The sequence below is a fragment of the Streptomyces sp. AC558_RSS880 genome (assembly GCF_019049255.1).
GTDB lineage: Bacteria > Actinomycetota > Actinomycetes > Streptomycetales > Streptomycetaceae > Streptomyces.
The window spans coordinates 113,681-170,560 of record NZ_JAGMUJ010000003.1; the positions used below are offsets into that span (position 1 = coordinate 113,681).

General features: G+C 72.6%; 48 protein-coding genes and 2 pseudogenes (1 of these 50 running past the window's edge). 24 read left to right on the top strand and 26 right to left on the bottom strand.

Annotation, left to right across the window (positions count from 1 at the left end):
• Both KUM38_RS00730 and KUM38_RS00735 read right to left on the bottom strand, forming a co-directional pair.
• Positions 1 to 1,547, bottom strand: the 5' portion of a protein-coding gene (locus KUM38_RS00730; RefSeq protein WP_217127267.1) for a right-handed parallel beta-helix repeat-containing protein. Its footprint begins 391 nt before the window's first position; the window shows 1,547 of its 1,938 coding nt (coding positions 1-1,547); its start codon is at positions 1,545 to 1,547; its stop codon lies off the left edge, out of view.
• Positions 1,544 to 2,836 (bottom strand): glycosyltransferase, encoded by a 1,293-nt coding sequence (locus KUM38_RS00735; RefSeq protein ID WP_217127268.1) that lies wholly within the window; start codon positions 2,834 to 2,836, stop codon positions 1,544 to 1,546. The genes KUM38_RS00730 and KUM38_RS00735 overlap by 4 nt, the downstream gene beginning before the upstream one ends.
• An 840-nt stretch (positions 2,837 to 3,676) precedes the next feature.
• Between KUM38_RS00735 and KUM38_RS00740 the strand changes: the two genes are divergently transcribed.
• The 4 genes from KUM38_RS00740 (at position 3,677) to KUM38_RS00755 (ending at position 7,953) form a co-directional block, all read left to right on the top strand.
• Entirely contained in the window at positions 3,677 to 3,880 is a 204-nt protein-coding gene (locus KUM38_RS00740) for a cold-shock protein (protein WP_123453305.1), read from the top strand.
• A gap of 232 nt (positions 3,881 to 4,112) precedes the next feature.
• Positions 4,113 to 5,663 (top strand): DEAD/DEAH box helicase, encoded by a 1,551-nt coding sequence (locus KUM38_RS00745; protein WP_217127269.1) that lies wholly within the window; start codon positions 4,113 to 4,115, stop codon positions 5,661 to 5,663.
• A 547-nt stretch (positions 5,664 to 6,210) separates the two neighbouring features.
• A complete protein-coding gene (locus KUM38_RS00750) occupies positions 6,211 to 6,561 on the top strand; it encodes a MerR family transcriptional regulator (RefSeq protein ID WP_217127270.1) in 351 nt (116 codons plus the stop codon).
• Between the two features lie 498 nt (positions 6,562 to 7,059).
• On the top strand, positions 7,060 to 7,953 hold the full coding sequence (locus KUM38_RS00755; RefSeq protein WP_217127271.1) for a hypothetical protein: 894 nt from the start codon (positions 7,060 to 7,062) through the stop codon (positions 7,951 to 7,953).
• A gap of 112 nt (positions 7,954 to 8,065) precedes the next feature.
• Here the strand turns inward: KUM38_RS00755 and KUM38_RS00760 are convergent, their stop codons facing one another.
• Together KUM38_RS00760 and sigJ are read right to left on the bottom strand one after the other, a co-directional pair.
• Entirely contained in the window at positions 8,066 to 9,265 is a 1,200-nt protein-coding gene (locus KUM38_RS00760; RefSeq protein ID WP_217127272.1) for an NAD(P)/FAD-dependent oxidoreductase, read from the bottom strand.
• A gap of 100 nt (positions 9,266 to 9,365) precedes the next feature.
• A complete protein-coding gene (gene sigJ / locus KUM38_RS00765) occupies positions 9,366 to 10,310 on the bottom strand; it encodes an RNA polymerase sigma factor SigJ (RefSeq protein ID WP_217127273.1) in 945 nt (314 codons plus the stop codon).
• A 150-nt stretch (positions 10,311 to 10,460) separates the two neighbouring features.
• Between sigJ and KUM38_RS00770 the strand changes: the two genes are divergently transcribed.
• Both KUM38_RS00770 and KUM38_RS00775 read left to right on the top strand, forming a co-directional pair.
• Positions 10,461 to 11,657 (top strand): acyltransferase, encoded by a 1,197-nt coding sequence (locus tag KUM38_RS00770; RefSeq protein WP_217127274.1) that lies wholly within the window; start codon positions 10,461 to 10,463, stop codon positions 11,655 to 11,657.
• A gap of 80 nt (positions 11,658 to 11,737) precedes the next feature.
• On the top strand, positions 11,738 to 12,700 hold the full coding sequence (locus KUM38_RS00775) for a sigma-70 family RNA polymerase sigma factor (protein ID WP_217127275.1): 963 nt from the start codon (positions 11,738 to 11,740) through the stop codon (positions 12,698 to 12,700).
• An 18-nt stretch (positions 12,701 to 12,718) separates the two neighbouring features.
• Here KUM38_RS00775 and KUM38_RS41495 read toward each other — a convergent pair whose 3' ends face one another.
• The 3 genes and pseudogenes from KUM38_RS41495 to KUM38_RS00785 form a co-directional block, all read right to left on the bottom strand.
• Positions 12,719 to 12,889, bottom strand: a complete 171-nt coding sequence (locus KUM38_RS41495) for a DUF4287 domain-containing protein (RefSeq protein WP_374227024.1) — start codon at positions 12,887 to 12,889, stop codon at positions 12,719 to 12,721.
• Between the two features lie 72 nt (positions 12,890 to 12,961).
• Positions 12,962 to 14,182, bottom strand: a pseudogene (locus KUM38_RS00780) (RNA-guided endonuclease InsQ/TnpB family protein); the annotation flags it as partial.
• A 278-nt stretch (positions 14,183 to 14,460) separates the two neighbouring features.
• On the bottom strand, positions 14,461 to 15,129 hold the full coding sequence (locus KUM38_RS00785; RefSeq protein WP_217127277.1) for a DUF998 domain-containing protein: 669 nt from the start codon (positions 15,127 to 15,129) through the stop codon (positions 14,461 to 14,463).
• A 239-nt stretch (positions 15,130 to 15,368) separates the two neighbouring features.
• Between KUM38_RS00785 and KUM38_RS00790 the strand changes: the two genes are divergently transcribed.
• Together KUM38_RS00790 and KUM38_RS00795 are read left to right on the top strand one after the other, a co-directional pair.
• Positions 15,369 to 17,690, top strand: coding sequence for an esterase-like activity of phytase family protein (locus KUM38_RS00790; protein WP_217127278.1), 2,322 nt, complete (start codon positions 15,369 to 15,371; stop codon positions 17,688 to 17,690).
• A 316-nt stretch (positions 17,691 to 18,006) separates the two neighbouring features.
• The gene (locus tag KUM38_RS00795; protein ID WP_217127279.1) at positions 18,007 to 19,584 is read left to right on the top strand and encodes a carbohydrate-binding protein; all 1,578 of its coding nucleotides are present in this window, start codon (positions 18,007 to 18,009) and stop codon (positions 19,582 to 19,584) included.
• A 57-nt stretch (positions 19,585 to 19,641) separates the two neighbouring features.
• On the opposite strand, the gene KUM38_RS00800 is transcribed toward KUM38_RS00795, so the two are convergent.
• Positions 19,642 to 20,802 (bottom strand): sugar ABC transporter substrate-binding protein, encoded by a 1,161-nt coding sequence (locus KUM38_RS00800; RefSeq protein ID WP_217127280.1) that lies wholly within the window; start codon positions 20,800 to 20,802, stop codon positions 19,642 to 19,644.
• A gap of 234 nt (positions 20,803 to 21,036) precedes the next feature.
• Here KUM38_RS00800 and KUM38_RS00805 point away from each other — a divergent pair, with 234 nt between their 5' ends.
• Both KUM38_RS00805 and KUM38_RS00810 read left to right on the top strand, forming a co-directional pair.
• The gene (locus tag KUM38_RS00805) at positions 21,037 to 21,912 is read left to right on the top strand and encodes a hypothetical protein (RefSeq protein WP_217127281.1); all 876 of its coding nucleotides are present in this window, start codon (positions 21,037 to 21,039) and stop codon (positions 21,910 to 21,912) included.
• Positions 21,913 to 21,990: 78 nt separating this feature from the next.
• Complete coding sequence (locus tag KUM38_RS00810; protein WP_217127282.1) at positions 21,991 to 22,311, top strand: antibiotic biosynthesis monooxygenase; 321 nt, start codon at positions 21,991 to 21,993, stop codon at positions 22,309 to 22,311.
• Positions 22,312 to 22,353: 42 nt separating this feature from the next.
• Here the strand turns inward: KUM38_RS00810 and bla are convergent, their stop codons facing one another.
• Together bla and KUM38_RS00820 are read right to left on the bottom strand one after the other, a co-directional pair.
• On the bottom strand, positions 22,354 to 23,274 hold the full coding sequence (gene bla / locus KUM38_RS00815) for a class A beta-lactamase (protein ID WP_217127283.1): 921 nt from the start codon (positions 23,272 to 23,274) through the stop codon (positions 22,354 to 22,356).
• A gap of 75 nt (positions 23,275 to 23,349) precedes the next feature.
• Positions 23,350 to 24,978 (bottom strand): penicillin-binding transpeptidase domain-containing protein, encoded by a 1,629-nt coding sequence (locus KUM38_RS00820; RefSeq protein ID WP_217127284.1) that lies wholly within the window; start codon positions 24,976 to 24,978, stop codon positions 23,350 to 23,352.
• Positions 24,979 to 25,063: 85 nt separating this feature from the next.
• Here KUM38_RS00820 and KUM38_RS00825 point away from each other — a divergent pair, with 85 nt between their 5' ends.
• Positions 25,064 to 26,032 (top strand): LysR substrate-binding domain-containing protein, encoded by a 969-nt coding sequence (locus tag KUM38_RS00825; RefSeq protein ID WP_308408877.1) that lies wholly within the window; start codon positions 25,064 to 25,066, stop codon positions 26,030 to 26,032.
• Positions 26,029 to 26,916: a serine hydrolase gene (locus KUM38_RS00830; protein ID WP_217127371.1), complete on the top strand. Its 888-nt coding sequence runs from the start codon at positions 26,029 to 26,031 to the stop codon at positions 26,914 to 26,916. Before KUM38_RS00825 ends, KUM38_RS00830 begins: the two co-directional genes overlap by 4 nt.
• 119 nt (positions 26,917 to 27,035) lie before the next feature.
• Here the strand turns inward: KUM38_RS00830 and KUM38_RS00835 are convergent, their stop codons facing one another.
• Both KUM38_RS00835 and KUM38_RS00840 read right to left on the bottom strand, forming a co-directional pair.
• On the bottom strand, positions 27,036 to 27,239 hold the full coding sequence (locus tag KUM38_RS00835) for a cold-shock protein (RefSeq protein WP_003969786.1): 204 nt from the start codon (positions 27,237 to 27,239) through the stop codon (positions 27,036 to 27,038).
• Between the two features lie 239 nt (positions 27,240 to 27,478).
• Complete coding sequence (locus KUM38_RS00840; protein WP_217127286.1) at positions 27,479 to 27,859, bottom strand: MerR family transcriptional regulator; 381 nt, start codon at positions 27,857 to 27,859, stop codon at positions 27,479 to 27,481.
• Between the two features lie 613 nt (positions 27,860 to 28,472).
• On the opposite strand from KUM38_RS00840, the gene KUM38_RS00845 reads away from it, so the two are divergent.
• Positions 28,473 to 28,844, top strand: coding sequence for a DUF6479 family protein (locus tag KUM38_RS00845; protein WP_217127287.1), 372 nt, complete (start codon positions 28,473 to 28,475; stop codon positions 28,842 to 28,844).
• 13 nt (positions 28,845 to 28,857) lie between these two features.
• Here the strand turns inward: KUM38_RS00845 and KUM38_RS00850 are convergent, their stop codons facing one another.
• The 4 genes and pseudogenes from KUM38_RS00850 to thrS form a co-directional block, all read right to left on the bottom strand.
• Positions 28,858 to 29,619: a carboxypeptidase regulatory-like domain-containing protein gene (locus KUM38_RS00850; RefSeq protein WP_217127288.1), complete on the bottom strand. Its 762-nt coding sequence runs from the start codon at positions 29,617 to 29,619 to the stop codon at positions 28,858 to 28,860.
• 331 nt (positions 29,620 to 29,950) lie between these two features.
• Entirely contained in the window at positions 29,951 to 31,654 is a 1,704-nt protein-coding gene (locus KUM38_RS00855; RefSeq protein WP_217127289.1) for a glycoside hydrolase family 13 protein, read from the bottom strand.
• Positions 31,655 to 31,811: 157 nt separating this feature from the next.
• Positions 31,812 to 32,795, bottom strand: coding sequence for a nucleoside hydrolase (locus KUM38_RS00860; RefSeq protein ID WP_217127290.1), 984 nt, complete (start codon positions 32,793 to 32,795; stop codon positions 31,812 to 31,814).
• A gap of 38 nt (positions 32,796 to 32,833) precedes the next feature.
• Positions 32,834 to 34,057, bottom strand: a pseudogene (thrS, locus tag KUM38_RS00865) (threonine--tRNA ligase); the annotation flags it as partial.
• 297 nt (positions 34,058 to 34,354) lie between these two features.
• Between thrS and KUM38_RS00870 the strand changes: the two are divergent.
• Positions 34,355 to 35,155: a hypothetical protein gene (locus tag KUM38_RS00870; RefSeq protein ID WP_217127292.1), complete on the top strand. Its 801-nt coding sequence runs from the start codon at positions 34,355 to 34,357 to the stop codon at positions 35,153 to 35,155.
• A gap of 53 nt (positions 35,156 to 35,208) precedes the next feature.
• Here the strand turns inward: KUM38_RS00870 and KUM38_RS00875 are convergent, their stop codons facing one another.
• The 3 genes from KUM38_RS00875 to KUM38_RS00885 all read right to left on the bottom strand — a co-directional run bounded on the left by KUM38_RS00875 (position 35,209) and on the right by KUM38_RS00885 (position 37,687).
• Positions 35,209 to 35,484 (bottom strand): hypothetical protein, encoded by a 276-nt coding sequence (locus tag KUM38_RS00875; RefSeq protein WP_217127293.1) that lies wholly within the window; start codon positions 35,482 to 35,484, stop codon positions 35,209 to 35,211.
• Between the two features lie 52 nt (positions 35,485 to 35,536).
• Positions 35,537 to 36,277: a GAF and ANTAR domain-containing protein gene (locus tag KUM38_RS00880; protein WP_217127294.1), complete on the bottom strand. Its 741-nt coding sequence runs from the start codon at positions 36,275 to 36,277 to the stop codon at positions 35,537 to 35,539.
• Positions 36,278 to 36,343: 66 nt separating this feature from the next.
• Complete coding sequence (locus KUM38_RS00885; RefSeq protein ID WP_217127295.1) at positions 36,344 to 37,687, bottom strand: helix-turn-helix transcriptional regulator; 1,344 nt, start codon at positions 37,685 to 37,687, stop codon at positions 36,344 to 36,346.
• Positions 37,688 to 37,784: 97 nt separating this feature from the next.
• On the opposite strand from KUM38_RS00885, the gene KUM38_RS00890 reads away from it, so the two are divergent.
• Positions 37,785 to 37,949 (top strand): hypothetical protein, encoded by a 165-nt coding sequence (locus KUM38_RS00890; protein ID WP_217127296.1) that lies wholly within the window; start codon positions 37,785 to 37,787, stop codon positions 37,947 to 37,949.
• Between the two features lie 307 nt (positions 37,950 to 38,256).
• Here the strand turns inward: KUM38_RS00890 and KUM38_RS00895 are convergent, their stop codons facing one another.
• Entirely contained in the window at positions 38,257 to 39,339 is a 1,083-nt protein-coding gene (locus KUM38_RS00895; RefSeq protein ID WP_217127297.1) for a hypothetical protein, read from the bottom strand.
• A 63-nt stretch (positions 39,340 to 39,402) separates the two neighbouring features.
• Positions 39,403 to 40,659, bottom strand: coding sequence for a PP2C family protein-serine/threonine phosphatase (locus KUM38_RS00900; RefSeq protein ID WP_308408872.1), 1,257 nt, complete (start codon positions 40,657 to 40,659; stop codon positions 39,403 to 39,405).
• A gap of 109 nt (positions 40,660 to 40,768) precedes the next feature.
• Here KUM38_RS00900 and KUM38_RS00905 point away from each other — a divergent pair, with 109 nt between their 5' ends.
• From KUM38_RS00905 to KUM38_RS00915, 3 genes are all read left to right on the top strand, one after another.
• Positions 40,769 to 41,212: a hypothetical protein gene (locus KUM38_RS00905; RefSeq protein ID WP_217127299.1), complete on the top strand. Its 444-nt coding sequence runs from the start codon at positions 40,769 to 40,771 to the stop codon at positions 41,210 to 41,212.
• 283 nt (positions 41,213 to 41,495) lie between these two features.
• Positions 41,496 to 42,434 (top strand): hypothetical protein, encoded by a 939-nt coding sequence (locus KUM38_RS00910; protein WP_308408873.1) that lies wholly within the window; start codon positions 41,496 to 41,498, stop codon positions 42,432 to 42,434.
• Between the two features lie 55 nt (positions 42,435 to 42,489).
• Positions 42,490 to 43,491, top strand: coding sequence for an endonuclease/exonuclease/phosphatase family protein (locus KUM38_RS00915; RefSeq protein WP_217127300.1), 1,002 nt, complete (start codon positions 42,490 to 42,492; stop codon positions 43,489 to 43,491).
• A gap of 111 nt (positions 43,492 to 43,602) precedes the next feature.
• On the opposite strand, the gene KUM38_RS00920 is transcribed toward KUM38_RS00915, so the two are convergent.
• Entirely contained in the window at positions 43,603 to 45,684 is a 2,082-nt protein-coding gene (locus KUM38_RS00920; protein WP_217127301.1) for a PhoX family phosphatase, read from the bottom strand.
• A gap of 252 nt (positions 45,685 to 45,936) precedes the next feature.
• Between KUM38_RS00920 and KUM38_RS00925 the strand changes: the two genes are divergently transcribed.
• Both KUM38_RS00925 and metG read left to right on the top strand, forming a co-directional pair.
• Positions 45,937 to 47,694, top strand: a complete 1,758-nt coding sequence (locus KUM38_RS00925; RefSeq protein WP_217127302.1) for a VWA domain-containing protein — start codon at positions 45,937 to 45,939, stop codon at positions 47,692 to 47,694.
• A gap of 101 nt (positions 47,695 to 47,795) precedes the next feature.
• Positions 47,796 to 49,412, top strand: coding sequence for a methionine--tRNA ligase (metG, locus tag KUM38_RS00930; RefSeq protein ID WP_217127303.1), 1,617 nt, complete (start codon positions 47,796 to 47,798; stop codon positions 49,410 to 49,412).
• Positions 49,413 to 49,480: 68 nt separating this feature from the next.
• On the opposite strand, the gene KUM38_RS00935 is transcribed toward metG, so the two are convergent.
• Together KUM38_RS00935 and KUM38_RS00940 are read right to left on the bottom strand one after the other, a co-directional pair.
• A complete protein-coding gene (locus KUM38_RS00935; protein WP_217127304.1) occupies positions 49,481 to 49,690 on the bottom strand; it encodes a DUF397 domain-containing protein in 210 nt (69 codons plus the stop codon).
• Positions 49,687 to 50,568: a helix-turn-helix transcriptional regulator gene (locus KUM38_RS00940; RefSeq protein ID WP_217127305.1), complete on the bottom strand. Its 882-nt coding sequence runs from the start codon at positions 50,566 to 50,568 to the stop codon at positions 49,687 to 49,689. The genes KUM38_RS00935 and KUM38_RS00940 overlap by 4 nt, the downstream gene beginning before the upstream one ends.
• A 153-nt stretch (positions 50,569 to 50,721) precedes the next feature.
• Between KUM38_RS00940 and KUM38_RS00945 the strand changes: the two genes are divergently transcribed.
• Positions 50,722 to 51,153, top strand: a complete 432-nt coding sequence (locus KUM38_RS00945) for an ATP-binding protein (RefSeq protein WP_217127306.1) — start codon at positions 50,722 to 50,724, stop codon at positions 51,151 to 51,153.
• Positions 51,154 to 51,444: 291 nt separating this feature from the next.
• Positions 51,445 to 52,395: a helix-turn-helix domain-containing protein gene (locus tag KUM38_RS00950; protein ID WP_254396479.1), complete on the top strand. Its 951-nt coding sequence runs from the start codon at positions 51,445 to 51,447 to the stop codon at positions 52,393 to 52,395.
• A gap of 178 nt (positions 52,396 to 52,573) precedes the next feature.
• On the opposite strand, the gene KUM38_RS00955 is transcribed toward KUM38_RS00950, so the two are convergent.
• Positions 52,574 to 53,917, bottom strand: coding sequence for a polysaccharide lyase family 1 protein (locus KUM38_RS00955; protein ID WP_217127307.1), 1,344 nt, complete (start codon positions 53,915 to 53,917; stop codon positions 52,574 to 52,576).
• A gap of 337 nt (positions 53,918 to 54,254) precedes the next feature.
• On the opposite strand from KUM38_RS00955, the gene KUM38_RS00960 reads away from it, so the two are divergent.
• Together KUM38_RS00960 and KUM38_RS00965 are read left to right on the top strand one after the other, a co-directional pair.
• Positions 54,255 to 54,620, top strand: coding sequence for a PH domain-containing protein (locus KUM38_RS00960; RefSeq protein WP_217127308.1), 366 nt, complete (start codon positions 54,255 to 54,257; stop codon positions 54,618 to 54,620).
• A gap of 56 nt (positions 54,621 to 54,676) precedes the next feature.
• A complete protein-coding gene (locus KUM38_RS00965; RefSeq protein WP_254396480.1) occupies positions 54,677 to 54,997 on the top strand; it encodes a hypothetical protein in 321 nt (106 codons plus the stop codon).
• Positions 54,998 to 55,063: 66 nt separating this feature from the next.
• Here KUM38_RS00965 and aspS read toward each other — a convergent pair whose 3' ends face one another.
• Entirely contained in the window at positions 55,064 to 56,827 is a 1,764-nt protein-coding gene (gene aspS / locus KUM38_RS00970) for an aspartate--tRNA ligase (RefSeq protein WP_217127309.1), read from the bottom strand.
• Between the last annotated feature and the right edge of the window lie 53 nt (positions 56,828 to 56,880).

Sequence of the window (56,880 nt, forward strand, 5' to 3'; positions counted from 1 at the left end):
TCGACGGTGTTGCCCCGCACCTCGGCGACCGAGTCGCGGACGTAGACGGCGGTGTCGGCCTTCTCGACGATGTTGCCGGTGACCTTGGCGCCCGTCACGCCGTCGCGCACCGAGATGCCCTGCCGGGACTGGCCGATCAGGCGGTTGCCGGTGACGGCGACCCGGTCGGCGTCCTTGCGGACCACGATGCCCATGTCGCCGCCGTCCACGGTGTTGTCCTGCACGCCGACGTCCGTGCCGCCGACGACCTCGATGCCGTAGTGGCCGTTGTCCTCGGCGGTGCTGCTGGAGACGGAGTTGGAGCCGTAGCTGCTGACGGACTGGCCGGAGGCGGAGGGGCCGTGGGCCAGCGGCTGGCCGCTGATGGTGAAGCCGTTGCCGCCGTTGCCCAGCGACGTGGAACCGGTCACCCGGACCTGCTGGGTGGCACGCGCCATCACGAAGCCGTCGCCGCCGTTCTCCCGCGACGTGGTCTTCTCCACGATCGCGTTGACCACGAAGCGGTGCAGTACGAGGCCGTCCTGCCGGCTCTTCTCGATGGTGGTGGACTCGACGGTGACCCCGGTGGCTCCGGAGGCGAACAGCCCGTACACGTTGCCGGAGACGGTGGAGTGGCTGATGTCCGCCGACACGTACGACAGTTGCGGGGTGGAGAAGCGGCTGTCCGGGGTGGTCAGTTCGCCCGACGGGCCGGTCAGCACGCCGCTGCTGCTGAGCCGGCCGTCGTCCTCGTCGGTGACGGCGTCCGGGCCGCTGAGGCTGCCGGTGTTGGGCCGGTCGGTCCCGGTGAGGCTGAGCCCTCCGGTGCGTCCGCTCCAGAAGCCCAGGTCGGAGACGTCGGCGTAACCCATGGAGAACTGGCCGCCGATGGCGCGGATGTAGGCGCGCCCGTCCCGGACGTCGGTGTCCGGCTCGTCCTTCTGGGGGTCCCAGCTGCTGATCCTGACGTGCGCCTGCGCGGCGCCGTCGATCGTGATCCGGCCGCCGAAGGAGACGATGGAGACGAAGCCCTGGCGGTTGCTGGCCAGGCGCAGGTCCAGTCCGCCGGGGTTGGCCAGCCGCAGCTTGGCCCCGGAGTTCAGGTAGATGTTCTCCGTCAGCAGGTACGACCCGTCCGACTTCCGCACGAAGGTCTGCGGCGCGAGCTCCAGGAGGTCGGCGACGGTGTACGGCTTGCTGCGCCGGGTCAGTACGAGGGTGTAGCCGCCGGCGGTCTCGGTCCGGTACGGCTTCGTGTACCGCGGGTCCTTCAGCGGGGCGACCGCGGCCACCGCGCGGACCTGGTCGAGCCGGTGGTCCTCGGCGGTGACCAGTGCCGCCTGGGTCTCGGCCTCCTCGGCGGTGAACTGCTGTCCGGCCGGATCGTCCTCGCCGGCGGCCGAGGCGGGGGCGGCCGGGGTGAGCAGGAGCGCGGCCGCCACGGGCAGGGCGGCGGCGGCACGCAGGACCGGGCCGAGGTACCGGGCGCGCACCGGACCGTTCGGCCGGTTCAGCCGGTTCAGCCGGTTCGGGTGGTTCGGACGGTTCAGGTGGTTCAAGCGGTTCATGAAGAGACGGCCCCCAGACCGGACGTGGCCGCAGCCGGCGTGGTGCCGGCGAGCGACGCGGAGTCCTGGCCCTCGCCGCCGATGGTGCTGCTGCTGCGGGTGAGCCAGCCCTGCTTGTTCATGGTGACGAAGGCGTACAGCTTGATCGGAAGCGAGATCATGACGACCACGACCGCGAGCAGCGGCAGCAGGAGCACCTCCTGCGGGTGCCTGCGCAGGTGCGAGTAACCGCGGATGCCGCGTCCGGCGAGCAGCCAGATCAGCACCAGCGCGACCCCCCGTCCCGTCAGTTCCAGGCGGCTGAGCAGGAGGTAGCCGAGGGCCATGCCCATCGTGACGGGGGTGAGCAGGATCTGCAGCACGGTGATCTTGGTGACCAGCGGCACGCGCCACAGCCAGCCCTTGTACAGGGCGGTCAGGTAGCAGCGGTAGGAGTTGCGGCTCCAGCGCACGCGCTGCTTGACGAAGGCCCGGAAGGAGGAGGGGAACATCGACACCGCGCGGGCGGAGGACTGGTGGACCGTCTTGTAGCCGGAGGCCAGCACCAGCCAGGTCAGCCGGCCGTCGTCGCCCGCGACGCACCGGCGGCCGAGGAAGAACTCGTCCTCGAGGTTGGTCAGCACGGGGGTGATCGCCGCTCGCCGGTAGGCCGCCGTGCGGCCGGAGAGGCAGGCGACGGCGCCGGCACGGCCCATGGCCGGGACGTAGTCGTAGTAGCGGAGGTTGACCAGCCAGTCGGCGATGCGCCGCCAGACGCTGGAGCGGCGCTGGTAGACGTTCTGCTGGGTGCCGACGCCGCCGACCTCGGGGTCGGCGAAGGGCATCTGCACCGCGTCGAGCAGCCCCGCCTCCCAGCGGGTGTCGGAGTCGACCAGGACGACCACTTCACCGGTCGCCGCCCGGATGCCCACGCCCAGCGCCGAGCGCTTGCCGCGGTGCTCGAAGGCCAGCACCCGGACCCGCGGGTCGGTCACCAGCGAGAGCCGGCGGATGACCTCGTGGTCCTCCACGTCCGGGACGATGATCACCTCCGTGGGATCCTGCGCCAGCCAGGTGTCCAGACAGTCCAGGAGGATGTCCGGGTCCTCCCGGTAGGCGGGCACCACGACCGAGGTGGTGGTGCGGTAGTCGTTCACCACGGGCCTGGCGAACCGGGACAGCACCGCCCGGTACAGCCACAGTCCCCACACGAAGAGGCCGGCGATGCCCAGTGGCATGACGTCCCGCCAGGACGACTCACCGACGGCTTGCACCAGCCATGACCAGACAGCGTCGAAGAAGCTCGACATCAGGAGGCCCCCCACCCGATAAGCAACCGGAACCAGCCGACGCGCGTCGTAAGCGGCGTCAGGCTGGAAGGAATCTAAGGCATCGAACACGATTCCTTCACATTCGATGCAGAAACTTCACCTGATGTGCTACGCCCCTCCAGACACAAGAGGCTCCCCAGGGCCGGAACCGCGGGTGCGGCGGCCGGACGCCACGGTCATGCACGGCGGATGCCACACCGCCACACCACCCCTGTGCAGCGTGAGCCGCACGCAGATCTTCACGATCTCTCCTCACCTGAGGAGCTTTAGGATTCAACAAGACTCGGCCGCCGCGCGGAACCCCTCGTTGCCCTTTCGAGACCTGTGCGCCGTCCACGCCGGCTCGCGCCCGGCCGGTGGGGAGTGAGCATGCGCCTCGCGCCGCCCGACTCCGCGGTGTCGTCGCGGCGCCCGCGATCCCGGCCGTCGTGCCGACGCGGCGGATGTGACCTTCATCGCGGCAGTGGGGGTTCGGCGCGTTCACCGTGGGGCGGTCCGCCGACGCCGGTGGCGGCGGCACATCCGCCGTCGCCGGAGGTCACAGCGGTGCGGACGGAAGCGCGCGACAGGAAGCCGCGCTCCACGGAGAGCAATATCTGTGTCCGTGACATGAGAAATAGGTGCGGGGTGCGGCACGTATTCCCCGACCGTCGACCGGAGCGAAATTACCGACCCCGCAGGGCTGATCCCACCGTGCTACTGTCGCTACCAGTTGCAGGTGTGGTTGCCAGAAGGTTCATTTCCGACGGGTTAATCATCACGGCGACACGGAATTCACACAAAGTGAATTCTCGATACCGCCTCCGAAGGAGAAATGACATGGCTACTGGCACCGTGAAGTGGTTCAACGCGGAAAAGGGCTTCGGCTTCATCGAGCAGGACGGCGGCGGCCCCGACGTCTTCGCCCACTACTCGAACATCGCCGCCCAGGGCTTCCGTGAGCTGCAGGAAGGCCAGAAGGTGTCGTTCGACATCGCGCAGGGCCAGAAGGGCCCGACGGCCGAGAACATCGTTTCCGCCTGACACCGGCGGCGACACATACTTCGCAGCTGGGGCCCGCACCTCTGGGGTGCGGGCCCCGGCTCGCTGTATTTCAGGGCGCGCGACGGAAAGGCTCCACCACTTCACCGACCGGTGACGCTTTCCCCGCCGGTCCGACGCCGCCCCCATCGAATCCGGCTCGTCTCGAGATTCTCTGCGCCGCTCATGTGCTGCGGGAATTCCTTGGTACGCGCCCCATCAAGGAAGGTTCCGCATGAAGCGTGCCCGCACGTCCCGCCCCCATGACCGTTCCGGAGGAGACTCCGGCACGCCTCGCTCCGGCGCCACTCGCGCCGGCGCCCCGCGCTCCGGTGGCCCGCGCTCCGGTGGCCCGCGCCGTTCCAAGGGCCAGGGAAACCGACAGGCCGGACGGCCCGTACAGGGCGAGTTCACGCCGCCGAAGACGATCACGCCCGCGCTGCCCGCCGTCGAGTCGTTCGCCGAGCTCGACCTGCCCGCCCGGTTGTCGGACACGCTCGGCCGCGAAGGCGTGACCGTGCCGTTCCCGATCCAGGCGGCGACGCTGCCGAACTCCCTGGCCGGTCGTGACGTACTCGGCCGTGGCCGCACGGGCTCGGGCAAGACCCTCGCCTTCGGTCTCGCGGTACTGGCCCGTACGGCGGGGCAGCGGGCCGAGCCGCGGCGGCCGCTCGCCCTCGTCCTCGTCCCCACCCGCGAGCTCGCCCAGCAGGTCACCGACGCGCTCACCCCGTACGCCCGCTCCGTGGGCCTGCGGCCGGTCACCGTCGTCGGCGGGATGTCCATCGGCAGGCAGGCCGGTGCGCTGCGCGCCGGGGCCGAGGTGGTCGTCGCGACGCCCGGACGGCTCAAGGACCTGATCGACCGGGGCGACTGCCTGCTGGACGACGTCGGCATCACGGTCCTCGACGAGGCCGACCAGATGACCGACATGGGCTTCATGCCCCAGGTCACCGCCCTGCTCGACCAGGTGCGCCCCGACGGGCAGCGGATGCTCTTCTCGGCCACCCTGGACCGCAACGTCGACCGGCTGGTGCGGAACTACCTGCACGACCCCGTCGTCCACTCGGTCGATCCCTCCGCCGGCGCGGTCACCACGATGGAGCACCACATACTCCACGTGCACGACACCGACAAACACCGGACGACCACCGAGATCGCGGCCCGGGACGGCCGGGTGATCATGTTCCTCGACACCAAGCACGCGGTGAACCGGCTGACCAAGCACCTCCTGAGCAGCGGTGTCCGCGCCGCCGCCCTGCACGGCGGCAAGACCCAGCCGCAGCGCACGCGGACCCTGGCCCAGTTCAAGAGCGGGGACGTGACGGTGCTGGTGGCGACCAACGTCGCGGCGCGCGGCATCCACGTCGACAACCTCGACCTGGTCGTCAACGTGGATCCGCCCACCGACCACAAGGACTACCTGCACCGCGGCGGCCGTACGGCCCGCGCCGGGGAGTCCGGCAGCGTCGTCACCCTGGTGACCCCCGACCAGCGCCGCGACGTGAGCCGGCTGATGGCTTCGGCGGGCATCACCCCCCGGGTCACCCAGGTCCGGTCGGGCGAGGCGGAGCTGAGCCGCATCACGGGCGCCCAGGCCCCCTCCGGCATCCCGGTCGTCATCGCCGTGCCGGCGGTGGAGCGTCCCGGTGGCGCGTCCTCCCCCTCCCGCAGCCGTCGGGGCCGCCGGGGCCGCGCCGGCCAGGGCCGGCCCGCCGGTGAAGGGGGCCGCAGGACACAGCAGCGGTCCGGTACCGCCGGGAACACCGCCTCCCGGAAGGTGTGAGGACAGGCGGAAGACCGCCGCCGAGAGACACGAGGGCCCTGCCGACGCGCGTCGGCAGGGCCCTCGTCGTCGTGCCGCCGTCTCACCGTCCGCGACGACGCGCTCCCCCGCTGTCACGGACCGCAGGGTATCTACGGCACCCGCGCGCCGAAATCTACTTTTGCCAGAGTAGACATTGCGGCGCAGTGCGGTTAGTCTTCTTCTTGTTGACAAGGTCGAGCAAGACCCGGCAGACACGAACTGGCGGGTGGCAGTACCGCAGTACCTCTTCACCCAGTGGTTGGTTCAAAGGAAAGGACGGAGGAGCAGACGCCATCAGGATCGCCCGGCACCGAGAGATTTTCGGTTCGGGTACCGCAGGACCCCGGAACGGATGGTGGTCTTTGGTCACGCAACCGCGATCCCCGCACCCCCGCCCCCACCGGGCCGGGTAGCGAAAACAGAAGGTCGGCACAGCATGAGGGCCGACCGATGGTGTTGAATTTCCTTCGGGGCCCTGGTGCCGTACGGCACCAGGGCCCCTCGACGCGTTGTACAACGAGGTGACATGCCAGCAGACACTCCACTCAGCGATCGTCTGGACGACGACGACTACCCCGCGTACACCATGGGCCGGGCCGCCGAAATGCTCGGCACCACCCCCGGCTTCCTCCGAGCCATCGGTGAGGCCCGTCTGATCACTCCGCTGCGCTCGGAGGGTGGACACCGCCGGTACTCCCGCTACCAGTTGCGGATCGCCGCCCGCGCCCGCGAGCTCGTCGACAGGGGAACCCCGATCGAGGCGGCTTGCCGCATCGTCATCCTCGAGGACCAGCTCGAGGAGGCCCAGCGCATCAACGCCGAGTACCGCCGTGCCGCGGGCGAGGCGTCCCACGGCACCGATGCCGGTTCGAGCTGATCACGTGGGCGCGGACGGCCGGCCCGAGCACGGTGCTCCGCCACGAGCGGGCATCCGGGCGGGCGGCGTCCGGGCGGACCTCGTGGGTGAGCGCCGCCATGCCCGGGGGTCCCCTGCCCGGACGTGAGGCGCAAGCCGGAGGGGAGGCCGCCTCGTCGTCCCGGGTGCGGGCTCGGGACACGCGGTCCCGCCACTCCGAGTGGGCCCCTCGGGCCCGGCAGCGGTCCCCCGCCCGTTCCGGTGGGCACGGGCGACCGGGCGGACACGAAGGCGGAAGTCGGGCCGTGACGCATCGGCGCGTACTCCCGTGGCTGATTCGCATCCCTCAGCGGCGCGACCCCACTCCGCGAGCTGGGACGGGGTACTCACTGGTCAGGGCGATTCCCTCGGTGACAGTTCTGGTCCGGGGCCCGGCCCCCGAACCCGGTCCGGATCGGCGCGTGGCCGGTATGTGGCAGACTCGCGAGCCCACAGCAAGCCGTTTCGGGGGAGACACGCATGTATCCAGGGCAGCAGCCGGGGCAGTACCAGCCGCAGGCGCCGTATCCGCCGCAGAGCCCGCATCAGCCGCAGGCGCCGTACCCGCCGCAGGGCCCCTACCCTCAGCAGCCGTACCAGCCCTACCCGCCCCAGCAGGGCAACTGGCCCCCGCAGGGCAACCAGCCCCCGCAGCCGATGCCGCACCAGCAGGTCGGGGACGCCCACATGGTGATCGATCCCGGTCTCACCATGAACCAGCGTGAGTTGGTCATCAAGATCCAGGCGAGCAGCAAGATGCTCGCCGTCGGCTATGTGCTGGGCATCCCGCTCACCTTCGGCGGACTGCATTACGGCATCACCGAGCAGCCCTCCGGATTCATCGCCGCGCTCGTGGGCCTCGCCCTGCTGGCCGTCGGCGTCGCGGGGCTCCTGAAGTCGGCGGCCCTGCGCCGCCAGTTGCGGCAGATCACGCCGGACGCCTGGCGCTCCCCGGCTGCGCATCTGCCGGGTGCGCGCAAGGCCGCCACGCTGGCCGCCTACCTCAACGGCCTGCTCGTCGTGCTGTCCCTGGGTGCCGCCGGCTGGCTGCTCGTCATGGGTGCCGGGTGGGGCGCCTACGGCAACTCGTTCGGCTTCGGCGCCCTGCTCCTCGGCGTCTCCATCCCGGCCGCGCTCGGTCTGGCGGCGGCGAGCACCGTCCCGCAGCTGCTCCGGGTGATCCCGGCCGGTGCCAAGGTGGGCCGCTCCCTGTACTCCGTGATCATGGCGGTGGGCGCGCTGATGCTGGTCAACGGCGTCAAGAACGGCGAGCCCATGGGCCTCGCCGTCGGTGGCACCGTCACGGTGATCTGCCTGGGGGCCATGACCCTGCTGGGCCGGGCCGCCAAGCGGATGCGCGGCGAGATGCCCTGACCTCCGGAGCGACGCTCCGCAACGCCCGGCCCCTCTGTCACAGGGGGGCCGGGCGTTGCGGGTTCTGCCCGCGGCGTTCGCGCCGTCCGGGCGCCCGTCCGGTGGGTGGAAGTCAGGCCGCGTTGCTGAGCGGGGCGGCCGGGGCGGCCGGCTCGTGGACCAGGGCGCGGCGGCGGACCGGGATGCCGAGGGTCGGATTGGCCACGCCCCAGGCCGCGCCCTTGCAGACCAGTTCCTTGTAGAGGGCGGCGAGGCGTCCGGTCAGCGCCACGTCGACGGAGCGGTCGTCGGCGGTGACGTACTGGATCAGGCCCTCCTTGCGGCCCAGCGAGATGCACTGGTTGAAGTAGCGCATCGGCGTGTTGGGGAGCTTGCCGCCGGTCAGGCGGGCCGCGATGGAGTCGGCGGCCTGCCAGGCGGTGGGGACGCCCGAGGCGCACGACATCCGCAGCGGCTTGTCGCCGGGGCCCGCCACCATGGCCGCGTCACCGACGGCGTACACGTCCGGGTGCGAGACCGAGCGCATGGTGCCGTCGACCACGATCTGGCCGGTATCGGAGGTCTTCAGGGTGGTGGCCTCGGCGATCGGGTGGACGGCGAAGCCGGTGGTCCACAGGGTGACCGCGGCCGGGAGGGAGCGGCCGTCGGCGGTGGTGACGTGGTCGGCCCCGACGGCGGTGACGGACGTCTGTTCGTGCACCGTGATGCCGAGCCTGTCGACGACCTTGCGCAGGTGCCGGCGGCCCTTGGCGGAGAGCCAGTCGCCGAGTTCGCCGCGGGCGGCGAGGGAGACGTCGAGGTCCGGGCGGGACTCGGCGATCTCGGTCGCGGCCTCCAGACCGGTGAGTCCGCCGCCGACCACGACCACGGACTCCCCCGCGTCCAGGCCGGCCAGGCGCTCGCGCAGCCGGAGAGCGCCGGGGCGGCTGGCGATCTCGTGGGCGTGTTCGGCGGCGCCGGGGACGCCGTGGGTGTCCCAGCCGCTGCCGAGGGCGTACACGAGGGTGTCGTACGTCAGTCGCTCGCTCCCCCCGGTGCCGTCGGTGACGGTGACCGTCCTGCGGTCGGCGTCCACTCCCGTCACCTTCGCCTGCACCGGTTCCACGCCGGTGCCCGCGAACATCTCGCTGAACGGGCGGGGCCTGAGCTCCTGGCCCACCGCGAGCTGGTGCATGCGGACGCGTTCGACGAAGTCGGGCTCGGCGTTGACGAGGGTGATCGCGACGTCTTCCCGGCGCAGCCGCTTGGCCAGGCGCCCGGCGGCGACGGCCCCGGCGTATCCGGCTCCGAGGACGATGATGCGGTGCTGCATTTCCCTGCTCCTGTCGTCGGCTCTTCGGCGGGTCGCCCCTTGAACCGGGCGGCCCGCCGTTTCCTGACAGGAGCAGGGAGTGACGTGCGTCACGTGATGTTCAGAAGGCGATGAGCAGGGGTTCTCCGTGGTCGGTGCTCGCCCAGAGCCGGGTCGCGCGCTCCAGCTTGTCGGGGTTCACCTGGTTGCGGATCGCGGTGATGCCCTCGGGGGTGACCGCGAAGCACATGATGCCGACGATCCGGCCGTCGAGGACCGCCACCAGGGCGGGGTCGCCGTTGGCGGTCGTGGCGTAGACGCCGGGCGAACCGCCCACGATGTCGCGCTTGGCCTTGCCCGGCTTGAACAGGCCCCGCATGAACGTCGCGACCGCGAGCGCGCCCTCGAACGCCTTGGCGCGGGCCGGGACCTTCCCGCCGCCGTCGCCGATCGCGACGGCGTCCTGGGTGAGCAGCCGGACGAGCGGCTCGGTCCGGCCGCTGGTGGCGGCCGCGAGGAACTCGTCGACGACCCGCCGGGCGGCGGCCTCGTCGATCTCGGTGCGCGCCTTGCCCTCGGCGACGTGCTTCTTGGCCCGGTGGAGGATCTGCTGGCTGGCGGCCTCGGTGAGGTCGAGGATCGCGGCGATCTCCCGGTGCGGGTAGTCGAAGGCCTCCCGCAGCACGTACACCGCCCGCTCGTTGGGGCTGAGGCGTTCCAGCAGGGTGAGGACAGCGTACGAGACCGACTCGCGCTGTTCGGCGGTGTCGGCGGGGCCGAGCATCCGGTCGCCGGCCAGCAGCGGCTCGGGGAGCCACTCGCCCACGTAGGTCTCGCGCCGGGCGCGGGCCGAGGTGAGCTGGTTGAGGCACAGGTTGGTGAGCACCTTCGTCAGCCAGGCCTCGGGGACCTCGATGCGGCCGGTGTCGGCGGCCTGCCAGCGCAGGAACGTCTCCTGCACGGCGTCCTCGGCCTCGCTCGCGGAGCCGAGGAGGCGGTAACCGATGGCCTCCAGCCGCGGCCGGAAGGCCTCGAACCGATCCACGTCCCGAACGCTCAGCGCCATGCCCGGATCGTAGCCCCCGCCGGGGTGACCGGCCGTCCGGGCGGGCGCGCGGAGGCATGCGTCCGTGGTCGCGGAGGCATGCGTCCGTGGTTTCGGGACAGGCGCACCGGGTTACCCCATGCAGTCGGCAGACGGGAAGCGATCTCGTTCATGGCTCAGGAAGCGGGCTCGGCGACAGCGGAGGACTCCGGACTCGGCACGGGAAAGGCGGAGCCCCGCGGCTCCGGCAGACCCGCCCCGCCGCGAGGGCGGGGCTTCCCGTCCGCGGCGGCGCGCGGCGGACGGGTGAGCGGCCTGGACGGGCTGCGGACGGTGGCGGTCGCCCTGGTGCTCGCCTACCACGTGGCGCCGGACGTGCTGCCGGGCGGCTCGGTCGCCGTGGACGTCTTCTTCACCCTCAGCGGCTTCGTCATCACCCGGCTGCTGCTCGCCGAACACGCCCGCACCGGCGGTATCGCCCTGCTCCCCTTCTACCGGCGGCGCTGGCTGCGGCTCGTCCCCGCGCTGCTGGCCCTGTGCGCGGTCTGCGCGGCCCTGTCGGTGACCACCTCGCTGTGGGGCTTCGACGGCTCCCTGCGGGCGGCGGGCCTGTCGGCGCTGTTCCTGGTCAACGTCGTACGGGCCGCGGATCCCGGGCCGTACGACGACCTGACGGGGCCGCTCGCGCACACCTGGTCGCTGGGTGTGGAGGAGCAGTTCTACCTGCTCTGGCCGCCCGTGCTGCTGGTGCTGCTGCGGTACGTCCGGGCGCGCACGGTGCTGCTCTGCACGGCGGCCCTGTGCGCGTTGCCCGTGCTGTGGCGCTGCGCCCTGTGGCACCCGGACGCGGCCCACCGCATCTACAACGGCACCGACACCCGCGCCGACCAGCTGCTGGCCGGCGCCCTCCTCGCCGTGGTCCTGGCGCGGCTGCGCGCCGACGACCCCCGGCTGGCCGTGCTGCGCACCTGGGCGGGCCGGCTGGCCTGGCCGGCCCTGGGCCTGCTGGCGCTGGTGGCCTGGCGGATGCCGGTGACCGCCGACGCCGGCCCCTGGACGGTCGGCTGGTACACCGTCGGCTTCCTGCTGGTGGCCGCCCTGTCCGCCACCTTGGTCGCGGCGCTCGCACTGCGCCCCGGCGAAGGACTCTCCCGGCTGCTCTCGCTCACGCCGCTGACCTGGGTGGGCCGCAACCTGAGCTACGGCGTCTACCTGTGGCACTACCCGGTCGTACGGCTGCTGGCCTCCCTCGGCATGCGGGACGGACTCCTGCCGGCCACGGCCGTGCTGACCGTCCTGCTGGCCCTGCTGTCGTACTACGTCATCGAGGCACCGTTCCTGCGCCGGGCCCGACGGCCCGCGGCTTAAGGTGGCCGGGGCCGGGGGCCGGGGGCCGGGGCGTGCGGTGTCGAGCCGCACCGAGGGCTTTTCAGGGGGAGGGGCATCGCATGGGAGTCGTCGGGCCGGAGACGGCGGCGGAGAAGCTCGAGGAGTTCCGGGGCGAGCTGACCGGCTACTGCTACCGGATGCTGGGCTCGTTCACCGAGGCCGAGGACGCCGCGCAGGAGACGCTGGTCCGGGCCTGGCGGGGCTTCGAGCGCTTCGAGGGGCGGTCGGCCCTGCGGTCGTGGGTGTACCGCATCGCCACCAACGTGTGCCTGAACGCCCTCGCCTCGGGCAGGCGCCGGGCGCTGCCGATGGACCTCTCCGGTCCGGCCGACGGTGCCGTGCCGCCCGGCGCCCCGGCGGACTCCGTCCTCTGGATCGAGCCCTGCCCGGGCGGTGACCCCGGCGTGGAGGTGGCGGTCGGCGAGTCGGTGCGGCTGGCGTTCGTCGCCTCGCTCCAGCACCTGCCGCCCAAACAGCGGGCCACGCTCATCCTGCGGGACGTGCTGGGTTTCTCCGCCCGCGAGGTCGCCGAGCTGCACGGCTCCACCGTCACCTCGGTCAACAGCGCGCTGCAGCGGGCCCGCGCCACGCTGGCCGCCCGCCGCGAGGGCGCCGGCGGGCCGCTCCCCCAGCCGTCCGATGCCGTGCGCCTGCTGGCCGAGCGGTACGCCACGGCCTTCTCCCGCTACGACATGGAGGAGCTGAACATGCTCCTCCATGTCGACGCCACCCTGTGCCTGCCGCCGTACACCCACTGGATGCGCGGGGTTCCCGACATCCGGGCCTGGCTGACCGGGCCGGCGGTCGGATGCCGCGGGTCCCGTCTGATCCCGGTGGTGGCCAACGGCTCCCCCGCGTTCGGCCAGTACCGTCCCCGTGCGGACCGGACCGGTTACGAGCCCTGGGCCCTGCAGGTCGTCGAGTTCTCCGGCGACCGCGTCACGGGCATCACGGCCTTCCGTGACACCGGGCGGCTCTTCCCGCTCTTCGGCCTGCCGGACCGTCTGGACGCCGGCGCCTGACCCGCCGCCCGCGTCCGGTCACCTGCCGCTGTCCTCGGCCAGCGTGTGGGCGACCAGGGCGTTGGCGTGGCCGTGGCCCAGTCCGTGCTCGGTCTTGAGCCAGGTGACGAGCTCCATGTGCTTGGTGAGCGGGGAGGAGCGGATGAGCTCCTTCCACTCGGCGACGGGCCGGCCGTACTTCTTCTCGATGGAGGGGAATTGACTTGCTCTCCCTCCTGAAGGAGGGAGATTCTGGCCTGCTCGCTCGGTGCTGTGCCGCTCCGCGGCACGGGTATCGGGCGGGCTTCCATGGCTTCCTGTTTCTTCGCGCTGTGCCGGGATCGCTCCTGGTCTTACCGGCGCTCCGCAGGCCGATACCGCCAGTCCGGCGGCCGTCTTGACGTTGATCGCGGCGTTGTGGTCCCGGTCGTGGACGGTGCCGCAGGCGCTGCAGGTCCATTCCCGTACGTGGAGGGGTTTGGGGCCGTCGCGGTGCCCGCAGGTGGAGCACACCTGGCTGGTGGGCTCGAACCGTCCCACCTTCACGAAGGTGCGGCCGTACCGTTGCGCTTTGTATTCCAGCATGCTGGTGAACGATGCCCACCCGGCGTCGTGCACGGACTTGGCCAGCCTGGTGCGGGCCAGTCCCGCCACCGACAGGTCCTCCACGGCGATCCCTTGGTTCTCGGAGATCAGCCTGGTGGAGAGCTGGTGGTGGAACTCGCGGCGTGCGTCGGTGACCTTCGCGTGTGCGCGGGCGACCTTCAGGCGGGCCTTGGCCCGGTTCTTCGATCCCTTCTGTTTGCGGGACAGCTCCCGCTGGGTCTTCTTCAGCTTCTTCTCCGCGCGCCGCAAGAAGCGCGGGGAGTCGATCTTCGTGCCGTCGGACAGGACGGCGAAGTGTGTCAGTCCGAGGTCGATGCCGAGGGTGCGGTCGGTCTCCGGCATCCGGGGGGCGTCGGTGGTGGGGTCGGTGTCGATGACGAAGGAGGCGAAGTACCGCCCGGCCGCGTCCTTGACGACGGTGACGGAGGAGGGGGTGGCGGGCAGGGTGCGGGACCACTTCACCTTCACCGTGCCGATCTTCGGCAGGCTCAGCCGGCCGCTGCCGGTGATGCTCCAGCGGGCGTTGGCGGTGAACCTGATCGACTGCCGCGTGTCCTTGCGGGACTTGAAACGTGGTGCTCCCACCTTCGGTCCCTTGCGGGTGCCGTCGAGGGAGGCGAAGAAGTTGCGGTACGCGGTCTCGGCGTCCCGCAGGGACTGCTGGAGCACCACCACGGAAACCTCACCCAGCCAGGACCGCCCGGTTGTCCGCTTCGCCTCGGTGATCAGCTTCCGGGACAGCTCGGCGGCCTTCGGGAACGGCTCCCCGGCCCCACGGGCGTCCTCGCGAGCGCGCACCGCGTCGTTGAACACGACACGGGCGCACCCGAACGCCCTCGCCAACGCGGCGCGCTGACCGGGCTGCGGGTACAGCCTGAAGGCGTATCGAAGCTGCATGCGGAGATCGTACGAACGAGCCACACCAGATGTCGTCGGGAACGTCCGTTCCCCACCTCACCCTCGGCGGCCGCACTGTCCGGCTCCGCCGGAACGCCACCGCGACGCAGTCACACGATTCGCTTCACCACCGGGCTGAAGCCCGACGCACTGCGAATGAATCCCGGTAACTGACAGGGCCCTTCACCGCGTCGGTCATGGGGTGCTCCCTTTCTCGTATCGGAAAATCCTGATGAGGTCGGTCGACTGTGTGGCGGCCGGCTGGATGCGGCAACCGGTTAGCGGTTCGCCGGGGTGGTGGCCAGCCGGACCGTCAGCGCCGCCAGCCAGAGCAGACCGAGGCCCGCGCCCGCGGTGAACGCCAGGACGGAGGCGGCGGAGCCGGCGAATCCGGCGAGGACGGCGACGGGCGCGATGCGGGAGGCGACGGCCCAGCCGCGGTGGCCGCGGCCGGCGAGCGGGCGGGCCAGGACGACGAACGCGGCGCACAGGGCGAGGTAGCCGGCCATCCCGGCGGCCATGTGGGCGGCTCCGTGTCCGCTCAGCGTGGCCGCGTCGGGGGAACCGGCGGGGAAGCCCGCGCCGGCGTCGGCGGGGAAGGCCGCGGCGGCCCAGAACGAGGCACCGCACACCCCGACCAGCACGGGACCCCAGGTCGCGCCCGCGCCGCCGTCCAGCAGCCGGCGCAGACCGGCCGCCCCGGCGAGGAGTAAGGCACCGGCGAGCAGGAAGTTCACGGTCTGGATCCAGCCCGCCCCGCCGAGGGCGAGCTGGCTGATCGCGTGACGGGTGAAGTCGAAGCCCTCCCGCGCGAAGCCCTGGGCGAGACCGGCCGTGAGGAACAGCGGGCCCGCCAGCACCCCACCGGCCACGGCCCACCGTGCCGCCGGACGCGACGTGGGCGAGGCGGGGACGACGGGGTGGGGTGCGCGGAGCGTGTGGGTCATGGCCGGGCCTTCCTCGCGTCGGTGTTGTCGTGTGTATGACCAACGGAGGAGGGCGGAGTCACCGCTCCGGATAATGTGTGCTGCGTCACAAGGCTCGGGCGATGCCGAGGCCGTACCAGCAGGCCCGCCGGATCGCCGACGGAGTACGCGATCTTCGTCCGCTGTTCACCGGCACGTCCGCCGGCACTGGCCCGTGGGTGCGACGATCCGGCTCCGCAGTGGATCACACCGGAGGAACGATGCTCCCGAAGAGAACCCACGCCGCGCTCGCGGCCCTGGCCGTGACCGCGGGCGCCCTGGCGGGCGCGGGCGTGGCGCACGCGGGTCACGGGAAGGACGCGGACCACGGCCGGCACCGGCCGGTGGCGTTCGAGCGCACCGCGACCTACCCGGTCTTCCAGAACCGTCCGGCCGGTGCGGACGCCGCCGCCGAGACCGTCGCCGAGATCTCCGCGACCAGCGAGGACGGCCGCACGCTCGTGTACACGGACGCCGCCGCCAAGCGGATCGGCTTCCTCGACATCAGCGACCCCGGCCGGCCCGAGGGCCTGGGCACGCTGTCCCTGGCCTCGCTGGGCAACGCCGAGGACGAGCCGACCTCCGTGACGGTCGTCGGGGAGTACGTGCTGGTCGTGGTGAACACCAGCGCCTCCTACACCGAGCCCTCCGGCCGCCTCGACGTCATCTCACTGCGCACCCGCACCCGGGTGGCCGGCCACGACCTCGGCGGGCAGCCCGACTCGATCACGCTGAGCAAGGACAAGCGGTACGCCGCCGTCGCCATCGAGAACGAGCGCGACGAGGAGGCCGTCCCGGAGGGCGGCGAGGAGGGCGACCTGCCGCAGGCGCCCGCCGGGTTCCTGCAGATCGTCGACCTGTCGGGGTCCTCGCCCGCGAAGTGGAACCTCCGCGAGGTCGCGCTGACGCGGGCCGACGGGTCCGCGCTGCCCGCGTTGACCGCCGCCGGGATCGCCGCGCCCACCGACCCGGAGCCGGAGTACGTCTCCGTCAACGGCCGCGGACAGCTCGCCGTGACCCTCCAGGAGAACAACGGCGTCGTCCTCGTCGACCTGCCCACCGGGCGGATCACCAAGGCGTTCGGCGCCGGGACCGCCTCCGTCGACGGGATCGACACCGTCGAGGACGGCGTGATCGACCAGACCGGCTCGATCACCGACGTGCCCCGCGAGCCGGACGCGGTCGGCTGGATCGACGACCGCTACCTGGCCACCGCCAACGAGGGCGACTGGAAGGGCGGCACGCGCGGCTGGAGCGTCTTCGACAGCCGCACCGGGAAGGCCGTCTGGGACGCGGGCAACACCTTCGAGCACCTCGCCGCCCGCCACGGGCTGCTCGACGAGGGCCGCTCCGAGAACAAGGGCACCGAGCCGGAGGGCCTGGCGATCGCCACCTACGACGGCGTGCGGTACGCCTTCGTCGGCTCCGAGCGCGGCAACTTCGTCGCCGTCTACGACATCAGCGAGGCCACCCGGCCGGTGTTCAGGCAGCTGCTGCCGACCACCAACGGCCCCGAGGGGCTGCTGCCGATCCCGTCGCGCGGCCTGCTCGCGGTCTCCAGCGAGGTGGACGACGCCGACGCGGGCGTGCGGGCCACGGTGAGCCTGTTCCGCCTGGGCAAGGGCACGCCCGACCAGCCGTCGATCGTCTCGGCCGCGGACCGGGCGGGCACGCCGATCGGCTGGGGCGCGCTCGGCGCCCTGTCGGCGGTGCCGGGCCGCTCCGACGAGCTGTACACGGTCACCGACGCCGCCTACGACACCACCCGCATCCTCACCGTCGACGCGGGCCACGAGCCGGCCGTCATCGAGCGGGAGCTGACCGTCAAGGGCGCCGACGGCAAGCCGGCCGGCTACGACGCCGAGGGGATCTTCGCCCGTCCGCAGGGCGGCTTCTGGCTGGCCGTCGAGGGCAGGACGGGTGCCGGGAACCAGCTGGTGCGCCTGGACCGCTCCGGTGTCACCCGGCAGGTCGTCCCGCTGCCGTCGGACGTCGCCGCGAACCTCGGTTCGCAGGGCTTCGAGGGCGTCACCGCCACCACCGACGCCCGCGGCCACGAGATCGTCTGGGCCGCGCTCCAGCGCGAGGCGAAGACGGACCCGGCGGGTGTCGTCCGGCTCGGCCGTTACGACGTCCGGGCCGGCACCTGGAGCTGGTACGGCTACCGGCTCGGCACCACCACCACGGCCGGTGACTGGATCGGCCTGTCCGAGATCACGGTGGTCGGCGGCAGGCTCGCCGTCATCGAGCGCGACAAGCTGAACGGCCCGGCCGCGGCGGTCAAGCGCATCTACACGGTCGACCTGCCGAAGGCCGCCGCCCCGGCGGGCACGCTGCCCGTCCTGGAGAAGCGGCTCGCCCACGACGTGCTGCCCGACCTGCGGGCCACGAAGGGCTGGACCCAGGAGAAGCTCGAAGGGCTCACCGTGGCCGGCAACGGCCGGGTCTACGCCGTCACCGACAACGACGGCCTGAGCGACTCCAGCGGCGAGACGGTCTTCCTGGACCTCGGCAGCAGCCGCCGGGTGTTCGGCCGCGGCTGACCGCCCCCGTCCTCCGCACAGCGCACCGCCCGAGCGGCCGCCGGCTTCCCCGCCGGCGGCCGTTCGGCGTGTGGGGGCCGCCGCGCCGCCCGCTCCGTCGGCGGAAGCCGCCTGCGGTGCGGGCGGGCGATCCCACCGGTCCGCGCGGGCGTGACGCCACGACCCGGGCGTTCATGGACGTGAATCTGATTCAGCGTCAAGGCTCTTGACGTGCCCACGGCAGCCCCCTACGGTCCCGGAAAGCGCTTTCTCCGTTCACAGACTCGAACGCACCGGTGAACTCGTCCCACCCGCCGACCGAACCTGGAGACGAACGATGCACTTGAGACCCGCCCTCGCCTGCGCCGGCCTGCTCGCCGGCACGCTCGTCGCGTTGTCCGGCAACCCCGCGCAGGCCGCGTCCGTACGGTACGAGGCCGAGGGGTCCTCGGCGGTCTGCACCGGCGCCGTCGAGACCGAGTGGTCCGGATACTCCGGCAGCGGCTTCTGCAACGGCACCAACGGCACCGGTGGCTACGTCCAGTTCACCGTGAGCGCCTCCGCCGCCGAGACGGCGACGGTCCGGGTGCGCTTCGCCAACGGCAGCGGCAGCGCACGGGCCGCGAACATCGTGGTGAACGGCAGCACGGTCGCCTCCGCCTCCTTCGAGGCCACCGGCGACTGGACGGGCTGGACCACGAAGACGCTCACCGTGCCGGTGCGCTCGGGCGGCAACACCGTGCGGCTCAGCCCGACCTCGTCCGCCGGACTGCCCAACATCGACTACATCGAGGTGGAGACGAGCGGCGACACAACCACCCCGCCGCCCGCCTCCGCGCTCTACGTGGCGCCGGGCGGCAGCGCCGGCGCGTCCGGCACCCAGTCCGACCCGACGACGCTCACCTCCGCGATCGACCGCATCACCCCCGGCGGCACGATCTACCTGCGCGGCGGCACGTACCAGCACTCCCAGACGGTCACCATCCCCGCGGGCAACAACGGCACCTCGGGCGACCGCACGGAGCTCGCCGCCTACCCGGGTGAGACGCCCGTCCTGAACTTCTCCGCGCAGACCGAGAGTTCGTCGAACCGCGGACTCGCCGTGAACGGGTCGTACTGGCACGTCAAGGGAATCGTCGTCGAACGCGCCGGGGACAACGGCATCTTCGTCGGCGGCAGCAACAACGTCTTCGAGCGCACCGTGACCCGCCACAACCGCGACACCGGGCTGCAGCTCTCGCGGATGACCTCCGACACGCCCCGCGACCAGTGGCCGTCGAACAACCTGATCCTGAGCGCGGAGTCGCACGACAACGCCGACTCCGACGGCGAGGACGCCGACGGCTTCGCCGCCAAGCTCACCTCAGGACCCGGCAACGTCTTCCGCTACGCCGTCGCCCACAACAACATCGACGACGGCTGGGACCTCTACACCAAGTCGGACACCGGCGCGATCGGCGCGGTGACCATAGAGGACTCCCTAGCCTACGAGAACGGCACCCTCAGCAACGGCGGCCAGGCCGGCAACGGCGACCGCAACGGCTACAAGCTCGGCGGCGAGGACATCGAGGTCGACCACGTCGTCCGGCGCAGCATCGCCTACGACAACGGCAAGCACGGGTTCACGTACAACAGCAACCCGGGCTCGATGACCGTCTCCGACAACGTCAGCATCGACAACGCCGAGCGCAACTTCAACTTCGACGCGGGTACGTCGGTGTTCCGCAACAACACCTCGTGCCGCGGCGACGACGGGTCGAACGACAGGATCGTGGGCAACGCCGACAGCTCGAACCAGTTCTGGTCCGGCTCCAACGGCTCCCGGTGCGCCGGCTACTCCGGCGCGCTGGACTGGTCCTTCGCCTCGGACGGCCGCCTGGTCGTCGGCTTCGGCGGCAACACGGTGACTCCGTAGGGGAGTCGAGTGGCGGCCGGCCCCCGGTTCTCCGGGGGACCGGCCGCTTCCTGCTTCCTACGACGTCAGGCCGATCTCCGCGCAGTCCGCCGCGTACGCCTTCGTGCAGATGTCCTCGACGGTGTAGACACCGTCCTGGACCACCGTGGCCTCGATGTTCTCCCGCGTGAGGGCGACCACCGGGACCAGCATCGCCGGGATGTCCTTGTGCGTCGGGCTGTCGACCACGTCGCGCGCCAGGGCGTCGAACTGGATCGACCTCTCCTGCACCTTGGCCACCGCCATGTCCGCGGCCCCCGTCGCCTCCAGCAGGAACGACTTGTACACCGTCATGTACTGCGTGCCCGACACGATCCGCCGCACCGCCGCCAGGTCGGCGTCCTGCCCGGTCACCGGCGGAAGATCGGTGACGCCCGCGTCCTGAAGCACCTCGATGACGGCGCCGGCCATGCCGTCGTTCGCCGAGTAGACGGCGGCGATGTTCCCGGCACCGACCTCCTTCAGTGCCTCGCGCATGTGCTCCGCGGCGACCTCGGGCAGCCACTTCCTGGTGTCGTACGACTTGGCGATGTCCACCTTGCCGTCCAGTTCGTCGAGCGCGCCCTCCCGGAAGAGCGCCGTGTTCGGGTCGGTGGGCGCGCCGTTCATCATGACGACCTTGCTGTTCTCGGCGTTCTCGCCGAGCGCGTTCACGAGGGCGCGGCCCTGCACCTGGCCGACGAGCTCGTTGTCGTGGGAGACGTACGCGTCGACCGGGCCCTCGGCGAGACGGTCGTAGGCGATGACGGGTATGTCCGCCGCCTTCGCCTTCTCCACGTCCGGTGCGACGGCCTTGGAGTCCACCGCGTCCACCACGATCACATCGACCTCGTCGGCGATCATCCTCCGGAACTGCTCGCTCTGCTTGTCCTTGCTGCCCTCGGCGTTGGCGTAGACGACCCTGCCCTGCTTGTTGGTCAGGGACGAGACGCGGCTCTCGATGAGGGGGCGGTCGAACTTCTCGAAGCGCGCCGTGTCCTTGTCGGGCAGCAGCAGGCCCACGGTGATGTCGTAGTTCCTGTCCGGCGACGCGGACCCGCCGTCGCCGCCCGCCGCGCCGACGACACCGCACGCGGTGAGCGACAGGGCCGACAGGCCGGCGGTCAGGAGCAGGGCGGGGCGACGTACGGAGGCGGCGCGGGTGCGGAGGGCGGTGCGGGGGGTGGTACGGGGGTTCACGTGGGGGGCCTTCCGGGCGGGTGCAGCGTGGCGACCCAGTGACTGTGTCCGTTGTGCGGTGGTGCGGCATGCGTGCTCACGGCACCCTCGCGGGCCGTGCGGGAAATGTGCGCAGGAGCGGCACACAGGCTGCACACAGTGGGCCGGGGGCGTCGTTAGCGTGGCTGTCCCCTGCTCCGGACCGGTCGCCCCGGCGGGCGTCGGAGTCGGTACGTCAACTCAGGAAGACAGCGGATGGACTACTGCTCCACGTGTCGCCGGCATCTGAACGGTGCCCTGGTCTGCCCGGGCTGCGGTGCCTACGCCCCCGACATCGCGCCCGCCGTCATCGGCGGCCGCACCGTCCCCGGTCCGGCGACGGCCGCCGCGCCCGAGGCCGCCGTCACTCCCCCGGCCCCACGGTCGGCCTCCGTATCCACCTCCACTTCCACTTCCACGAATACGGGGACGGGCACGGGACGGGCGGCGCGGCGGCGGCAGCTGGTCCGCTGGAAGAAGACCCAGCGGCGGGCCCTGGTCGCGACGGCCGTGGCCCTCGTCGGCGGCGGGCTGACCCTCGCCTCCATGGACCGGGGCGGCACGGACCGCGCCCAGGCCGCCACGGCACCCGATCTCAGGGGCATGGGCGGCGCGGAGGGGCCCGCGGACCAGTACGACGACCCGGACCTCCCGACCGCCTCCCCGGACCGTACGGCCCCGTCACCCTCGGCCGGCGACGGGCGCGGACGGGCGGCCGCCGAAGCCACACCGGTGCCCACCACCCCGTCGGACACCCGCACGGACGGCGCCGCCGACCCGGACACGGCGGTGCCGTCGCAGCCGCGCACGGCCTCCCCGGACTCCGTCTCCCGCTCCGGCTCGCGCTCGGACACGGAATCGGGACCGGAATCCGTCTCGGGTTCCGGTTCCGGCTCCAGCTCCGGTTCCGATTCTGGTTCCGGTACGGTCACGCCGCCGGCATCGCCGCCCCCGGCCACCGGCAGCGGCGACGGAGACGGCGGCACCGACCAAGGGGACGGCTCCCGGCCCGCCCCCTCCACTCCGTCCACGCCACCGGCGACCGAGCCGGACTCCGAGCGGCTCTGCCTCCTGGTGATCTGCCTCGGCTGACCTCCTGACGGGGTGACGCGCCCGCACGGGCCGTGCCCCGCCGCGTGTCCCGGAACGGCCCTGCGGAACAATCGGGACATGAGCGTCGTCAAGATCAACGTACTCACGGTCCCGGCGGAGCAGCGCGAGACGCTGGAGCAGCGGTTCGCCGCGCGGGCGGGGGCGGTGGAGGGCTCGGACGGGTTCGAGTGGTTCGAGCTGCTGCGTCCGGTGGAAGGCACCGACACCTACCTCGTCTACACCCGCTGGCGGTCCGAGGAGGACTTCCAGCGCTGGATGGCCGGCCGCGCCCAGGCCGCCCACGGCGGGGCCCCGGGCGAGAAGCCCCGGCCGGCGGCCACGGACGCCACGTTGTGGTCCTTCGAGGTGGTCCAGCAGGCCGCGCCCAAGCAGGACTGACGCCGCAAACCGCCCCCTCGGACGCCAGGAGCCGCCCCCGGCTCAGACGAGGACGTCGAGCACGCGGCGGGTCGCCTCGGCGACCAGGGCGTCGCTGGGGGCGGCCTCGCGGTCGGGCCGTTCGGTCAGCACGGCGATCACCAGCGGGGCGCCGCTCGGCGGCCAGAGGACGGCGACGTCGTTGGCCCGGCCCCAGTCGCCGGTGCCGGTCTTGTCGCCCACCTTCCAGCCGCGGGGGACACCGGCCCGGACGCGCAGGTCGCCGGTGGTGTTGCGGACCAGCCAGTCCGTCAGCAGTGCCCGCTTCGCGGCCGGCAGGGCGTCGCCGAGGACGAGGGCGCGGTAGTCGGCGGCGACGGCCCGGGGGGTCGTGGTGTCGCGCGGGTCTCCCGGCGGATTGCCGTTCAGCTCGGGTTCGTCGTGGTCGAGCCGGCTCACCCGGTCGCCGAGTCCGCGCAGGTGGGCGGTGAGTGCGCGCGGGCCGCCGAGCTCGCGCAGCAGCAGGTTGGCGGCCGTGTTGTCGCTGTACCGGACGGCCGCGTCGCAGAGGTCGCGGAGGGTCATGCCGGTCCCGGTGTGCTTCTCCGTCACCGGGGAGTAGGCGACGAGGTCGGCCCGGGTGTAGGTGACGCGCCGGTCCAGGCCGGCGACCGGGTGACGGTCCAGGACCGCGGCCGCGGCGAGCGTCTTGAAGGTGGAGCAGAGCGCGAAGCGTTCGTCGGCGCGGTGGATCACGGTGGCACCGGTCCCGGTCGCGAGGGCGTACACCCCGAGACGGGCGCCGTACTCGCGTTCGAGGTCGGTGAGGCTCCGGGGGTCCACCGGCGAGGGCGTGGGGGTGCGGCTCGGCGTCGGCGGGCCGGTCCGGCCGCGCTCGCGCTCCGGGGTGCCGGTGGCGCATCCCGCCACGGGGGCGAGGGCCGCGGCCAGCAGGAGCGCGCGGCGGGAGGGGTGTGCGGTCACGGGATCGCCTTTCGGACGATGCGGTCAGGACGGTTCGGACGATGCGGTCAGGACGGTTCGGCCGGGACGGTGCGGTCAGGACTCGGGTACGGCGGACAGCAGGGAGCGGATCACCGGTCCGGCTGAGCCGCCCCCGGTGACGCCCTCCTCGACCACGCAGGCCACGGCGACACCACCCCGGTGGGCGACCATCCAGCCGTTGTTGTCCTGCTCCTCGGAGACCTCCGCGGTGCCGGTCTTGGCGCCGATGTCGCCGGGCAGATCGGCCAGTACGCGTGCCGTGCCCTCGGTGACGGTCGCCCGCATCAGTGCGCGCAGCTGGGTCACGACCTCCGGCGGCAGCGGGGTCGTGGTGGTCTCGTCCTCGGTGCCGGCGACGAGCGAGGGCTGGTGGAAGGTGCCGGACACGGCCGTCGCGGTGACCGACGCCATGATCAGCGGGTTGGCCTGGACCCGGCCCTGCCCGATCATCGACGCGGCCTTCTCCGTCGCGTCCCGGGGCACCGGCACGGAACCGTCGTACGAGGGAACGCCCACGTGCCAGGTCTGGCCGACGCCGAAGTACTTCTTCGCCACGTCCCCGAGCTCGCCCTCGTCCAGCTTGTCGCGCAGGCTGATGAACGCGGTGTTGCAGGACTCGGTGAAGTCCTTGCGGAAGGTGGCGCCCGGGTGTTCGGAGGTCTCCACGTTCTGGAACCGCTTGCCGACGGTGAGGTACTTGGGGCAGTCCACGACGTCGTCCGGGGCGACCGCGCCCTTCAGCAGCAGGGCGCCGCTGGTGACGATCTTCCAGGTGGAGCCGGGGGCGTAGGTGCCGGAGACGGCGCGGTTGAAGCCGGAGGCGGGCGAGTTGGCCACGGCCAGGATCTCGCCGTCTTCGATGCGCAGGGCGACGAGCGCGGCGTTCTTGCCGTCGGCCTCGGCGAGGGCGCGTTCGGCGGCGGACTGCCAGTCGGCGTCGAGGGTGGTGCGGACGGGGCCGTCGTCCTTGCGGGTCTCCTCGCCGCCGAAGGACGCCTCCGTGCGTTCCACCTTCCCCGTGGCCCGGTCGACGAGCTGGACCGCGCCGCGCGGTCCGGCGCCGTCCCCGCCGTCGGCGAGCCGGGCGAGCACGGGGGCGAGGGAGGGATGGGTGGCGCCCGACAGGGTGGCGCCGTCGCGGTCGGTGGCCTCGACCGGCTCGGTCTCCTCCCGTTCCAGGCGGAACTTCTCCGTGTCGCTGAGCCGCGGATGGACGACCGACAGCTTCCAGTCCACCTTCCAGGCGCCGTCGTCCTGCTCCCGCAGCGGGAGCCGCGAGGTGTACGTCCAGGTGCCGAGGCCCGTGACGGGCATCCGCGCGGTGAAGGGCACGCTGACCGTGCCATCGCCGGTCTCCTCCGGTTTCCCGGCCGTGAGCTCCGGCTTCTCGATGTCGAGTCCGGCGGTGAAGCCGCGCAGCACCTCCTCCGCGCGATCGGGTCCGGTCGTACGGGCGGCGGCGCCGGGCAGGCGTCCGGCGGCCCAGTCGGCGAGGAAGGCACGGGCCTCGGCCACCGCCTCCGGGTCGGGTCCGGTCTCGCCCGCGAAGGGGCCGAGGCCGGCCGCGTACGCCCCGCCGGCGGCGACCGCGGCCACCGCCGCCACGGCGGTGAAGGCCTTGACCGGTCTGCGCGGACGGCGACGACGAGGGCCGGTGCGAGGGAATTCGACGTGGGAACTCATGCGCCGACAACAGCAGCGGCGAGTACCGTACGTCCAAGTCCGTTATCGATCACGGATCGATCAATACTCGATATGGTTGCTGGTCGTGGACCTGGTGCGGCACCTGGAGTGCTTCGTGGCTGTTGCAGAAGAGTCACACTTCGGGCGTGCCGCGGCCCGTCTGGGGATGGCTCAGCCGCCGCTGTCGCAGCGCATCCAGCGGCTGGAACGGGAACTGGGCGTGCGGCTGTTCGAGCGGACCAGCCGTCAGGTGACGATCACCGAGGCGGGGCGGCTGCTGCTGGCCGAGGCCCGGGAACTCCTCGCCCGTTCCGAGTCGTTCCTGGCGACCGCGCGCCGGGTGCGCGACGGCGAGACCGGGCTGCTGCGGGCGGCGCTGCCCCCGGACCTCTCCGGCGAGACCGTCGCCGCCCTGCTCGCCGACTTCGGGCGCCGGCACGGCGGCCTGGAGCTGGAGCTGCACGAACTGTCCACCGCGCAGCAGCTCGCCCGGCTCGCGGCCCACGAACTGGACGTCGGCATCGTCCACCACCCGTGTGACGTCTCCGGTCTGGAGCTGGGCCCGGTGCTGCGGCGTGAGCTCGGCGTGCTGCTGCCGCGCACGGCCGGGGCGGCCGGGTTCGACGAGGTGCCGCTGGCCGCGCTGAGCGGCCACGACCTGATCCTGTTCCCGCGCGCCGCGGCCCCGGCCCTCTACGACGACCTGCTGACCACCTGCGCCCGGGGCGGCTTCACCCCGGCGGCCGTGCGTCACGGCCAGGGCGCCAGCTTCGTACGCGGTCTGGTGCTGTCCACCGGGGCCGTCGCCCTGTGCCCGCGCGACGTCCTGCCACCGTCCCCGGGGGACGGGGACCCGGACGTCGTGTGGCGCCCGCTGACCGGCGGGGCGCCGGCGCTGCGGCACTCCACCGCCTGGTCCCAGGGACGCGGGGACGCCGCCGTGCACGCCTTCGCCGAGGCGGCCACGCACGCGCTGCGCACCACCGCCGACGCGACCCCCGACGTACCGACCCGCCCGCTGCACCTGCGCCCGGCATCGGAGTGGTGGCTGTGACCGACGCCCTCGCCCGCATCCACGCGGCCTTCGCCGACGCCGGGGTCACCGGCCGGCTGCACGCGCTCGACATCGACTCCGGGGCGCAGCTCGACGCCGGGGCGGACCAGCCGGTCCCCACGGCCAGTGTCCACAAGCTGTGTGTCCTGGTCACGCTGCACGAACAGGCGGCGGCGGGCCTGCTGGACCTCACCGAGCAGGTGGAGTGCCCGCCCGCCGGGCGCACCACGGGCCCCACCGGGGTCGCCGCCATGCTGGACGCGGTCCGGATGTCCCTGCGCGACCTGGCGTTCCTGATGATGGCGGTCAGCGACAACGCCGCCGCCGACCTGCTGCTGCGCCGGGTGGGCCTCGACGCCGTCAACGCGACGACGGCCCGGCTCGGCCTCACCCGGACGCTCGCCGTCCACTCCTTCGGCGAGATGCTCGCCACCGTCAAGGAGGACGCCGGTCCCGACGGGGCCCGGGCGCTCGCCGACCCGCGGGTCATCACCCGGTTGCGGGCGCTCGACCCGGCCCGCACCAACCGCAGCACACCGCGCGACATGACCCGGCTGCTGGCCGCCGTGTGGCGGGACGAGGCGTGTACGCCGGAGCACGGCGCGGCCGTCCGGCGGATCCTGGGGCTGCAGGTGTGGCCGCACCGTCTGGCCTCGGGTTTCCCGTTCGACGACGTGCACGTCGCCGGGAAGACCGGCAGCCTGCCGACCCTGCGCAACGAGGTCGGTGTCGTCGAGTATCCGGACGGGGGCCGTTACGCCGTCGCCGTGTTCACCCGGACCGCGCACACCGCGGCCACCCTTCCGGCGGCCGACGCGGTGATCGGCACGGCCGCGCGGATCGCGGTGGACGCGCTGCGGGCGAAAGGGCTGCGGTCACGCTGATCCCACGGCACGCGAAATGCGGGCGGAAAACGGCGGGGAGCGGCGGGAAGCGGCGGAAAAACAAAGAGCAGGGACCCGCACCGAAGTGCGGGCCCCTGCTCTGAATCCCTGCGTACAGGTCAGGCGGGAACGATGTTCTCCGCCTGCGGGCCCTTCTGGCCCTGGGTGACGTCGAAGCTCACCTTCTGGCCCTCCTGGAGCTCACGGAAGCCCGAGGTGGCGATGTTCGAGTAGTGGGCGAACACGTCAGCGCCGCCGCCGTCCTGCTCGATGAAGCCGAAGCCCTTTTCCGAGTTGAACCACTTCACCGTACCGGTGGCCATATCAATTCTCCTGAGACAGTGCTGGGACTCGCACTTTACGAATCCCTTCATCGTCGCGATGATCACCTGCCCGGAGACCCGGTAGCAAACTGGCAACCACAACTGCAACTGGCGTCAGCCTAGCATGGGAGAGGCCGGCGGCAAGCGAGGAAAATCACTGGAATAAACACCGTCAAGGTGTTTAGGGAAAGAGATTTGTTCAGCGGGAGCGGAAATCCTGTTTCGGCCGGGACAGATTTTCACCGGGATCCGCGGACCGCCCCCGCGTCGCGCCGACGCAGTTCCTCGTTGGCCCGCTCGGCCTGTTCCAGCTGGTCCTCGAGGCCGACGATGCGGCACGCGGCGTCGACCGGTGTGCCCTGGTCGACCAGTTCGCGGGCCCGGGCGGCCAGTCTCAGCTGGTGGCGCGAGTAGCGGCGGTGGCCGCCTCTCGAGCGCGTCGGGGTGATCAGCCGCGCCTCGCCCAGGGCGCGGAGGAAAGCGGGTGTGACTCCGACCAGTTCAGCGGCCCTGCCCATGGTGTAGGCCGGGAAATGGTCGTCGTCGAGCCGGTCGGCGACGGGGAGCCGGTCCTGGTCCGGCTGCCGGCCGTCGGCGTACGGCTGACCTTCCGAGAGCATACGCACCTTTCCGCGGACCACGGTGGGCACGGTCCGCCACGGGGACGGGTTCCCCACGGGGAACTCTAGTCGGCCCGGCGGAAAAACTGCTGCGGCGACGACAGATGTCCTGCGCACGTCCCTCGGCGGGATTCCACGCGGCCACCGCGCCCCGTCCGGGCGGGCGTGGTGCGATGCGGTGCGGGTTCTTGTCGCCGAGGACGCCGCCGGGTCCGGTCCTGGTGAGGCGTCGCCGGGGAGAAGGCGGTAGGGGGTGCCGCCGGAGAGAAGAGGGTGGAGCGTCGCCGGGCAGGAGGCGATGGAGCGCCGCCAGGGAGGAGGCCGGGCGGCGGGTTGTTCACCGACGGGCGTCCGCTCCCCTCGCCCCCTCCGCACGAGACGGGGAGCGCTCCCCGGCCGGATGCCGTCGCCGTCGGACGGGACCGCGGAGGCGGGAAGGCCGGGGCCGGGCCCCGAGCTGCACACGTGGGGACGCGACGGCCCGTCCCGGCCTTCCTCTGGCCGCAATCTGCCACGGCACGGGGGCGACCGCCCGCCGGGACGGGCCACACGGGCATGACGAGGTCGGACATTCCAGGCGATTTATCTCATTTCTTCGGCCATACTCGGAAACATGAACACGGCGACGTATGTAGTTCTGGCCTCCAGTACGCACCGGTGGGCCGTCTTCGCGGCCTTCATCGGTGGGCTGATCGTGGCGGGCGCGCTGGTCTGGGCCGTACGTGTCGGCATGCGGTACATGGACCAGGAGGAGCCCCGCCCCGCCGCGGAGGACCAGCCGAGACTGCCGGACGGCGGCGCGGTCCGCGAGATGCGGGAGATACGGGAGCCGGACGAGATGCCGGACATGTCGAGGACCGGCTCACGGCTCATGCCCTACGAGCTCCATCACTCCGCGAGCAGGACGGGCGCGGACCAGAAACGCAGGCGCTGGCTGCCCGGGTCCAGCGGCGCCTTCGGCAGCGGAGGCCCCGGGCACGTGTGACCCGGCCGCCGGCTCAGCGGGGCGGGGCGATCTCCCCCACGGTGATCTGGATCTGCTCGCTCGACGCGCTCACGCCGTTCAGGGCGGCGGTGGCCTGGAGCCGGTTGGGGCCGGCCGGGAGGGCGGGCCCGGGAGCGCAGCTCCAGCGGCCGTCGGCCCCGGCGGTGTCGGCGCACACCTCGTGGCCGTCCTGGTCGGAGACGGTGATCTGCGCGCCCGGGTGGGCGGTACCGGCGACCACCGGCCGCGCTCCCAGCGGCACACCGGACTCCGGGCGGGTCAGGACCGGCTCGGCCAGTCCCACGGTCACCTGGCAGCCGCCGGTCGCCCGAGGCGTGCCGTCCGCGTCCGCGAGCCGCAGGACGCATCCGCTCGGCCGGGTCCCGGGCACCGCGTCCGCGGGCACCGCCAGTACGAAGGGGAAGGTGCCCGCCCGCCAGGGCCGCTCCGCCGAGGCGGCGGTGTAGGCGGCGCTGCGGCCGTCGGCGGCCACCGCGCCCCGGTAGCCGGGGGCGTCGAGGGGGACGCCCGTCACCCGGGTCCCGGCGGGGGCGGTCAGGGTCAGCGTGGCACCGGCGCCGAGGGCGGGGCCCGCGAGTCCGGCGGCCTCGACGATGCCGTCCCGGCCGGGCGGGATCGTCACGGCACCCCAGAGCACCCGGTCGTGCGCCGCCGGAGCGCGAGCGGCGGTGGACGCCCCGTCCGCCGGCCATGCACCCGCGAGGATCCCGGCCGCCGTCAGCGCGGCGGCCGCTGTCCTGCTGGACCTGTTCATCGGCGGGCTCCCTGTACGACTGTCACGGGCATCCCCGGAGCCGATTCTGCCGGTGCGTCCGCGCGGGCCGCCCGTACTGAACGGCCGTACGGGTGACCGGCCGGCGGGAGGGCGCGGCGGCGGGACCGGCCCGGCGGCGCCCGTCCCGCGCGCGCCGCGGCCGGCCGCCCCGGGGCCCGTCGCCCCGTACCGCCGCCGGGTCCCGCCGCGGGCCGGCACCGTTCCGGACGTCACCGTGGGCCCCTCCCGGCGGAAGCCGCCCGCGGCGTCCCCCGCGGGCCCGCCCGAGCCGCCCCGGCCCCGGCAAAACGGGACCGGGGCGGTGTGCCCGTCAGCGGCCGAGCCAGGCCGTGGTGTCCGGGCCGAGGCGGCCGTCCTCCAGGGGGGCACTGGTCAGCAGGACCTCGCCCGCCGGGAGGGAGACCGGGTCGGGGGACAGGTTGGCCACACAGCGCCAGCCGTCGCCGCGGTCGAACTGCAGGACCCCCGCCGGGGTCTCCTCCGCCCAGTTCAGCGCCTCGCCGTCGATCAGCTTGCGGCGCGTCCGCAGGGCCGCGCGGTACAGCTCCAGGGTCGAACCCTCGGCCCCGTCCTGCGCCTCGACGGCGTACGCGGCGAAGGACGGCGGCTGCGGCAGCCAGGCACCGGCCGCCCCGAAGCCGTACGACGGACCGGTCGTCGTCCACGGCAGCGGCACCCGGCACCCGTCGCGGCCCTTGCGGACGTGCCCCGTCTGTTCCCAGATCGGGTCCTGGAGGACCTCGGTGGGCAGGTCGGCGACCTCGGGCAGGCCGAGCTCCTCGCCCTGGTAGAGGTAGGCCGAGCCGGGGAGCGCCAGCATCAGCAGGGTGGCGGCGCGGGCCCGGCGCAGACCGGCGTCCGGGTCGACGGCGGGGGCGTGGCCGCCGGACAGCAGCCAGGCGTTCTCGTCCGTGTCCGGCGGCAGCATCAGGCGGGAGGCGTGCCGGACGACGTCGTGGTTGGAGAGCACCCAGGTCGCCGAGGCGCCGGCGGCGTGCGCGGTCTCCAGCGAGTCGGTGATGACCTGCCGGAGCTCCTCCGCGTCCCACGCGGCCTGCAGGTACTCGAAGTTGAAGGCCTGGCCCAGTTCGTCCCGGCGGGCGTACAGGGCGCGCCGGGCGCCGGGGACCCAGGCCTCGGCGACGGCCATGCGGGGCGGGGAGTAGGCGTCGAGGATCTTGCGCCAGTCGCGGTAGATCTCGTGCACCTCGTCCCGGTCGTAGAAGGGGTGGGTGCCGGGCGGGAAGTCGGCGAGGGCGCCCTCGCGGCTCAGCTCGGGGGCGCCGAGGTCGCGCAGCGGCTCGTCGAGGTCCTTGGCGAGGGCGTGCGCGACGTCCACGCGGAAGCCGTCCACGCCCCGGTCGGACCAGAACCGCAGGGTGGTGCGGACGTCGGCGCGGACGTCCGGGTGGCCCCAGTTGAGGTCGGGCTGCTCGGCGGCGAACAGGTGCAGGTACCACTGTCCGTCCGGCACCCGCTGCCAGGCGCTGCCGCCGAACACGGACTGCCAGTCGGTGGGCGGCAGCTCGCCCTGTTCCCCCTTGCCGTCACGGAAGACGTAGCGGTCGCGGGCCGGGGAGCCCGGTCCGGCGCGCAGCGCCTCCTGGAACCAGACGTGCTGGTGGGAGGTGTGGTTGGGGACGATGTCGACGATCACCTTCAGGCCGAGCCGGTGGGCCTCGGCGACGAGCGTGTCGAAGTCGTCGAGGGTGCCGAGGCGGGGGTCGACGTCGCGCGGGTCGGCGACGTCGTAGCCGCCGTCGGCGAGCTCGGAGGGGTAGAAGGGGCTCATCCACAGGGCGTCGACGCCCAGCGCGGCGAGGTGGGTGAGGCGCCGGGTGATGCCGCGCAGGTCACCGAGTCCGTCGCCGTCGGCGTCGGCGAAGCTGCGGGGGTAGACCTGGTAGACGACGGCCTGCCGCCACCAGTCGGGGTTCTTGGAGGAGAGGTCGGGCGTGGCGTCGGGGGCGGGGTGCGGCGGCCGGGGGTCGGGCGTGGTGGTGCGGTCGGTCACGCGGTCTCCTCTGGGTGCGTGCGGGTACCGGCAGAGAATCTGTCCGCTTCACCGTAAAAGCGAACACACCGGCAGCGTGGAGCCATTCCCTACGGAGGGGGGATGACTTTTTTGCCCCCGTTCGCCGGAATCCCTCCGGGCTGCCCCCAGTGAACGACTACTCCGAGGGCCGTTCGACCGTCGTCAGGTACAGCCCGACGTAGCGGGCCACGTCCACGTCCAGGCCGACGTCCACCAGGGGCTGCTCGCGGGTGCCCTCGTGGAGCTCGGACTCGCCGGCGCGGACGCGGCGGTCGACCACGGTCTGGCCCCGGGCCGGGCCCGGGGCCAGGGAGACCTCGACGGGGAGCCGGTGGGTGGTCAGGCCCTCCGGGTCGGCGACCGCGCACAGCGCGCCCGCGTCGCCGAGGCCGCCGGCGTCCTCGGTGGGGTCGTCGGGGCGGCTGCCCGGCGTGGCGGGGCGGTGCGCGAGCAGCTCACCGGCGAGCCGGGTGCCCGGTTCGCCGCTCGCGCGCAGCCGGCGCACGTCCGCCGCCGGGACGACGACCCGGGTGAACACGTCCAGGCCGTACATCGTGATCGGCACTCCGGCGGTGAGCAGGATCGCGGCGGCCTCCGGGTCGTGCCAGACGTTGAACTCGGCGACCGGCGTGGCGTTCCCGACCGCCGCCGCGCCGCCCATGAACACGATCCGCTCGATGTTGCGGGTGACCTCGGGGTGGGTGCGCAGCAGCAGGGCGATGTTGGTGAGCGGGGCGGTGGGCACGAGCGTGACCGGGCGCGGCGAGGCGAGGATCTCCCGGCGCAGCAGGGTCACGGCGTCCACGCCGGCGGGGGTGCGGCGCGGGGCGGGCAGGCCGAGGTCGCCCATGCCGTCGTGGCCGTGGACGTGGCGGGCGGAGCGCGCCGCCTCGATCAGCGGGCGCTCCGCTCCCCGCGCCACCGGGATCTCCGGCGCGCCCGCCTGTTCCAGCACGGTCAGCGTGTTGCGGACGACGCCGTCCACGTCGGTGTTCCCGGCCACGCAGGTCACCGCGCGCAGGTCGATCCCCGGGTGGCGCACGGCGAACAGCAGGGCCAGGGCGTCGTCGACCCCGGTGTCGCAGTCGATGATCACCGGGACGGGCTGTCCGTCGGTCACGGCGAGGCTCCTTCCGCCTGGGTACGTGACTGCCGACCCTACGCGGGGTCCCAGAGCGCGGTGCCCCGCCGGTCCGACCGCTCCGCGATCCGCCGCAGCAGCTCCTCCGCGGGCAGGGCGCCGGGCCGCCGCCCGTCCCTGAGCCGTACGGCGAGCAGTCCGCCGTCGGCCTCCCGCGCCCCGAGCACCGCCTGGTACGGCACCAGCCGGGCCCGGCGGATCCGGGCGCCGAGGCTGCCCTCGCCCGCCCCGGTCACCTCGGCCCGCAGACCCAGCTCACCGGCCCGCCGTACGACGTCGTACGCCCGCTCCCGCTGCGCCTCGCCCACCGGCAGCACCGCCAGCTGCACCGGTGCCAGCCACACCGGGAAGGCGCCGCCGTGCACCTCGAGGAGGTGGGCGACCGCCCGTTCCACGCTGCCGATGACGCTGCGGTGCACCATGACCGGGCGGTGCCGGGCGCCGTCGGGGCCGGTGTAGCGCAGGTCGAAGCGTTCCGGCTGGTGGAAGTCGATCTGCACGGTGGACAGGGTCGACTCGCGTCCCGCGGGGTCGGTGATCTGCACGTCGATCTTCGGGCCGTAGAAGGCGGCCTCGCCCTCGACGGCCTCGTACGCGGTGCCGGAGGAGTCCAGCACCTCGCGCAGGAGGGCGGTGGCCCGTTCCCACAGGGCCGGGTCGGCGACGTACTTGCCGCCGCGGCCCGGCAGCGACAGCCGGTGGCGGGCGGCGCGGACGCCGAGGTCGGCGTAGGCGCGGGAGATGAGCGCGAGGGCGGCGCGGGCCTCCTCGACGGCCTGTTCCAGGGTGCAGAAGACGTGCGCGTCGTTGAGCTGGATGGCCCGTACGCGGGTGAGTCCGCCCAGCACCCCGGACGGCTCGGAGCGGTACATGCCGCCCAGCTCCGCCAGGCGCAGCGGCAGCTCCCGGTGGCTGCGGGACCGGGAACGGTAGACCAGGGCGTGGTGCGGACAGAGGCTGGGCCGCAGGACGACCTGTTCCGCGCCCAGCTCCATGGGCGGGAACATGTCCTCGCTGTAGTGGTCCCAGTGGCCGGAGATCTCGTACAGCTCGCGCTTGCCGAGCACCGGCGAGTACACGTGCCGGTAGCCGGCCGCGCGTTCCGCCTCGCGGACGTACTCCTCCAGGGTGTGCCGTACGACGGCGCCGTCGGGCAGCCAGTAGGGCAGGCCCGCGCCCATCAGCGGGTCGGTGCCGAACAGGCCGAGCTCGCGGCCGAGACGTCGGTGGTCGTGCACGGTGGGCTCCTCGTGGTCGTGAGGCGAGCACCACGCGCGACGAAGCCCCGGGGCACTCGCCCCGGGGCTTCGTCAGTGGTCAGCTGTCAGCGCGCCGGGACCTGGTCCGGCGTCGTCGTGCGGGACGAGTGGGCGCGCTGCATGCCGGCGACGCTAACAGGGAGGCGGGTGGCGGGCGAGCCGTTTTCCCTCCGGGCGGCTCACCCGGACGGCCCGCCGCGCTGGTGGGGCGTCCGGCGGGGTGGTGCCGTAGGAACACGGCCGCCCGTGGACGGCCCGGTTCCCCCAGGAGGCACCCCGATGACCCATGCCCCGGCCGCCGCCCGCGCCCTCCTCGCCTCCGCGCTGTCGGTGACGTCCCTGCTGACCGCGGCGGCGTGCGTGGCCGGCGACCGGGAGGTGCCGCGCGCGCTGCCCGCGGGCGTGTCCGAGCCCCCGGCCACGTCCTCCGCCTCGCCCGCCGCCGAGCAGCCCCCGCCCGGCCCGCCCGCGCTGAGCGAGGAACAGCTGCGGGCGGCGTTGATCACGGAGACGGATCTGGGGGAGCCCTGGACGGCGGGCCGGGGCGCGGCGACCTGGCGGGACGGGATGCTCAAGGCGAAGACGGAGAACGCCGACTGCCACCGGCTGCTCGACGCCCTCTACACGGAGGAGCTGTTCGGCCCGCCGGCCGGGCCGAGCGCCACCGTCACGCTCGACGACACCGCCGACGACTCCCAGCTGCGCCACCAGGTCGCCACGCACCCGCCCGCCGACGTGGACCGCGTCCTGGACTGGATGAAGACGCTGCCGGAGACGTGCGGGCGGTTCGAGGCGACGACCACCGGGGCCGGCGTCCAGCTCGTCGAGGTGGCGGAACTCCCGCTCCCGGAGGCCGGCGACGCGCGGGCGGGGCTGCGGCTGACGATGACCGGGGAGGCGGCCGACGGGGTACCGACGCACCTCACCGTGAACCTCGCGGCGGTCCGCGTCGGCGAGGACACGATCATCCTCACCAACGGCGGCCTCGGCGCGGTCCTCCCCGAGGTCATCCAGGCGATGACCCAGCTCGGCGCGGACCGCCTGGCGGACATCGGCCGGCAGGGACGGGTACGGGTCTGAGGCGGGGACGGGTACGGGTCTGGGGCGAGGCCCCGCCGGAAGCCGGCGGGTGATCAGCCCAGGCGGTCCACGGCCTGCTTGGCCTCGACCAGGTCCGCGCCCGTGGTCTCGCGGTACAGCTTGATCGCCTGGATCTTCTTCCCCCGGCGTACGAGGTCGAGGATCTCGTCCCTCCCCGGGATCTCCTCCTGGAGGCCCAGGTGCCGCATCACCGCGTCGAGTTTGCGCTCGACGCGGGCGGCGCGGCGGTCGGCGCGGGAGAGGTGGTTCTGGATCGTCATGACACCGAGGACCACGACGCAGGTGAGGAAGAGGATGGCTATGTCCATGACCGCCAAGCGTAGGAAGCGCGGGGCGGACCGGCGGGGGCGACACGCTCGCTCAGGGCGTGTCGAAGCGGCGGCGGTGGGAGACCACGTCCAGGGCGACCTCCAGGGCCGTGCGGTCGTGGGCGAAGGCGTCGGCGCGCAGGCGGGCCAGGGCCTCGTCGGCGCCGATGCCCAGCTGGGCCATGATCATGCCGACGGCCTGGTGCACGCGGTCGTGGTCGGCGGCCAGTCCGCTGAGCCAGGGTTCGTCGCCGCCCGGGAGGTCGTACGGCAGATCCATCAGCGCCACCGTCATGACGCCGGCGAGGAGCCGGGCCACCCGCAGCTGACCGTCGGTGAGTCCGCCGGGGGTGCCGCGGTAGAGGTCGAGGGTGCCGACGCAGACGGCGTCGCTGCCGAGGGGGAGCGCGTACACGGCGCGCACGCCGGCGACGATCGCCTGCTGGGCGAAGACGGGCCAGCGGTCGGCGCAGTCGGCGGCGGCGAGGTCGCGGACGAGGACCGGCACGCCGACCTCCAGGACGTGGCGGCAGGGGCCGTCGCCCAGGGTGGCCTGGAGCTGGGCGAGACGCGCGGCCCGCGGACCGGAGGCAGCGAGTTGTACGGGCATGCCGTCGCCGCGCAGCGACACGCTCGCGCCGTCCACCGGCAGCAGCTCGAGGGCCACCGCGCACAGCCGCCCCGGCACGGCGGCCGGCCCGGCGTCACGCAGCTCCGCGGCGATCGCGCCGATCACCCGTTCGTCCTCCCGGCCCGGGTCGCCCCTGGGACCGTCCCTGGGCCGCACGCCCACCGCCTCCTCCGGCCGTTCACCCCGGAAACGAGCCCCGACTACCCGGCCCGCCCGGCCCCGAAACGGTCAGACCGGGGGTTGTGCCGGGGCCGGCCCCAGGGTCGTGGTGCCCGGGGCCGTGCGGTGGCCCAGGCCGGTGCGGTAGGCGTCCAGGGCCGCCTCGACGCGGCCGGTGCGGCGCAGCAGGTCACCGAGGAGGCGGCACAGGTCGGCCAGGTCGCCGGCCGCGCCCGCGCGTTCCAGCAGGCTCATCGCGCGGACGTAGTGCTCCTCGGCCTGCTCGACCCGGCGGGCGTCCTCGGCGATGATCCCGAGCAGCCGGTGCGCCGCCGCCGCGTGCACCGCGCCCCGCTCGGGGGAGAGCCCGCCGAGCACGTCCCGCAGCAGGACCTCCGCCTCCTGGGAGCTGCCGCGCCGGCGCAGGACGTCGGCCAGTTCGACGGTCACCTGGCTGCTGTAGAGGGACGCCCGCTTGGCCGACAGCATCTCCAGCGCCTCGCGCATCTCCTCCTCGGCGCGCTCCAGTTCCCCGTTCTGCGCGTACACGTAGCCGCGCATCCAGTGGCAGTTGGCCAGCTCGGTGCGGAGCTGCAGTTCGCGGTACAGCTCCGCCGCCTTGGCCAGCGAGGCGTCCGCCTCGGCGAGACGGCCCTCGGCGAGCAGGGTGCGGGCCACCGACCGGTGCATGCGCGCCACCAGCGCCGGGTCGCCGGACTGCGGCGCGAGCGCCAGCGCGAACTCCGCCGCCTGCGCGGCCCGCGCGTGCGCGCCCATGTCCATGTACGGGCCGATCGCGCTGGCGTAGAGCAGCAGCAGCGCGTCCGGGTCGTGCAGGCCGCCCCGGTTCAGCTCGTCGATCGCGGTCTCGAGGAGGTAGACCGCATAACGAAGTTCCCCCGCGAGGTAGTGGGCGACGGCCCGCCCGCGCAGCGCCGGCACCCGTGCGGGCAGCGGCGCCTCGGCGAGCCGGGCCTCGGCCCGCTCGAAGTACTGGCGGCCGTCGGCCAGGTCGCCGGTCTCCAGCGCGCACTCCCCGAGCCCGAGCAGCGCGGCGGCCTGCTCCTCGGCCAGGTCCTGTGCCTCCGCCTCGGCGAGCAGCCCGGCGTACTGCTCCACCGCGGCCTCCGTCTCGCCGACGGCGAGCGTGCGCTGCGCCTCGGTCAGCCGCAGGTGCAGCTCGGTCACGAGCCGGGCGGAACGTCCGGTGGCCAGCTCGTCGAACGCGACTCCGAGACGGTCGGCGAGATGCCGCAGCGCGTCGTCGGAGGGACGCACCCGTCCCGCCTCCAGCGTGGAGATGTAGGCGGGCGTGTACACCGGCTCCGCCAGCTGCCTCTGGGTCAGCCCGCGCTCCGTCCGCAACTGCTGCACCCGCCGCCCGATGGCCGCCGGCTCGTCCCGCTCCCCCACGCCAACTCCCCCAGTGCCCCTTGCCGTTCGTGACCGACAGCCCCTAGGTTAAACCGCGAATTAAACGTGCTTAACCCGTCGCTGTTGCGAGGTCGCCGTGCTGGAACGCACACGCATCACCGGGCGTCACGCCCGTGGCTTCGCCGCGGCCGTCGCCGCGGTCGCTGCGCTGGTCCTGGCGTCCAACGCGGGCCCGGCCAAGGCCACCGACCCCGAGCCGCACCGGCAGACCACGGCACCGGTGGAGGCGGCGGTCCGGTAGGGGCGCCCACCCCGGCCGCACCGGCACGCGGACGACGAGGACCGTCGCGGGCACGGCGCTCGGTCCACCGTGCCCGTCCGGAAACCCGGCGGCACGGAAGTCCGGCAGGCCCGGAAGTCCGGCGGTCCGGAAGCCCAGAAGCCCGGCGGTCCGTAGGCCCGGAAGTCCGGCAGGCCGCCCCGTCGGCCGGGCAGGACCCCGCACCCGGTCGCGTCAAGGAGGGGGACGGGCCGTGCGATGCTGTCCGGGGGGCACCCCGGACAGCGGAGTTCCCGGCTGACGCGCCGCGTTCCGGCCCGTCCGGCACTCAGCCCTGCGTCTGCAACTGCCGCAGCTGCCGCCGCACATGATCCAGGGCCCCCTCGCGCCGCCCCGGAACCCGGCCGCGCAGCTCCGCGAGCACCACACCGAGTTCCCGGGCCCGGGCCGGGTCACCGATCCGGCCCCACTGGTGGTGCGCCCGGTCCACGGCCGCCTCGACGGCGGGCGCGTCCGCCGACTGCCCGGCGGTCAGCCGGGCGCTCGCGACGGCCAGCCAGGTGCGGCAGCTGCGCGCCGCGTCCCCGGCCAGCATCGCCAGGTCCGCCCGGACCTCCGTCCAGTGCAGCGCCTCCTCGGAGGCGGGCCCGTGCGCCAGGTGGGCCGCCTGCTCCAGCCGCGCGGCGAGCGCGTCGGCGTCCGCGTGCCGGCCGGAGCGCACGGCGGCGGTGACGGCCGCGTGCGGATCGCCCGGCACCGGCCCGCGCCGCGCCAGCAGCAGATCGGTGCCCGCGCTCTCCGGCGCGATCCGCGTCACCGCCTGCTGGTGCAGCTCCTCGTCCGGCGGACGCCATCCGCTGCGCAGGATCGTCGCGACCGCCTTCATGTACGCCGGTGCCGCGACCCCGCGACGGGACGGCGGCGGGGGCGCGACACGGCCGTAGACGGCGTTGTCGGGGCCGCAGTCGAGCGGGGACGGGCCCGGCGGGCGCGCCGCGCCCAGCGCCTGCCAGGTCTCCGGGTCGGCGTGCAGATCGAGGAACAGCGTCGTCGCGCCCGCCGGACGCAGCCGCAGCTCCTCCCGGAACCAGTGCCACGGCAGCCCGGTGTACCGCACGGTGGACGCGGTCGTACGGGCCAGCGCCAGGTGCGGCAGCCGCTGGCGGCGGTCGAGCTGGAGCTGCCCGGTGACGTACACGGTCAGCGGTCCCGGCGCCGCGGCGGCGGCGCGCAGCCGGGTCAGCACGGCCTGCGGCTCCAGCGGGTCGGCGAGTTCGACGACGTTCGCGGTGTCCGCGCCGGACAGCACGGCGGGAGGCACCGCCGCGAGGACCGGGAGCACGGACGCCGCGTCCACCAGCCGCCCGCGGCCCAGCGGCGAGGCCGCCAGCAGCAGCACGGTTCCGGGCATGGTCCCCTCCCCTGTCGATCACCTACGGCAGCACGGTAACCGCTGCGGCTGCAAAGGGTGATGTCAGTGGGATGAACGTCCCCCTTCGGGGCCTTCGCCCCCCGACGCACGGGACACACGGGACGCACAGGGCGCACGGGTCGCACGGGGCGCACGGATCCGTCGTACCGCGAAGGCGGTGGTGTCGTCGACCAGGTGCCCCCGGCTGTGCCGCAGCGTCCCGTCCCGTACGGCGGCGACCAGCCGGCCCGGTGCGACGACCCGCGGGTCCGCCGACACCGCCCGCGTCAGGTCGTCGGCGAGCCGGTAGAAGTCGCCGGCGCCGTTCCGGGCCTCGGTCACGCCGTCGGTGACCAGCAGCAGCGTCTCCTCGGCGGCGACCGGCACCCGGCACACCGCGGGCGGGCCCGGGGCGAGGTCGCGGCAGCCGAGCGGGAGGTCCCCGCCGGCCGGCAGGGACCGCACACCGCCGGGGCCGACGGCCAGCGGGGGTTCGTGCCCGAGGACGACGGCGTCCACCACGTCGGTGCGGTCCGCCGGGAAGCCGAGCAGTACGGCGGTGGCGAACCGGTCGCCGTCGTCCCGGCCGAGCGCCGTGGTGTACGCGCGGTGCCGCAGCATCCGGGTCTCCAGCCGGTCGGCGACGGCCGTCAGCTCCGCCTCGTGGTAGCCGGCCTCGCGGAACGCCCCGAGCAGCACCGCCGCCGTCTCCACCGCGCCCAGCCCCTTGCCCTGGACGTCACCGACGAACACACGGGTGCCGTACGGGCCCGGCTGGATGTCGTAGAAGTCGCCGCCGACGCGGGCCTGGGCGTCGGCCGTGAGGTAGACCCCGGCGTGCTCCAGGCCGCCCCAGCCGGGCGGCAGGGGGCGCAGCACGGTGCGCCGTACGGTCTCGGTGACGTCCCGCAGGTGCAGCGCGCGGCGCTCACCGCGCACCCGCACCACACAGGCCAGCGTCGCGAGGACGCCGCCGGCGGCGACGAGGATGAAGTCGGGCAGCCCCGCCTGGAACTGGTGCGGCCAGGCGTTGTCCACGGCGGTGTACGTGGCCATCGCGAGCACGGCGAACAGGGCCGTGCCCCACACCCCGCAGATCGCGGCGGCGATGCCCGGCACCAGCACGATCCAGGAGATGGTCCGGAACTCCCCGCCGGTTCTGTGGTCGGCCACCAGGATGACGACGAGCAGCAGCAACGGCGGCACCCAGGTGACGCTCCGGCCCCGCACCCGCAGCAGTTCGTGCCGCTGCACGACGTCGCCCCGGCCGGCCAGGGGGGACCGGTCGTGCAGGCCGTGTCCCCCGCTGCCCGGACTCACCGCCCCAGCGAAACACGGCGCCGTGCGGCCCGCATCCGGTCTCCACTTGCCGACGGACCCCGGGAGGTGTGCATTGGTGGGGCGGGGGCGAGGAGAGAGGAGTGCTCCCATGGCGCACGCGGCACCCCGGCCCCGGGCAGCGATCGAGCGGGCCGGCACGACCGACATCTTCAGCACACGGACCCATAAGGCGGCGAAGGTCGTCGTACCCGTCCTGCTCGGGGTCGTGTACGGCTACTGGGCGGCGGCCAACCGGCGCTACGGCGGGCCGATCACCGTGGAGAACTTCCTGTTCGGCTTCCTCACCGGCCTCGCGTTCACCCTGGTGTTCATGGCGCTCCTCGCCCTGGCCCCCAAGGTGCGGCGCGAACTGCACGCGGTGCTGTGGGCCGCGTTCGGCGGCAGCGCGATCGGCTTCCTGGTCATCCAGGCCGCCAGCCCCGGCGTCCTGCGCTCCGCGGCCCTGGGCCTGGCGGTCGCGGCGGGGGTGTTCCTGACGATGTTCTACCGCTTCTACACCCACGAGGACGCGACAGGCCACCGCGTCGGCTGAGGCACAATGCCGGGCCCCTTCCCGGGCGGCTGCCCTCACGCCTCGACACGCCACCGAGAGCCTGCGTCGGTTCGGGTCGGGGGTGGGTCGCGCAGCCCGGCACCTGCGGGGCGCCTCCCCCACTCTCGGCTTCGCTCGAGCGGGGGGGGGACCCCCATCGCCCACCCGTGCCGCCCTGCGGCACGACTGCCCGCGGATGACGGACCCCCGTTCGGACAGCTCCGTGCACCCGTACGCGCGCCCACCACTCGCGCACCCGGCCCCCCGCGCCTTGCCTGGAGACGTGTCCCTCCACCAGAGACCCCACCGCCCGCACCTGCGCAACGCCCTCTCGGCGACCCTCGTCGCCCTCGCCTGTCTGCTCACCCCCTGCGGCGCCCTGGCCGCCTGGGCGGCCTTCGGCCTGGCCGACACCGGCCGCTACGTCGACACCGTGGCACCGCTCGCCACCGACCCCGCCGTACGCGACGCCGTGGCCGACGCCGTCGGGGACGAGGTCGTACGCGAACTGGACCCGAAGACGGCGGCCGGCCCCGCCCTCGGACCGTTCGTACGGGACGCCGTCCGCTCCTTCACCCGCACCGAGGCGTTCCGTACGGCCTGGGAGGCGGGGAACAGAGCCGTCCACGAAGCCGTCCTGCGCGCCCTGCGCGACGACGCGGCCGCCCCCGGCCCGGTCACCGTCGACCTCGCGCCCGTCACCGCGCGGGTACGGGACCGGCTCGCCGCCGACCACATGCCCTTCGCCCACCGCATCCCCGTCGAGCACACCGAGGTCGCGGTGGTGCCGGCCGGGGAGGTGGCCGGGCTCCGGAAGGGGTACCAGGTGCTGGACACCGCCGCCTTCTGGCTTCCGCTCGCGGCCGTCGTCCTCGCCGTCACCGGGATCGCCGTCGCCGCATGCCGCCGGCGCGCGCTCACCGCGACCGGCCTGGGCACGGCCCTGGGCGGCGCCCTGCTCGCCCTCGCGATCGCCATCGGCCGCCGGCTCACCCTGGCCGACCTGCCCGACCGCGTCCACCGCCCGGCGGCGGCCGCGGTCTACGACGCCCTCACCGCCACCCTGCGCACGGCGTCCTGGCTCCTCCTCGCCCTGGGCCTGACGGTGGCCCTCGTCTCCTGGCTGACCGGCCGCTCCGGCCCCCGGCGCGAACCCCCGGCCCCGACGGCCACCCCGACCGGTGGTTCCCGGCAACCACCCGCCACCCTCCCTCGTCTTTGAGGGCGTCCTTGAGGGAGGATCCGGGCATCGCACCCGCGAGCGGAAGGCCGGAACGTTGGACACTGCGACTGCCGACCCGACAGCCGCCGGGGACGGGACGGGGCGGACGGGGGGACGGCGGCGGTTCGGCGCCTGGTGCGCGGGACTGCTGTTCGCCGGGGTGAGCGTGGTCGTCGGCTGCCGGACCGCCGACACCGACGGCATCACCCCCGTGCCCCAGCTCCTCGCCTTCCTGCCCTGGCTGCTCGTGCCCACGGCCGCCGGGCTGCTGTTCACCCTGGTCGCCCGGTGGTGGACCGGCGCGGTGTGGGGCGTGGCCCTGCTCGGGCTGCTGGCCTGGTACATCGAGCCGTACGGGAAGACCGGCGATCCCTCGGGGCCGCCCGTAGCCGAGCTGCGGGTGCTGACCTCGAACGTGGAGTTCGGGCAGGCCACCGGCGCGCTGATCGACGCCGTACGCCGCGAGGAACCGGACGTCGTGTTCGTCCAGGAGTGCGAGTACGCCTGCGACGCGGCATTGAAGCGGGAGCTGACCGACGCCTACCCGCACCGGCAGGCGGTGGAGGGCGGTGGCTCCGAGGGCTCGGTCATCCTCAGCCGTTTCCCGCTGCGGGCCACCGACGGGGTCCCCGGCACCATGGGCATGCCCGGCGCCGTCGCCGACGTCGACGGGCACCCCGTACGGCTCCAGCTCGCGCACCCCATGCCGCCACTGCCCGACCAGGTGGGCCTGTGGCAGCGGGAGCTCGGCCGGCTGCGGGACGCGGCCGCCGCCGACCGGGACACCCCGACCGTGCTCGCCGGGGACTTCAACGCCTCCCAGGACCACGCGGCCTTCCGGCGCATCCTCGACACCGGCCTGCGCGACGCGGCCCGCCTGGACGGCGCCGACCGGACCCCGACCTGGCCGTCCCGCACCGCCCCGGCCTTCGGCACCCAGATCGACCACGTCCTGGTCTCCGACGACTTCGCCGCGCGTCGGGCCCGCTTCCTCGATCTCAAGGACACCGACCACCGAGCTCTGACAGTCGACCTGACCCTGCACGCCGGCCGGTGACGGACGTGCGGGCCGCCCCGGAAGGGGACGGCCCGCACACGCCGCACGATGACTGCCGGAAGGAGCGAGCCGGTGTCCGGCCCCTGACGCGCTCCCTCCCGGCCACAGGCGTCAGACGCCGATGTCCCGCCCGTCCGCGCGCCACACCGCGACCACGGCCGGGCGGACGTACGTGCCGGGCCCGTCGGGCCAGGTGCTGGCCGGCTGGTCGACCGTCGCCCCGTCCACCTCGCCCGGGTGCTGCACGGCGACCAGCACCCGCCGGTCCTGGATGACCGGACCGCAGGTCTCCGCACCGTTCGGCACGGTCAGGAACTGCTTCAGCTCACCGCGCCGGTCGCCGCGCGTGGCGACGCCGAAGAGGCCGTCGTGGGAGCCGAGGGCGCTGCCGTCGGTGGAGATCCACAGGTTGCCGTGGTCGTCGAAGGCGACGTTGTCCGGGCAGGAGATCGGGCTGACGGAGTCCTTCGGGAACCCGGCGAAGTACGTCGCCGGGTCCTCCGGGTCACCGGCGACCAGGAACAGCGACCAGGCGAAGCTGGTGCTCTCCGGCCGGTTCCAGCGCTCGGTCAGCTCCAGGACGTGGCCGTGCTTGTTGGAGTTGCGCGGGTTGGCCTCGTCGGCGGCGGCGTAACCGGCCTTGCCGCGGTTGGAGTTGTTGGTGAGGGCCATGTAGACCTTGCCGGTGACCGGGTTGGGCTCGATGTCCTCGGGCCGGTCCATCTTGGTGGCGCCGACCTTGTCACCGGCGAGGCGCGTGAAGACGAAGACCTCCTCGGCGGTCATGCCCTCGACGTGCGAGACGGCACCGTCGGCGGTGGCGGTGGCCAGCGGGATCCACTGACCGCTGCCGTCGAACTCGCCGTCCTTCGGGAGCTTGCCGGTGCCGTCGATCTCGATGGCCGGGGAGTCGCCGCTGAGCTTGGCGACGTACAGCGTGCCCTCGTCGAGCAGCGTCAGGTTGTGCTCGCGCGCCCAGCGGCTGTTGCCGTGCCGCATCCGCTTGCTGCCGACGAACTTGTAGAAGTAGTCGAACCGCTCGTCGTCACCCGAGTACACGACCGGGCGTCCGTCGTGCGTCAGCCGCACGGTCGCGCCCTCGTGCTTGAACCGGCCGAGCGCGGTGTGCTTGCGCGGGGTGGAGTCGGGGTCGTACGGGTCCAGTTCGACGACGTACCCGAAGCGGTGCACCTCGTTGGGCTCCTGGGAGACGTCGAACCGCTTGTCGAAGCGCTCCCACTTGCGCTCGGTGGCGCCGGTGCCGATGCCGTACCGCTTGTCGGTCGCGCGGCTGCCGTTGGCGAAGTACTGGTTGAAGTTCTCCTCGCCGTGCAGGGTCGTGCCCCACGGGGTGGTGCCGCCGGCGCAGTTGTTGAGGGTGCCGAGCACCTTGGTGCCGCTCGGGTCGGCGGAGGTCTTCACCAGGTCGGACCCGGCGACGGGGCCGGTGAGCCGGAACTCGGAGGTGGCGGTGAGCCGTCGGTTGAGCTGGTGCCGGTTGACGGGCGTCAGCTTGCCGGTGCGGCGCTCCTCCTCGACCGCGACCACCGCGAGCCCGTGCGCGGCCCAGGCGATCTCGACCTGCTCGCGGGTGGGGTTGGCGGCGTCGTAGTCCCGGAACATCAGGATCTCGTCGGTGTACTCGTGGTTGGCGACGAGCAGCTGCCGGTCGCGCTCACCGCGCAGCGGCAGCAGGGCGAGGAAGTCGCAGTTGTACCCGAACTGCCCGGCCTGCGCCTTGGCGCTCTGCTTCTCCGGGTCGAAGGCGGGCGCGCCGCGCAGGATGGGCTCGCCCCAGCGGATGACGACGTTCTGCCGGTAGCCCTCCGGCACGGTCACGGCGTCGTCGGTGTTCGGCGCGACGGGCGTGAACCGCAGACCACGGGCGCCCTTGGGTTTGTGGCCGTGCCCGTGGTCGCCCTTTCCGGCGGCGGGGGCCGCCTGCGCCTCGGGCGCGGTGGCGACGCCGACCGCTCCGGCGCCGGCCGCGGCGACGGTCACGACGGCGGCGGCGCGCATCATGGAGCGGCGGCTGAGGGCACCGGCGATGACGTCACCGACGTACTCGTTGGAGCTGGTGTTGGGCACCTCGTGGAAGCAGGCGTCACCACACCGGAAACGACAGGTCATGGCGGACCGGCCGCCGGGGTGGGAACCGGACGGTGTTCCGATCAGCGGCAGCAGCTTTCGCACGTTTTCTCTCCTTGGGTACCCGTGGTGTCAGCGCGACCGTAGGGGTACATACGTGCGGTAGCCGGGCGCCCGGATGAACGGTGGGTGAACCTGCGGCAGCGTCTGAGGAGTTCTGCCGGTCCGAATCGCGCTCTTGACATATACGGTTCCGCAAACCCAACCCTGCCCAAGATCGCTCTCGCGGGCCGCTAACCTTACGTGTCCGTCCTGGCCAGGGATTGACGGGCATCAACCACGCGAAGGGTTGCGCACATGGGCATTCTCACTCTCCTGCGGAACGCGTTCGGCCGGTCACGCAAAGCGAGGCCCACCGAAGCGGGAGGTGCGGCGGACGCCGCCGAGACGGCGAGTACGTCCCCGACGTCGCCCGCCCCGACGGAGCCGGCCTCGGAGCCCGCCACGGAGCCCGCCGCGGCAGCCTCGAAGGTCCCGTCCCCGGCCCCCGAGCCCACCCCGTCGTCCCCCACGGCCTCCGTCCCGGAACCCCGCGAGGAACACGACCTGGTCTCCGCGGCCTTCGACAACGTCGCGGTCCCCAGGCCCACCCGATCGGACGACCCCTCGACCCCGGACCCGGCACCCACCCAGGAAGCCGAGGCGCCCCCGACACCCGAGCCCGAGACCACGACGGAGCCCGAGGCTGCCACCGAGGCCGAGCCGGAAGCCGCCCGAAAGACCGAACCCGAGGCCGACGCGGGGGCCGAAGCCGAGCCGGAGACCGAGGCCGCACTCGAGCCCGAACCCGAGCCCGAACCGGAGGTGAAGCCCGAGCCCGAGAAGGAGCCCGAGGCTGCCACCGAGGCCGAGCCCAAGGTGAGTGCCGAGGCCGAGCCTGGGGCCACGGTCGAGCCGGAAGCCGAGCCCGAGGCCGGCGTCGAGGCCACGGTCGAGCCCGAGCCGGAGGCCGAGGCCGCCACTGAGACCGAGCTGGAGCCGGAAACCGAGCCGGAGGCGGAAGCCAAGGCGGAACCGGAAGCCGAGCCCGCGGCCGCCGACGGCGAGGACGCCCCACAGGGGCCACCCGCACCCGACGACGAAAGCCGCACGGGCGGTGCGGGTGGGAACGAAAACCCGGCCGAAGGCGAAGCCGAGGCCGAGCCAGAGGTCAAGCAGGAAACCGCGCCCGAGCCGGCGGCCGAGCCCGAGACCACCGCCGAGGCTGAGCCGGAAGCCGAGCCGGAACCGAAGCTTGAGGTCGAGGCCGAAGAGAAGCCCGAGGCTGCCGCCGAGCCCGAGCCCGAGGCCGAGCCCGCGGCCGCCGACGGCGAGGACGCCCCACAGGGGCCACCCGCACCCGACGACGAAAGCCGCACGGGCGGTGCGGGCGGGAACGAAAACCCGGCCGAAGGCGAAGCCGAGGCCGAGGCCGAGCAACCCGCAATCCCCACCACCCTCACCACCGCCTACAAGGCAGCCGGCGCCACCCTCGAGAAGCACGACCTCACCGGCACCCGCGCCAAGGTCTACCTCGTCCTCGACCGCTCCGCCTCCATGCGCCCGTACTACAAGGACGGCTCCGCCCAGGCCCTCGCCGAGCAGACCCTCGCCCTCGCCGCCCACGTCGACACCGAGGCCACCCTCCACGTCACGTTCTTCTCCACCGAACTCGACGGCACCGGCGAGCTGACCCTCACCGACCACGAGAACAAGATCGACGAGCTGCACGCCGGCCTCGGCCGCATGGGCCGTACCAGCTACCACGCGGCCGTCGAGGCCGTCCTCGCACGACACGCCGAGGAAGCAGCCGGCACCCCCGCCCTGGTGGTCTTCCAGACGGACGGCGCGCCCGACGCCAAGACCCCCGCCACCCAGGCCCTCACCGACGCGGCGAAGAACCACCCCAGCGTCTTCTTCTCCTTCGTCGCCTTCGGTGAGCACGACAACAAGGCCTTCGACTACCTCCGCAAGCTGAAGACGGGGAACACCTCCTTCTTCCACGCGGGCCCCGCCCCCCGAGAGCTCACCGACAAGGAGCTCTACGAGGGCGTACTGGCGGCCTGGCGCCCGTAGCCGCCGCGCCTCACCCCTTCCCCCGGGGGGCGGACGGACCTCCCGTCCGCCCCCCGAAACGCAGGTGAGCCGACCTTCCCGGGACCAGTAGGATTTCGACCATGGCGGCCACTGGATCCGAGAAGCAGGGGGCGAAGGCGTACTACGTCTCGACCCCCATCTACTACGTCAACGACGCTCCTCACCTGGGCCACGCCTACACGACCGTCGCAGGCGACGTGCTCACCCGCTGGCACCGCCAGCGCGGCGAGAAGGTGTGGTACCTCACCGGCACGGACGAGCACGGTCAGAAGATCATGCGCACCGCGGAGGCGAACGGCGTCAGCCCGCAGCAGTGGGCGGACAAGCTCGTCGACGAGGCGTGGAAACCCCTCTGGGAACACCTCGACATCGCGAACGACGACTTCATCCGCACCACGCAGAAGCGGCACACCGACCGCGTCCAGGAGTTCGTGCAGGACCTGTACGACAAGGGCGAGATCTACAAGGGCGGCTACGAGGGCCCGTACTGCGTGGGCTGCGAGGAGTACAAGCTCCCCGGCGAGCTGCTCGACGGCGAGGGCGAGTACGCGGGCCAGAAGCTGTGCCCGATCCACAAGAAGCCGGTGGAGATCCTCAGCGAGGAGAACTACTTCTTCAAGCTCAGCGAGTACGGCGAGAAGCTCCTCGCCCACTACGAGGCCAACCCGGGCTTCATCCAGCCGGAGTCGGCGCGCAACGAGGTCGTGAACTTCGTCCGCCAGGGCCTGCAGGACCTCTCCATCTCCCGCTCGACCTTCGACTGGGGCATTCCGATCCCCTGGGACGACAAGCACGTGATCTACGTGTGGGTCGACGCCCTGCTGAACTACGCCACCGCGGTCGGTTACAACGAGAACCCGGAGAAGTTCGAGGACACCTTCCCCGCCGACGTGCACCTGGTTGGCAAGGACATCCTCCGCTTCCACGCGATCATCTGGCCGGCCATGCTGATGGCGCAGGGCCTCCCCCTCCCCGGGAAGGTCGCCGCGAACGGCTGGCTGATGGTCGGTGGCGAGAAGATGTCGAAGTCCAACCTGACCGGCATCAAGCCGCAGGACCTGACCTCGCACTTCGGCGTGGACGCGTACCGCTGGTACTTCCTGCGGGCGATCGCCTTCGGCCAGGACGGCTCCTTCTCCTGGGAGGACTTCTCCGCCCGCTACACCAGCGAGCTGGCCAACGACTACGGCAACCTCGCCTCCCGCGTCGCCGCGATGGTCGGCAAGTACTTCGGCGGCGAGCTGCCGGCGTCGGCGGCCGACGGTGACGCGGAGCGGGCGATCCACGACGGCCTGGCGAAGGCGGTCACGGAGGCCGACCGGAAGATCGGCGAGGAGCTGGACTTCCAGGGCGGCATCCTGGCGGTCTTCGACTTCGTGAAGCAGGTCAACGGCTACATCACCGAGCAGGAGCCCTGGAAGGTCGCGAAGGACGAGTCGCCGGAGGGCAAGGCCCGCCTGGCGACGATCCTCTACACCGCCGCGGAGTCCCTGCGCGCGGTGGCGGTCCTCCTCAACCCGATCATGCCGGAGACCTCGCAGAAGCTCTGGGACTCCCTCGGCGCGGAGGCCGGCCTCGGCGCCCTGGCGGACCAGAAGGTCCAGGAGTCCGGCACCTGGGGCCTGCTCCCCGCCGGCTCCACGGTCACCAAGGGCGCGGTCCTCTTCCCGCGTCTCGAGGAGAAGCCGACCGCGTAGAACGCATCATTACGTACGTCCAGAGGCCCGGAAACGGCTTGTTTCCGGGCCTCTGCGCAGTTGAAGGTTCAGCTTCCCGACGCGTGTGCCACGAAGTCGGCCCACGCCTGGCGCGTAAGCGCAAGCTGAGGGCCTTCCACGTTCTTGGAGTCACGGACGTGCACGGTGCCGGGGGTGAGGGCAAGCTCGACGCAGGAGTTGCCATCGGTTCCACTGCTGTAGCTGCTCTTGAACCACGCCAGTTCGGAGGCGTCCCCGGTGGAAGCCTTGCGGATCATGTGTCTCCCAGCAGTTTCTCGATGAAGGTCAGCGACTCCCTCGGGGGGAGAGCCTGCGCCCGGATGGTGCCATACCGCAGCTCAAGGATGCGAAGCTGCTTTGGATCCGCAATCGGCCGTCCGTTGTACGCGCCATCGGAACGCCCCACCGCCGTACCGTCCGGGAACTTCAGCAGCTCGATCCTTCCGTCCACTCCTGGATGGGCATCGGTGTTCGTCGGCATGACTTGAAGCGAGACGTTCTTCAACTGCCCCACCTCCAGCAGACGTTCGAGCTGCCGTCGCCACACCATTGTGCCCCCGACCTCTCGGCGCAGCGGTGCCTCTTCCAGCACGAAGTGGAGCGACGGTGCCGGGTCGCGTTCGAAGACGGACTGCCGGGCCAGCCGCGCGGCCACCATGCGTTCCACGTCGTCCGCAGAGTAGGGCGGTTGCGCTGCCTCCATCAGGGCTCGGGCGTGCTCCGGTGTCTGCAGCAGCCCATGGATGCTGTTGCACTCGTACACCCCGATCTCGACCGCCTTGCCCTCCAGCTTCCCCAGTTCCCGAACCCTCTTCGGATACCGGACCTTCTTCACGTCCTCCCAGGCCGCCGAGACGAGCCCACCCGCGCCCAACACCTCGTCGGCCCTGTCCAAGTACTCCTGCCGGGGAATCCGTTTGCCGCCCTCGACCTTGTAGACGAGGTCGTCCCCGTACCTGACCGCCGCCGCGAAGTCGGTGACCCGCATCCCGACGGCCTCCCGCCGCAGCCTCAACTGCCGCCCCACCGTGGCGAGAACGGCCACGCCCCACTCGTCGTCCGGGTCCACCTCCCACCCCGGCTCGTCCTCCTCGGTCTCGGTCCGGAGCCGTACCGCCTCGCCGTCCACCGACATACCGCACCCCTCTGTCGTACCGTCGTGCCGCAACGCCCGTACGCACAGGCCTGTTTCCGACGGTCCGGACACGGCAGACAAGCCCCGGACAGTCACCCTACGTGTCAGCGCTGTCACTGTTCACGGTAAGCACGTCCGGCCACTCTCGGTTACGTGAACAGCGAAAAATCCACCCAACTCCTCTCATCCGCCGACCATTTCAGCGTGCTCCTGTCACCCACACCCCACGGTGCCCGCCTCGCCCGGCTGCTCGCCACGGACTGGATGCGCGACCGGGACCTGCCCCACCCCACCACCGAGGCCGCCGAACACCTCGTCGCCGAACTCGCCGCGAACGCGGCCACCCACGGCCGGCTCGCCGGACGCGACTTCCGCCTCGCCCTTCTGGACCGCGACGGGACCCTGCGCATCGAGGTCACGGACACCCGAGGCGACGACCTCCCGCGCCATCACCGGCCCGCCCCCGACGCCGAGTCCGGCCGCGGACTGCTCCTCGTCGAGGCCCTCGCCGACCGCTGGGGTGTCCGGCTCGGACCGGTCCCCCGCAAGACCGTATGGGCGGAACTCGATCTGCCGCCATCCTGACCAGCGGAAACGACACCGGCACCGGAACCCGACTGCGTGTGTTCCGGTGCCGTCGGCCGTCTTCCCCAAGGACCACGGGAGAGAAAGAAACCCCACCAAGCCCCACCCCTCCCGCCCACGGCGCACGCTCACTCGCGCGGGTGAACATCACCAACTGGAGTGGATATGCCACAGGTTGTCTGCCCTACGCTCAGCGCAGCACGGCACACAGCCCCAGACACGTAAACGGCCCCCGCCGGGAACGCCATCCCACTGCGAGGGCCTGACCACCAAGGAAGAACGACCTTCCCGATGGACACCCAAAACACTAGCGTGCGCCCGCACGCCCAGTCCCGCATCGGCGGGAAAACCCACTCCTCCCGGCACGCTCGCGCGAAGAGTCACCCTGGCGGAGTCACCCACGACAACACCCGCCACACCACCCGCTTCACGGTGATCGGCAACCACCTCACCCAGCACCCGGACCTCTCCCTGCTGGCGATCGGACTGGCCTGCCACATCCAGTCGCTCCCGACCGGCACCCCCGTCGGCATCAAGTCCCTCACCGCCCGCTTCCCGGAGGGCCCGACCCGGATCGCCACCGCCCTGAACGAGCTGGAGACCCACGGCTACCTGCGCCGCACCCGCGAACGCACCCCGACCGGCCGCATCGTCACCCGCACGGTCTCCTGCAACCAGCCCGGCCGACGCGACGCCCCGTCCGAACCGAACGAGGCGCCCGCGCCCCCGGCCCGCCGCGCGGCCACCGCCCCGCAGCGGGAACCCGCACGCCGCCGCGCCCTCCCCGCCGTACCGAAGCCCGCGTACACCTCCCCCGACCTCCTCCAGGCGGCCACCGACGTCCTCGCCGGCCTGCGCCGCGAGGACCCCCGCCTGCTGCTCTCCGCCACCGACGCCGAACACCTCGCGCCCGGTGTCGTCGCCTGGCTGGAACGGGACCTCACCCCCACCGCCGTACGCAAGGCCCTGGCCGGTGGCCTGCCCTTGGAGCCCTTGATCCGACCCGCCGCCTTCCTGGCCCACCGCCTGACGGCCAAGCTGCCGCCCCTCCCGCCGTACCGCGCCCCCGAACCACCCGCGCCCGCTCGGCACCCCCTCCGCAACTGCGACATCTGCGACCACGCCTACCGCGGCCCCGACCCCCACCACTGCCAGGGCTGCGGCGACCTCAAGATCCTGCGCCACTGGCACCGGCGTGCCGTCACGGTCCCGACGGCCGTGGAGATCTTCGAAGACGAGTAGTCACGGCTGCCGGAGCGGCCTCCCCGCGCCGCCTGCTGAGGATGCGCGTCCTCGGACTGCCCGGCAGACGCCGTGAGGGGCCCGGGAACTCGTCCCGGGCCCCTCACAGTTCGCGGCGCGACATGGGTACGCGAGGGCCGGGGGCTCGTGGTCTCCCGGCCCTCGCGTGTCTCGGGTGCTACTTGAGCACGCCCGCCCCCGTCGTCGTCGCCAGCGACGTCGGCAGGTTGCTCGCCGAGGCCTCCAGACCCGCCGTGAGGGACGGGGTCCAGTTGACCGTGGTCTTCAGGTCCTTGGACGAGGCGGCGTTGTAGGCGGCGACGAGGTCGGTCACCGTGCCGTTGACGAGGTTGCCGGAGCCCTTGACCGAGCCGGTGCCGTCACCGCTGAGGAGCTTGGCCGCCTTCGCGCCGGACGGCAGCTTCCAGTAGTTGTTCTCCGCGACGACCTGGGCCTTGGCACGGGAGTTGATGCTGTACTGCGGCGCGTACCCGTTGAGGGGCGTGACGTCGTAGTAGTTGTTGTAGATGTGGATCTGGCCGATGCGGGCCAGCGGGGCGCGCTGCATGATGCCCTTCCACACGTTGTGGTGGATGGAGACGCGCAGCTTGCCGACGCTGTCGGTGTCGCTGCTGCCGATCAGCATCGTCTTGTCGTGGTGGGTGAACTGGTTGCGCGAGACGGTCACCAGGTCGGAGCCCTTGGTGATGTCGAGGGCGCCGTCGTGGATCTGGTACTCGCGGCCGAAGTACTTCGGGTTGGCGCTGTCGAAGTGCGGTGCGTCGGTGAACGTGTTGTGGTCCGCCCACACGTGGGTCGCGCCGCGCAGGGACACCGAGTCGTAGTTGGAGTTCCAGTTGCCGTCGTCGCCGTCGGTCGGGTCCCACTGCGGGAAGCAGTCCTCGGTGGCGGCGAAGGTCAGGTTGCGGACGATGACGTTGTCCACGTTCTGGATCTGGAGCATGGCCCCGGTGAGGCCCGCGTTCGTACCGGGCACGCCCACGATCGTCGTGTTGGCGGGGACCTTGAGGACGATGTTCTTGCCCTGCTTGGCCTGGGCGGCGGCGCGCGCCGTCTCCTGGGTGCCGGAGGGCAGCTTGGAGCGGCCGTAGGTGGCCGGGTCGTAGGCCTTGAGGTAGGCCGACAGCGAGTAGCCGGTGCCGGAAGCGTAGTCGGCGCAGGTCAGCTTCTTGCCGCTGTCATCGGTGTTGGCGTCGATCATTCCGTTGATCTTGATGATGCGGGGCGTGGTGTCGGACACCGAGCCCAGCGCCTTCACGAGCTGCGCGCGGGTGGAGACGGTGAAGGTGTGGGCCGCGTCGGCCTTCGTGCCACCGGTGGTGCCCGTACCGGAGGACGCCCAGCCGTCCTTCGCGGCGAGCGTCTGGTGGTACAGGTCGACGGTCCCGGCGTTGGCGTTCATCACGAGAACACCGGCGCCGACGCCCGCGGCCACGAAGGCCGCACAGACGACAGCGGCACGACGGGAGCGGAGGGACCGGCGGTGGGAACGAGCAGCCACGAGGCTTCCTTACGGGGGAGGAGCGGGGTTACGCCCTGTCAGTGGCCGCCGCCCGGTGAAGGGTTGCCGCGTGCGGAGATTTTTTCTCCCCGTCTTTCCCCGTCATCAGGTCCTGGGCGTTGCCGTCGAGCGCAAAGGCGTCGGTCCCGCCGGCTCCGCGGTCACCGAGGACGCGGTCCTCTTCCCGCGTCCCGAAGAGACGCCGACCGCGTAACGCGCTCGCTACAGCAGGGGCCCAGGACGGAGGGAAGCCTTCTCCCGGGCCCTTCCGTTTGCGAAGATCACGTGAAGGCGGCCGATGTCCGGCCGCCACCGCTCACGTGGGGGGATTCCGTCCATGGCACTCTTCGGCAACGCGCACACCGTCGACCCGGCCCAGGCGCAGCAGGACTACGCCCGTCTGCTGGGCCACGGCGAGCAGGTGCACGCCGCGTTCCTGCTGATCCGCGACACCATACTGTTCACCGACCGCCGCCTGATCATGGTCGACAAGCAGGGCATCACCGGCAAGAAGGTGGAGTACCACTCCGTTCCGTACCGCAGCATCACCCACTTCGCGGTGGAGACGGCCGGCACCTTCGACCTCGACGCCGAGCTGAAGATCTGGATCTCCGGTTCCCCGACCCCCATCCAGAAGACCTTCACCAAGGGCGTCGACATCTACGAGGTCCAGGCCATCCTCACCCAGTTCGTGGCCCGCTGACCCGATCGGGTGAACGCCTCACCTATGCCATCCGCATAAGCCATGAGCGCGCCAGGTTGGTGCTCCTCGAGGTGGTGGAGGTCGGGCTGGAGTCCACTCCGGCCAAGAAGAACTGGAGGAAGCTGATGCAGAACGTCGTCACCCACTTCCCGGGGCACGGAACGCTCTTCGAGGAGAAGTACCTGGAGGGCAGGGCCGAAGGCGAAGCCAAGGGGATCCTGCGCGTACTGGAGGTACGCGGCCTCCCCCTCTCCGACGACGTCCGTCAGCGCATCACCACCTGCACCGACCTCGACCGCCTCAACGACTGGCTCGACCGCTCCGGCACGGTGGAGCGCGCGGAGGACCTCTTCACCGAGGAGGGTCCGGCGGCCTGAGGACCCCGCACACGCGGAAGGGGCCCGGAACCGCATCGGTTCCGGGCCCCTTCACCGCTGCCGGGGTTACTTCGGCTGAGGCTTGCGCACCGTCAGGTGCAGCTCCTTCAGGCGGGCCTCCTCCAGCTCGGTCGGCGCGCCCATCATCAGGTCCTGGGCGTTGCCGTTGAGCGGGAAGGCGATGGTCTCGCGGATGTTGGGCTCGTCGGCGAGGAGCATGACGATGCGGTCCACGCCGGGCGCGATGCCGCCGTGCGGCGGGGCGCCGAAGCGGAACGCGCGGAGCATGCCCGCGAACTTCTCCTCGACCGTCTCGCGGTCGTAGCCCGCGATCTCGAACGCCTTGAGCATGATCTCCGGCTCGTGGTTCCGGATCGCGCCGGAGGACAGCTCGACACCGTTGCAGACGATGTCGTACTGCCAGCCCAGGATGTCCAGCGGGTCCTGGGTCTCCAGGGCCTCCAGGCCGCCCTGCGGCATCGAGAACGGGTTGTGCGAGAAGTCGATCGCGCCGGTCTCCTCGTCCTTCTCGTACATCGGGAAGTCGACGATCCAGCAGAAGCGGAAGACGTTCTCCTCGAAGTGACCGGCGCGCTTGGCGGCCTCGACCCGCACCGCGCCCATGATCTTGGAGACCTCGTCGAACTCGCCCGCGCCGAAGAACACCGCGTGGCCGGCGGTCAGCGAGAGCCGCTTGGTCAGCTCGGCGATGTTCTCCTCGGTGAGGAACTTCGCGATCGGGCCGGTCAGCGAGCCGTCCTCGCCGACGCGCACCCACGCCAGGCCCTTCGCGCCCTGGGAGACCGCGTAGTCGCCGAGCTGGTCGAAGAACTTGCGCGGCTGGCCGGAGACGTCCGGCACCGGCAGGGCGCGTACGTGCTTGCCGGCGAAGGCCTTGAACTCCGAGCCCTCGAAGATGTCGGTGATGTCGACGAGCTCCAGCTGGGCGCGCAGGTCCGGCTTGTCGGAGCCGTACTTCAGCATCGCCTCGCGGAACGGGATGCGCGGGAACGGGGACGTCACATGACGGCCGTTGCCGAACTCCTCGAACAGCTCGGTCATCAGCTTCTCGATCGGCTGGAAGACGTCCTCCTGCTCGACGAAGCTCATCTCCACGTCGAGCTGGTAGAACTCGCCCGGCGAGCGGTCCGCGCGGGCGTCCTCGTCACGGAAGCAGGGCGCGATCTGGAAGTAGCGGTCGAAGCCGGAGATCATCAGCAGCTGCTTGAACTGCTGCGGCGCCTGCGGCAGCGCGTAGAACTTGCCCGGGTTCAGACGCGAGGGGACGACGAAGTCACGGGCGCCCTCCGGGGAGGTGGCGCTCAGGATCGGCGTCGCCATCTCGTTGAAGCCCAGCGCCGTCATCTTCTGGCGGATCGCCGAGATGACCGACGTACGCAGCAGGATGTTGCGGTGCATGCGCTCGCGGCGCAGGTCCAGGAAGCGGTACTCCAGGCGCCGCTCCTCGTTGACACCGTCCTCGGCGTTGATCGTGAAGGGGAGCGGGGCGGCGGCGCCCAGCACCTCGACCGCGGAGACCTCGACCTCGACCTCACCGGTCGGCAGCTCGGGGTTGACGTTCTCCGTGCCGCGCGAGACGACCTTGCCGTCGACGCGGACCACGGTCTCCTTGGAGAGCTTGTCCAGCGCGTCGTACGCCTCGGTGCCCGGGCGGGCCACGAGCTGCGTGATGCCGTAGTGATCGCGCAGATCGATGAAGAGGATGCCGCCCAGGTCGCGCCGATTGTGCAGCCAGCCACTCAGCCGGACGTCGGTGCCGACGTCAGAGGCGCGGAGCTCGCCGCAGGTGTGGGACCTGTACCGATGCATCGTCGTTCATCCAGCCTTCGCGGATCGGGGTCGTCGTTTCACGTGAAACTCCC

Excerpts from the sequence above, each read along its gene's own strand:
- KUM38_RS00810 (WP_217127282.1), top strand. The coding sequence starts at position 21,991 with ATGAGCGTCGTCAAGATCAACGTACTCACGGTCCCGGCGGAGCAGCGC.
- KUM38_RS00775 (WP_217127275.1), top strand. The coding sequence starts at position 11,738 with ATGGGAGTCGTCGGGCCGGAGACGGCGGCGGAGAAGCTCGAGGAGTTC.
- KUM38_RS00735 (WP_217127268.1), bottom strand. The coding sequence starts at position 2,836 with ATGTCGAGCTTCTTCGACGCTGTCTGGTCATGGCTGGTGCAAGCCGTC.
- KUM38_RS00875 (WP_217127293.1), bottom strand. The coding sequence starts at position 35,484 with ATGGACATAGCCATCCTCTTCCTCACCTGCGTCGTGGTCCTCGGTGTC.
- sigJ (WP_217127273.1), bottom strand. The coding sequence starts at position 10,310 with ATGGCGCTGAGCGTTCGGGACGTGGATCGGTTCGAGGCCTTCCGGCCG.
- KUM38_RS00940 (WP_217127305.1), bottom strand. The coding sequence starts at position 50,568 with ATGTCGGTGGACGGCGAGGCGGTACGGCTCCGGACCGAGACCGAGGAG.
- KUM38_RS00745 (WP_217127269.1), top strand. The coding sequence starts at position 4,113 with ATGAAGCGTGCCCGCACGTCCCGCCCCCATGACCGTTCCGGAGGAGAC.
- KUM38_RS00950 (WP_254396479.1), top strand. The coding sequence starts at position 51,445 with ATGGACACCCAAAACACTAGCGTGCGCCCGCACGCCCAGTCCCGCATC.
- KUM38_RS00925 (WP_217127302.1), top strand. The coding sequence starts at position 45,937 with ATGGGCATTCTCACTCTCCTGCGGAACGCGTTCGGCCGGTCACGCAAA.
- aspS (WP_217127309.1), bottom strand. The coding sequence starts at position 56,827 with ATGCATCGGTACAGGTCCCACACCTGCGGCGAGCTCCGCGCCTCTGAC.
- KUM38_RS00835 (WP_003969786.1), bottom strand. The coding sequence starts at position 27,239 with ATGGCCACCGGTACGGTGAAGTGGTTCAACTCGGAAAAGGGCTTCGGC.
- KUM38_RS00870 (WP_217127292.1), top strand. The coding sequence starts at position 34,355 with ATGACCCATGCCCCGGCCGCCGCCCGCGCCCTCCTCGCCTCCGCGCTG.
- KUM38_RS00840 (WP_217127286.1), bottom strand. The coding sequence starts at position 27,859 with ATGCTCTCGGAAGGTCAGCCGTACGCCGACGGCCGGCAGCCGGACCAG.
- KUM38_RS00905 (WP_217127299.1), top strand. The coding sequence starts at position 40,769 with ATGGCGCACGCGGCACCCCGGCCCCGGGCAGCGATCGAGCGGGCCGGC.
- KUM38_RS00770 (WP_217127274.1), top strand. The coding sequence starts at position 10,461 with ATGGCTCAGGAAGCGGGCTCGGCGACAGCGGAGGACTCCGGACTCGGC.
- KUM38_RS00850 (WP_217127288.1), bottom strand. The coding sequence starts at position 29,619 with ATGAACAGGTCCAGCAGGACAGCGGCCGCCGCGCTGACGGCGGCCGGG.
- KUM38_RS00785 (WP_217127277.1), bottom strand. The coding sequence starts at position 15,129 with ATGACCCACACGCTCCGCGCACCCCACCCCGTCGTCCCCGCCTCGCCC.
- KUM38_RS00750 (WP_217127270.1), top strand. The coding sequence starts at position 6,211 with ATGCCAGCAGACACTCCACTCAGCGATCGTCTGGACGACGACGACTAC.
- KUM38_RS00795 (WP_217127279.1), top strand. The coding sequence starts at position 18,007 with ATGCACTTGAGACCCGCCCTCGCCTGCGCCGGCCTGCTCGCCGGCACG.
- KUM38_RS00790 (WP_217127278.1), top strand. The coding sequence starts at position 15,369 with ATGCTCCCGAAGAGAACCCACGCCGCGCTCGCGGCCCTGGCCGTGACC.
- KUM38_RS00755 (WP_217127271.1), top strand. The coding sequence starts at position 7,060 with ATGTATCCAGGGCAGCAGCCGGGGCAGTACCAGCCGCAGGCGCCGTAT.
- KUM38_RS00805 (WP_217127281.1), top strand. The coding sequence starts at position 21,037 with ATGGACTACTGCTCCACGTGTCGCCGGCATCTGAACGGTGCCCTGGTC.
- KUM38_RS00740 (WP_123453305.1), top strand. The coding sequence starts at position 3,677 with ATGGCTACTGGCACCGTGAAGTGGTTCAACGCGGAAAAGGGCTTCGGC.
- KUM38_RS00895 (WP_217127297.1), bottom strand. The coding sequence starts at position 39,339 with ATGCCCGGAACCGTGCTGCTGCTGGCGGCCTCGCCGCTGGGCCGCGGG.
- KUM38_RS00935 (WP_217127304.1), bottom strand. The coding sequence starts at position 49,690 with ATGATCCGCAAGGCTTCCACCGGGGACGCCTCCGAACTGGCGTGGTTC.
- KUM38_RS00960 (WP_217127308.1), top strand. The coding sequence starts at position 54,255 with ATGGCACTCTTCGGCAACGCGCACACCGTCGACCCGGCCCAGGCGCAG.
- KUM38_RS00760 (WP_217127272.1), bottom strand. The coding sequence starts at position 9,265 with ATGCAGCACCGCATCATCGTCCTCGGAGCCGGATACGCCGGGGCCGTC.
- KUM38_RS00820 (WP_217127284.1), bottom strand. The coding sequence starts at position 24,978 with ATGAGTTCCCACGTCGAATTCCCTCGCACCGGCCCTCGTCGTCGCCGT.
- metG (WP_217127303.1), top strand. The coding sequence starts at position 47,796 with ATGGCGGCCACTGGATCCGAGAAGCAGGGGGCGAAGGCGTACTACGTC.
- KUM38_RS00845 (WP_217127287.1), top strand. The coding sequence starts at position 28,473 with ATGAACACGGCGACGTATGTAGTTCTGGCCTCCAGTACGCACCGGTGG.